Raw genomic sequence first — 56,181 nt, 5'->3', positions numbered from 1 at the left:
TGGTCCGGGCCTCGTGCACCCAGTCGATCAGATGGCCTTCGTGATTGGACTGCCGCGCGACGATCTCACGTCCGGCCTTCGCGGCGGCCGTGCGGCACAACTCCACGACGTCGTCGAGTGTCTCCCGCCCGTACACCTCGGGCTGCCGTTGACCCAGCAGGTTCAGGTTGGGGCCGTTGAGAACAAAGATCGGTCCGGGAGCGGTCATCGCGCGCATTACCTCCATTTGTACGAACTAGTGAGTTAGTTCGCACCCAGGATACAGCGCGCTCCCGCCTAGGCGGACTTGTCTCGGCGTTCTCCCCGCTCCGGCTTGCGCGGAACGATGGTGGGAAGCACGTTGTCGTTGACCGTCTCGGCGCTGACCACGACCTTCTCGACGTCGTCACGGCTCGGAATGTCGTACATGACCGGGAGGAGGACTTCCTCCATGATGGCGCGCAGTCCACGAGCACCGGTACCGCGGAGGATCGCCTGGTCGGCGATGGCCTCGAGCGCGTCCGTGGTGAACTCCAACTCCACGCCGTCCATGTCGAACAACCGGTTGTACTGCTTGACCAGCGCGTTCTTCGGCTCGGACAGGATCTGGACGAGCGATTCCTTGTCGAGGTTCGTCACCGACGCCACGACGGGAAGACGGCCGATGAACTCGGGGATGAGCCCGAACTTGATCAGGTCTTCCGGCATGACCTCGGCGAAATGGTCCTGCGTGTCGATCTCCGCCTTGGACCGCACCTCGGCACCGAAACCGATGCCGCGCTTGCCCACGCGATCGGACACGATCCGCTCGAGGCCGGCGAACGCGCCTGCCACGATGAACAGGACGTTCGTCGTGTCGATCTGGATGAACTCCTGATGCGGGTGCTTGCGACCACCCTGCGGCGGCACGCTGGCCTGCGTGCCCTCGAGGATCTTCAGCAAAGCCTGCTGCACACCCTCGCCGGACACGTCCCGCGTGATCGACGGGTTCTCGCTCTTGCGGGCGATCTTGTCGACCTCGTCGATGTAGATGATGCCGGTCTCGGCGCGCTTGACGTCGTAATCGGCGGCCTGGATCAGCTTGAGGAGGATGTTCTCGACATCCTCACCGACGTAGCCGGCTTCGGTGAGCGCCGTCGCATCGGCGATCGCGAAGGGAACGTTGAGCATCTTCGCCAGCGTCTGAGCCAGATACGTCTTGCCGCAGCCCGTGGGGCCGAGCATGAGAATGTTCGACTTCGCCAGCTCGACCGTCTCGCCGCGCGCGTCACGACCCTTGTCGCCGGCCTGGATGCGCTTGTAGTGGTTGTAGACCGCAACGGCGAGAGTCCGCTTGGCGGCATCCTGGCCGATCACGTAGTTCTCGAGGAAATCCCGGATCTCGGCCGGCTTCGGCAGCTCGTCGAGCTTCACCTCGCTGGACTCGGCCAGCTCCTCTTCGATGATCTCGTTGCACAGGTCGATGCACTCGTCGCAGATGTACACCCCAGGCCCAGCAATGAGCTTCTTGACCTGCTTCTGGCTCTTACCGCAGAAAGAGCACTTGAGCAGATCCCCGCCGTCACCGATGCGTGCCATCTCGTCAGGTCCCTACTTCCTTCGTCTACGTGCAACCATCGAACCGATCCCACGCCGTGCGCGCACCGACCGAAAACGAAAGCCCGTTATGTGACCGTACCCGCAGATCGCGAGCGAGGTCGACTGGTTGTCGGTGATTCGCGCACCGATCTTCCGGGAAAGCCAGCCTTGCCGATCCCGCACCCGGCTCGCGGCAACCACGCCGTCACGGCGTGTCGCCCGAGCCGGGGCGGCAGGAAATCACTTCTGGGCGCTGAGTTTGCGGTACTCGAGCACGTCGTCGATGATTCCGTATTCCTTGGCCTCGGCGGCCGTGAGGATCTTGTCGCGATCGGTGTCCTTGCGGATCACGTCGGCGTCCTTGCCGGTGTGCTTCGCGAGGGTGGTCTCCATCAGGCGACGCATCCGCTCGATCTCGGCGGCCTGGATCTCGAGGTCGGAGACCTGACCCTGGATGCCGCCGGTCGCGGGCTGGTGGATGAGGACACGAGCGTTCGGCAGGGCGAGACGCTTGCCCGGGCTACCGGCCGCCAGCAGCACCGCCGCAGCCGAGGCCGCCTGGCCGAGGCACACCGTCGTGATGTCGGCGCGCACGTACTGCATGGTGTCGTAGATCGCCATCAGCGAGGTGAACGAGCCACCGGGCGAGTTGATGTACATGGTGATGTCGCGATCGGGGTCCAGCGACTCGAGAACGAGCAGCTGGGCCATCACGTCGTTGGCCGACGCGTCGTCCACCTGCACGCCGAGGAAGATGATGCGCTCCTCGAACAGCTTGTTGTACGGGTTGGACTCCTTCACGCCGTAGCTCGAGTGCTCGATGAACGACGGCAGGATGTAACGCGACTGGGGGCCTGCGGGCGCCTGGCCTCCCAGGCTGCGGGGATCGAACAGGTTGGTCATCAGTTCTCCAAGGGATTTGTGGGAGCGGTCAGTGAGGAAGCCGGGCTGCTACTGCCCGGTCCCGCCCGCCTGCGCCGCGCGGGAGACGACGTGGTCGACGAAACCGTATTCGAGAGCCTGCTGTGCGGTGAACCAGCGGTCGCGATCCGAATCGGCGGTGATCTGCTCGACCGTCTGACCGGTGTGCTCGGCGATCAGCTCCGCCATTTCGCGCTTCGTGTGCGCGAACTGCTCGGCCATGATCGCGATGTCACTGGCGGTACCACCGATTCCGGCGGACGGCTGGTGCATCATGATCCGCGCGTGCGGGAGCGCGTAACGCTTGCCCTTGGCCCCGGCGGAGAGCAGGAACTGGCCCATCGATGCGGCCAGACCCATTCCGAACGTCGCGACGTCGCACTCGGCGAACTGCATCGTGTCGAAGATTGCCATGCCGGCGCTGACCGAGCCGCCGGGCGAGTTGATGTAGAGGGAGATGTCCCGGCCGGGATCCTCTGCCGACAGCAGCAGGATCTGAGCGCACAGCTTGTTCGCGATGTCGTCGTCGACCTGGGTACCGAGGAAGATGATGCGCTCGCGCAGCAGGCGTTCGTACACCGAGTCGCTGAGGTTCAACCCAGCGGTGGCTGAAGTCATGGCGGGACTCTGCAAAGTCTCCAGGTGATTGGAAGTCACGGTACCTGCCTTCTCCGTAAATCGTTGATTGCTGACACAGACACTAACGAAGGAGGGCGGCACCGGAGTCCCGGTGCCGCCCTACTTCGCTCAAAGCGGAAAACAACTCACAGCCGAACGCGAGAAAAACATCCCGCGACCAGCATTACTTCTGGTCTTCGCCCTCGGCGGAATCCGACGCAGCCTCGTCCGTTGACGCAGCCTCCTCGGTCTCGGCCTCACCGTTGCCGAACAGTTCGGCGGTGTCGACCGCGGCACCCGAGGTGTCGGTGACGGTGGCCTGCTCGACGACACCGGCGAGAGCCTTGCCGCGCCGCACGTCCGCGAAGACGGCGCCGAGCTGACCGGCCTGCTGGATCTGCTGGATGAACTGCTCGGGCGCCATGCCGTAGCGCTGCGCCTGGAACAGGATGCGCTCGGTGAGCTCGTCCTGGCCGACGGTGACGTCGGAAGCGTCGGCGATGGCGTCCAGCAGCAGCTGCGTCTTCACCGAGCGCTCGGCGCTCTCCTTGGCGTCCTTGTCGAACTCTTCGCGGCTGGTGCCCTGCTCCTCGAGGAGCTTGTTCAGCGCTTCCTCGTCGTGGTCGAGACCGTGCACGGCGTCGTGCAGTGCAGCGTCGACCTCGGCCTTGACGACGGCCTCGGGCAGCGGGACCTCGACGGTCTCGAGGAGGGTCTCGAGGACCTTGTCGCGGATCTGACCGGCCTGCTCGACCTTGCGAACGCGTCCGACGCGCTCACGCAGGTCGGCCTTCAGCTCGTCGAGGGTGTCGAACTCGCTTGCCAGCTGAGCGAACTCGTCGTCCTCGGCAGGCAGCTCGCGCTCCTTGACGGTGCCGACGGTGACGGTGACGACGGCTTCCTTGCCCGCGTGGTCACCGGCGACGAGCGTCGAGGTGAACTCCTTGGACTCGCCGGCCTTGACGCCGACGACGGCCTCGTCGAGGCCCTCGATGAGCTGACCCGAACCGACCTCGTGCGACAGACCGCTCGCGGTGGCCTCGGGAACGGCCTCACCGTCGACGGTGGCCGACAGGTCGATGGAGATGAAGTCTCCGTCCTCGACCGCACGCTCGACACCGGTGAGGGTGCCGAAGCGCTGACGCAGCGACAGCAGCTGCTCCTCGACGGCGTCGTCGGTGATCTCGATCGGATCGACGGTGACGCTCAGTTCGCTGTAGTCGGGCAGCGTGATCTCGGGGCGGACGTCGACCTCGGCGGTGAACTCGAGGAGCTCGCCGTCCTCGATCTTCGTGATCTCGATCTCGGGCTGACCGATCGCCTTCACCGAGGCGCTGGTGACAGCCTCGGAGTAGCGGGACGGGAGTGCGTCGTTGACGACCTGCTCCAGGACTGCGCCACGACCGACACGGGCTTCGAGCAACTTGGCCGGTGCCTTGCCCGGACGGAAGCCGGGGAGACGGATCTGTTGCGCGAGGGCCTTGTAGGCCTTGTCGAAATCAGGCTTGAGCTCCTCGAAGGGCACCTCAACGTTGATACGGACTCGCGTCGGGCTGAGCTGCTCGACGGTGCTCTTCACGGACTGGCTCCTTCGTGTGGTCGTGCTTTTTCTGTGCGGCAGTTGCCTGCCCTGTGGTTCTGGTCGGGGTGACAGGATTTGAACCTGCGACCCTCCGCTCCCAAAGCGGATGCGCTACCAAGCTGCGCTACACCCCGGTCGACGTCGGCTCTCGCCAACCTCGCGAGGACCCGAGGAAGAATCCTACGGCCCCCCGATTATGAAATCCAAAGCGAGGTTGGGTACAGTCACTCATCGCAGACGACATGCATGGCGATCCCAGGTTGTCGTATGCACGGGGATGTAGCTCAATGGTAGAGCCTCAGTCTTCCAAACTGATTACGCGGGTTCGATTCCCGTCATCCCCTCCACACAGGAGCGTTCCCACCCCAGGGAACGCTCCTTTTTTCATGTCCGGGGGCGCCCACGGAGACCACCTCCGCTATGACATGCGTCACATGAATGACGGACGCGGCCCCACTCGCCGTCCATCGGACCACTCCCCCGTTCGCCGAGCGCGTAACCACGATTTCGGTCAGTACTCTGGGAGATGTCCGATTTGTCCCCTACTCGTGGATGCTGGGCCCCCGCAGCCGGCGGTCCGCGAGAACTCCGGAGGCCCACCGTGGAACTGCTACTCATTCTCGTGATCGTGGCGGCGGTCGCCTTCCTGGTGGTGAGGAGCCGCAACAACCGCGCCGGGCAGACCGCGAACCAGCTCGAGGACGCCAAGGCGGACGCTCGACAGGCCATCGAACGGCTCGGCGGACAGGTGTACAGCCTCACCGGATCCGACACCGCCTCGCAGCAGGCACTCGCCGACGCGTCCGAGCGGTACACCGCTGCCGGCTCCCAGATCGATCAGGCCACGACGCCCGTCCAGGCACGCCTCGCCAAGCAGACGGCACTGGAGGGCCTCTACTACATCCGCGCCGCCCGGACGGCCATGGGCATGGACCCCGGCCCGGAGATTCCGTCGATCGACGGCCAGAAGTCCGCGGGAGCGGTCACCGAGGACCGCGAGGTCGAGTTCGAGGGGCGGCAGGTCGCGGCGTCGCCGAACCCGTCGTCGAAGACACCGAACTACTACCCCGGCGGCCGTGTCGCGGGACGCCCGGTTCCCGCCGGCTGGTACTCGGAGCCGTGGTGGAAGCCCGCCCTCGTGGCAGGCGCGTGGGGCCTCGGTTCGATGTTCCTGTTCTCGGCGATGTTCTCCGGGATGTCCGGAGTGGGGTACGACGCGCAGGGCTTCGAGAGCGGAGCGGGCGACGCGTCCCAGGACACCGGTGACGCGGGCGCGGACGGCGGTGGCGACGGCGGTGACGCAGGCGGCGACGGCGGCGGCGACATGGGCGGGGACGCCGGTGGCGACGGCGGCGGATTCGACTTCGGTGGCGGCGGCGACGGCGGCGGGTTCGACTTCGGTGGCGGGTTCGACTTCTAGCCGGCCGTCAGGAGGGCTGGCAGCTCGGGCACCAGAAGAGGTTGCGGCCCTTCATGACCGAGTGGGCCACCGGGGTGCCGCAGATCCGGCACGGTGACCCCGCCCGCCGGTAGACGTACGTCCGCGGGCGGTCCTTCGCATACGCCGGATCACCGTGATCGTCCTCGGGACGGACGACGTGCATCTTGCCGCGGCGGACCCCGACCTTCATCAGGGCGACGAGGTCGGCCCACAGCGAGTCCCATTCGTCACGGGACAGCGAACGGCCCGGCCGGTCGGGGTTGATGGCGTGCCGGAACAGGACCTCCGCCCGGTACACGTTGCCGATGCCGGCGATCACGGCCTGATCCATCAGCAGCGCCCCGATCGGCGTCTTGGACGCCGAGATGCGATTCCACGCCTTGTCGGGGTCGGCGTCCTTGCGGAGCGGGTCCGGACCCAGCCGCGCCTCGATGGCGGCGACCTGCGGTGGATGGAGAACCTCACAGGCCGTCGGACCGCGGAGGTCGGTGCCGAATTCGGAGCCGACCATCCGCATCCTGACCTGCCCGACCGGCGGTTCCATGGGAACGGCCGATTCCGTGAACGCTCCGTACAGCCCCAGGTGGACGTGCACGACCAGTCCGGACTCGTAGTGATGCCACAGGTGTTTGCCCCAGGCCTCGGACTTGACGAGAACGCGGCCGTCGACGAGCGCCGCGTCCTCGGCGAATCTGCCCTGCGGGCTCAGCACCCGCACCGGCGAACCAGCGAACCGGCGTTGGTGTAGCCGGGCCAGCCGGTGCAGAGTGTGACCTTCGGGCAAGGACGATCAGGCCTCGGGCAGGGCCGGGGCCACGCCGGACTTCTCGAACTCGGACAGGATGTCGATGCGGCGCTGGTGGCGCTCCTCGTTCGACCACTCGGCGGCGAGGAACGCGTCCACGATCGCGAGGGACTCCTCGAGGGAGTGCATGCGCCCGCCGAGGCCGATCAGCTGAGCGTTGTTGTGCTGGCGGGCAAGCTGCGCGGTCTCTACGCTCCACGCCAGGGCACATCGCGCACCCTTCACCTTGTTCGCGGCGATCTGCTCGCCGTTGCCGCTGCCGCCCAGCACGATGCCGAGGCTGCCCTCGTCGGCGACGACGCGACGGGCCGTCTCGATGCAGAAGGCGGGGTAGTCGTCGAGGGCGTCGTAGACGTGAGCGCCGCAGTCGACGGTCTCGTGGCCCGCGGCCTTCAGGTGTTCGATGATCTCGTTCTTACGTTCGAATCCGGCATGGTCGGCACCCAGGTATACGCGCATGACTGGTGATTCTGTCAGGCGTCCTCGCGAATCGTGTCAGGGGCCCGGGACGCTTATCGTGATCAGCATGTATCCCGACAACGGACAGAACTGGGGACAGCCGTATCCGGGACATCGGCCGGCCCCCGCGCAGCACCGGTGGGGCGGCGAGACGGGATGGAATCCGCCGGTCCCCGTGCCGGGCCTCATGCCGAACGACAGGCCCGCCCGGCACTCGTGGGAGATCCCACTGCTCGTGGTGGCCGTCGTTCTCACCGTCGTCGCCTACGTGGCGGCGATCGCGGCGCTCTTCCTGGGCGTGGTGTCCACGTGGGTGCTCATCGTGCTGGTCGCGCCGATCCTCATCGCCGTCGGCCGCGGCCAGCTCTACGGCTCGCAGCAGGTGAACGGGATCAAGATGACGCCCACCCAGTTCCCCGACGGGTACCGGATGGTGGCCGAAGCGGCCGCACGGTTCGGGATGACCGAACCGCCCGACGCCTACGTCGTGCTCGGGAACGGCCGGATCAACGCGTTCGCGTCCGGACACGGCTTCCGCCGCTTCGTCGTCGTGTACAGCGATCTGTTCGAGATCGGCGGCGAGGCCCGCGAGCCCGACGCCCTCGCCTTCATCATCGGCCACGAGGTCGGTCACATCGCGGCCGGTCACGCCTCCTACTGGCGGCAACTGGGACAGTTCGCCGCCAACTACATTCCTGTCGTCGGGTCGGCTCTGTTCCGATCGATGGAATACACCGCAGACAACCACGGCTACTGCGTCCGGCCGCAGGGCGCCCGCGGCGCGATGGGCGTTCTCGGTGCCGGCAAGTATCTCGTGAGCATCGTCGGATTCGACGAACTCGCCGACCGGGCCACCACCGAACGCGGATTCTTCCCGTGGTTCGTGAATCTGCTGTCGGGACATCCGGTGCTCACCTGGCGCGCCGCCGCCCTGCGGAACAGGACCCGGCACGGTCACCTGTTCGTGAAACCCGGCCAGATCTACCGCGAGCCGCAGCAACTGCAGTACGCGGCCGACCCGGCCGGGCCCGTCACTCGGTGACGGCACCCGGGACCGGGCTCAGTCGAACTGAGGATCCTCGGTCCGGGTGCGCTTGAGCTCGAAGAAGTGCGGGTAGCCGGCCAGCGCGACCGCACCGTCCCACACCTTGCCCGCGTCCTCGCCTCGGGGGATGCGCGACAGGACCGGGCCGAAGAAGGCGACACCGTTGACGTGGATGGTCGGGGTTCCGACATCGGGTCCCACGGCGTCCATGCCTGCGGCGTGACTCTCACGCAGTGCAGCGTCGTACTCCTCCGATTCGGCGGCCTCGGCCAGTTCGGCCGGCAGCCCGACCTCGGCGAGCGACTTGACGATCACGTCGCCGAAGTCCTTGTTGCCCTCGTTGTGGATGAGCGTCCCCATCGCGGTGTACAGCGGCAGCAGGATCTCGTCGCCGTGCTTCTGCGCGGCCGCGATCAGCACCCGCACCGGACCCCACGCCTTGGTCATGAGCTCGCGGTATTCCTCCGGCAGATCCCGGCCCTCGTTGAGGACGGCCAGGCTCATCACGTGGAAGTTCGCATCCAGGTCCCGCACCTGCGCGGCCTCGAGGATCCATCGCGAGGTGATCCAGCACCACGGGCACAGTGGGTCGAACCAGAAATCAGCGACGTCCTTTGCGGTCCCGGCGTTCGTCCCAGCACTCACGTGTTGCTCCTTCTCGGTGATGTACACATTCCCGTCCAGTCAACACCTCCCTGCCGGGAATCCTTCCCGGAGACCCTGCTCGCGGCAGTAGGGTCGAAAGTGGTCGACCGGAAGGGAGCATCCTCACATGTCCTCCACTCGCACGTTCGTCGTCGTCGGCGGCGGCCTCGCCGGAGCGAAGACGGCAGAAGCATTGCGTGACAAGGATTTCGACGGATCGATCGTCCTGCTGTCGGAAGAGGAACATCTACCCTACGAGCGGCCTCCGCTGTCGAAGGAACACTTCGCCGGGAAGAAGGCGCTCGGCGACTTCACCGTCCACCACGGTGACTGGTACCGCGACCATCACGTGGACCTGCGACTCGGCACCACCGCCACCGCCCTCGATCTCACCGCCCACACCGTGACGCTGCCGGACGGGTCCACGCTGGGATACGACAAGCTCGCACTCGCCACCGGTTCACGCTCACGCCGCCCACCGATCTCCGGTTCCGACGCCGAGGGCGTCCACTACCTCCGCACCATCGACGAATCGGACAAGCTCATCGACGCGGTCGCCGGTGGCCGACGACTGGTGGTGATCGGCGCCGGCTGGATCGGCCTCGAGGTGGGAGCCTCCGCACGGGAGAAGGGCGCCGACGTGACGGTGGTGGAAGCCGCCGAAGTTCCCCTCCTCGGCTCCCTCGGCCCCGAGATCGGCTCGGTCTTCGCCGAACTCCACCGCGAGCACGGCGTGCAACTGCATCTCGGCGCCACGGTCGAGGAGATCGTCGTCGAGGACGGCAAGGCCACCGGGGTTCGGCTGGGCGACGGCACCGTCCTGCCCGCCGACGCCGTCCTCGTCGCCGTCGGTGCGGCACCCAACATCGAGATCGCGGAACGGGCCGGGCTCGACGTCGACGGCGGGATCCTCGTCGACGCCGGGTTGCAGACCAGCGACCCCGACGTCGTCGCGGTGGGCGACATCGCGGCGCAGTGGCATCCGCAACTCGGCACCCGAATCCGGGTCGAGCACTGGGCGAACGCGCTCAACCAGCCGGCCGTGGCCGCCGCCACCATGCTCGGGCACGCGGCCGAATACGGGAATCTGCCCTACTTCTTCACCGACCAGTTCGATCTGGGCATGGAGTACGTGGGGTACGCCCCGCACGATTCGTACGACCGGGTGGTCGTACGTGGCGATTTCGCCGCACGCGAGTTCGTGGCCTTCTGGCTCGACGCCGACAACCACGTCCTCGCGGGCATGAACGTCAACATCTGGGATGTCACCGATCAGATCAAGCAACTGGTGTCCTCGTCCGCCCCGATCGATCCCGACCGCCTGGCCGACCCCGCGGTGCCGTTGACCGACCTGTCCGGTTAACACCCCGGTCCCACTCGTGATGGGATGGCAGCATCGAGTACGAGCACCGCCGCCGATCACGAGGAGACCTCTGTGGCCCCACCGAACCTGACCCGCGAACAGGCAGCCGAACGAGCCGGACTGCTGACCGTCGACAATTATCTGATCGAACTCGACCTCACCGACGGGACAGGTCAGCCCGGAGTCGAGACATTCTCCTCCCGCACCACCGTCACGTTCGGGGCCACCCCTGGCGCATCCACGTTCGTCGACATCGTTGCGGCCCGTGTGCATTCGGCCACGCTGAACGGCTCCCCCGTCGACGTGTCGGATTACGACGAGTCCACCGGCATCACACTCACCGGACTCGCGGACCGCAACGAACTGGTGGTCGAGGCCGACTGCGCGTACTCGCACACCGGTGAAGGGCTACACCGGTTCGTGGACCCGACCGACGGTGCGGTGTATCTGTACTCGCAGTTCGAGACCGCCGACGCCAAGCGCATGTTCGCCTGCTTCGATCAGCCCGACCTGAAGGCGACGTTCGACGTGCACGTCACGTCCCCCGCCGACTGGAAGGTGATCTCCAACTCGGCGACCGTCGAGACGGTGGCGGCGGAACCCGGCCGCCACATCTTCCGCACCACACCGAAGATGAGCACCTACCTCGTCGCGCTCATCGCGGGCCCGTACGCGGAGTGGACCGACAACTACTCCGACGAGCACGGCGACATCCCGCTCGCGATCTACTGCCGCGCCTCCCTCGGGAAGCACATGGACTCCGAGCGCCTGTTCACGGAAACCAAGCAGGGCTTCGAGTTCTACCACCGCAATTTCGGCACCCCCTACGCGTTCGGGAAGTACGACCAGCTGTTCGTCCCCGAATTCAACGCGGGCGCAATGGAGAACGCCGGCGCCGTGACGTTCCTCGAGGACTACGTCTTCCGGTCCAAGGTCACGCGGGCGTCGTACGAGCGGCGCGCGGAGACCGTGCTGCACGAGATGGCGCACATGTGGTTCGGCGACCTCGTCACCATGCGCTGGTGGGACGACCTGTGGCTCAACGAGTCCTTCGCGACGTTCGCCTCAGTGCTCTGCCAGAGCGAGGCCACCGAATACACCAACGCCTGGACCACGTTCGCCAACGTCGAGAAGTCGTGGGCGTACCGGCAGGATCAGCTGCCGTCCACCCACCCCATCGCCGCCGACATCCCGGACCTCGCCGCGGTCGAGGTGAACTTCGACGGCATCACGTACGCGAAGGGCGCCTCCGTCCTCAAGCAGCTCGTCGCGTACGTCGGGCTCGACCCCTTCCTGTCCGGCCTGCGGGACTACTTCCGCGACCACGCCTTCGACAACGCCACGTTCGACGACCTCCTCGGCGCACTCGAGAAGTCCTCGGGCCGCGATCTGTCCGACTGGGGAGCCCAGTGGCTCAAGACCACCGGGCTCAACATCCTGCGCCCCGACTTCGATGTCGACGCGGACGGCAAGTTCACCCGGTTCGCCGTCCTGCAGGCCGGCGCCGCCCCGGGTGCCGGGGAGCGACGGGTACACCGCATCGCCGTCGGCGTGTACGACGACCGGGACGGCAAACTCGTGCGCACGAAGCGGGTGGAACTCGACCTCGACGCCACCGAACGCACCGACGTCACCGAACTCGTCGGCGTCGAGCGCGGACAGCTGATCCTCGTCAACGACGACGACCTCACGTACTGCTCGCTGCGACTCGATCCCGATTCGCTCGCCACCGCCATCGACCGCATCGGCGACATCGACGAGCCGCTCCCCCGCACCCTGGTGTGGTCGGCGGCGTGGGAGATGACGCGTCAGGCCGAACTCAAGGCGCGGGACTTCGTCGCCCTCGTGCAGCGCGGCGTCGGCGCCGAAACGGAGGTCGGCGTCGTCCAGCGGCTGCTGATGCAGGCCCAGACCGCGCTGCACAGCTACGCCGAACCCGCGTGGGCCAAGGAACACGGCTGGCCGGACTTCGCGAACCGGCTCCTCGAACTGGCGCGGGAAGCCGAGCCGGGTTCGGATCATCAGCTGGCGTTCGTCAACGCGCTGGCGGGGGCGCAACTGTCGGCGTGGCACACCGAGGTGCTGCAGGAACTGCTCGACGCCGCACCCGAGACGGTCGGGCTTCCGGGGCTCGTCGTCGACACGGACCTGCGCTGGCGTCTCGTCACCGCACTCGCAGGGGCCGGTGAGATCGACGCCGAGGGCATCGAGACGCCGTTCATCGACGCCGAAGCCGAACGCGACCCCACCGCGGCAGGTGCCCGCAACGCCGCCGCCGCGGCCACCGTCCGCCCGCAGGCCGCGGTGAAGGAACAGGCCTGGAACCGGGTGGTCGGCGACGATTCCGTGCCGAACATCACCGCCCGCTCGATCATCGGCGCCTTCGCCGGTCACGGCCAGTCCGACATCCTCGCACCGTACGTAGCCCGCTACTTCGCGGACATTCCCGCGGTGTGGGAGCGACGTTCGAGCGAGGTCGCGCAGACCGTCGTGGTGGGTCTATACCCGTCGTGGTCGATCAGCGAGGAATCCGTGGCGGCAGCCGACGCATTCCTGGCCGGCGACCACCCGCCGGCCCTGCGCCGCCTGGTGGTCGAGGGCCGCGCCGGGATCGTCCGGTCGCTGGCCGCCCGGAAGTTCGACGCGAGCTGATCGGTGCCGATCCTGCCGGCCTAGTCCGGCAGGATCGGCACGGTCACACCCTGATCGCGGCCCAGCAGCACCGCGCGGGTGACCGCCGAGGAACCGAAGCGGTCGCGGAGGCTGTCGAGCGTGCTGTCGAGGGTGCTGCTCGTGTACGGGTCGAACGGCAGCGCTAGCTGTTGCGGGCAGTCGTCCTCGAGGTTGGCCACCGCGATTCCCACCAGGGTGATGCCCTTGCGTTCGATCATCGGCATCGCGTTGCTCAGCAGGCCGCGGGCCGTGGTCAGGATCGTCTGCGTCTGCGCCGACGGCTGCGCGAGAGTGTGTGACCGCGTGACCCGGGTGAAGTCGTCGAACCGGAGCCGGAGCACCACCGTGCGCCCGACCCGCTTGCCGCGGCGCAGCCGGCCCGCCACCCGGTCGACCAACGTCACCAGGGCGGCGTCCACGTCCTCCCTCGATGTGGGTCTGCGCCCCAGGGCGTGCTGCGCGCCGACGGATCTCCGCCTGCGCCCCACCTGCACGGGACGCGGGTCGCGTGCCCAGGCGAGCGCGTGGAGGTGGTGGCCCGCCGCGGGTCCGACGATGGTCACGAGCAGCTCTTCGGGATAGTGGGCGAGCTGGCCGACGGTCGCGATTCCGGCGTCACGGAGCTTGCCCGACGTCACCGCCCCGACTCCCCACAGCCTTTCGACCGGCAGCGGATGGAGGAACTCGATCTCGCGGTCCGGCGGCACGTGCAACAGTCCGTCGGGCTTGCCCACCGCGCTGGCGACCTTGGCGAGGAACTTCGTTCTCGCGACGCCGACCGTGATCGGCAACCCCACCTGCTCGCGGACGTCGGAGCGCAGGCGCGCCGCGATGTCGACCGGCGCGCCCGCGATCTTGCGGAGACCGGCGACGTCGAGGAAGGCCTCGTCGATCGACAGTCCCTCGACCAGCGGCGTCGTCCGGCCGAAGACCTCGAATACCGCCTTGCTCGCGGCCGCATACGCCGACATTCGGGGGCGCACCACGACGGCGTGCGGGCACAGGCGCAGCGCCTGCGCACCGCTACTGGCCGTGCGCACCCCGTAGGCCTTCGCCTCGTAGCTCGCTGCCAGCACGACGCCGCCGCCGACGATCACCGGACGACCTCGCAGTGAGGGGTCGTCCCGCTGCTCCACCGAGGCGTAGAACGCGTCGAGGTCGGCGTGCAGGATGGTCGCCTCGGCGCCACTCGAGATGCGGGGGCGCGGCGAATCGGACACGAACATATGTTCGCATCGACCACCGACAGAAGTCGAGGGTCGTCAGACCGACAACAGCGTTCGCAGTGCGGTGGGTGTCTCGCCGAGGTGAGCCCGGATGGTCCTGGTCATGTGCGCCTGATCCGAGAATCCCAGGTCGGCGGCGAGACCGGCGAGGTCCCGGTCGCCGGTCTCGATCCGTTCGAGCGCCCGCCCGACCCGAACCCTGTTGCGGTACCTGGTGAGCGAGACGCCCATGACGGCACTGAACGCGCGACTGAGCGCGAACGGTGATACGCCGAACCGTTCGGCGAGCGGTATCAGTCCGTCCGCACCGGGCTCGTCGTCGAGGACCGCCGCGCGGGCGGCGGCGGCCACCGCGTCGTCCGGAAGGCCGCCGCGCCGGTGTGCACACGACCGTCCCCGCGATGCGGCGAGCGCAACGAGCCGGACCACCTGCTCGGCGAGGGCGAAGTGGACGTCGCCGGTCCGGCCGGCACGGAGCAGGCGTCGATGAAGAAGATCGACGCGAGCATCGACGTACACGTCCGAACGGCCGAGCGTCCAGCGCTCACCGGCGACCGCACGCCAGAGCTCGGGCCGGACACTGATCGACGTGCACCGGTCGCCCCCGGCAGGGTGCGCGAATTGTTCCACCTCGCCCGGTGTTCCGACGTACGCGACGGTCGGGTCGGCCATCGACTCGTGTCTGCCGGTCCGGCGCAGGAATCGGCCGCCGCGGACGAGCACGATCCGGTGATCGTCCCGCACCTCCACGCCCGACCAGCCCGGGTGCACGGCGCAGCAGTCCACCGCCCAGACGTTCACGCCCGGCAGACGTGCGACCTCGCTCACCGCCACAACCGGGACGCTACCCGCGGGGCCCGACATCTCCCCGCACATGCGGTGGCCTGCAAGAATCTTCAATCCTCACGGCATTCCCCGCGGCAAGCTGCAGTCATGTCATACATCTACGAGTCCACCCACATCGATGTCACACCCGTTGCCGCGTGGGACGCTCTGCGCGACTGGGGTGCGCTGCACACGCGGCTCGCCGCAGGTTTCGTCACCGCTTCGGTGATCGACCGGGATGACCGGGTCATCACGTTCTTCGACGGTTCCGTCGTCCGAGAGCGCCTCGTCTCGTGCGACGAGGATGCGCGCCGCCTGGCCTGGTCGATCGTCGACGGCCCCTACCTGCATCACCAGGCGTCCGCCCAGGTGAGCGACGACGGCACGGGCGCGACCGTGTTCGTCTGGATCGCGGACATCCTGCCCGCGACTCTCGCGGGCCGGACCGCGCAGATGATGGAACTCGGCATCGACGCCGTCCGGCGGACCCTCGAAAGCGCCGACCGCGTCGTCGACACCCGGTGAGACACCGACGGCCCGATCCGGTTCAGGAGGACTGAGCCGGATCGGGCCGCGCGGACGCTGATCTTCTGCGGAGGTTCTACGGCGAGGCGATTGCCGCGCTCATCACGCGGATGGCACTCACGAGACCGTCGATGAGGTCTCCGTCGCCGAACGACGACACCGCGGCGGTGGCGCCGAGCTGGGCGACCCGGTCGGTGACCCGGTTCGCCACGGCCCGGCCGCTGCGGATCTCGACCGTCCGCTGGTTGGGCGAGACCGCGATGAGCACGGACCGTTCCGCCTCGGGCGTCGTCGGGAACAGCGCGTCGGCGCCGGCCGCGGTGTCGTCGCCGAGGTCGCCGATGTACGCGTTGAAGCGCACCTTCGTCTTGCGGGTACCTTCCGTGAGGGCATCGTCGAGGCGGACGAGTTCGTCCGTCGTGAACGGCAGGTCGTCGGTGAACGGCTCACCGACGCGGTGCACGCCCGAGATGCGACCGCTGGAGGTCACGACGCTGCCGACAGGCAGATTGTCCGCGGATACCGCGGACGCGGGAATCAGGTCACCACTTGCCACTTGCCGAGCCTCCAATCAGGTCTGCCGAACCGGCGTGCGCGCCGTGATGACCGCCGTGATGACCGTGCGTGGTCACCTCGTCGACGGCGCTCCACAGCACCGGCGCGTGCGTCCATTCCTCACCGAGGTGGAACGCGGGCGGCACGGGGCCCGGCGTCTTCTTGCCGACGAACGACATCCCCGCGAAGAAGGCGGTGATCAACGCCGGAATTCCTACGAATATCAGCACTGTCTCGAGAATGCTCACAACGCAAACGGTAGCCCAGAACCGCGCGAGGGGAAGCGTCAGGGCCGAACTTCGCGAAGGGGACGCGCGGAACGCTCAGGCGGCGCCTTCACCGAGGTAGGGCATCCACGACGGGTGCAGGTCCTTGGTGGAAGCCAGCAGTCGCCAATGCGGACCCGACGGAGGCACCAGGGAGGCCCTGAGCGTCCAGCCGAGTTCGCTCAGCAACTTGTCTGCCTTGCGGTGGTTGCAGGGCGCGCAGCAGGCCACGCAGTTCTCCCAGGAATGCCCGCCGCCGCGACTGCGGGGAACCACGTGATCGACGGTCTCGGCCTTGGCGCCGCAGTAGGCGCACCGGAACCGGTCTCGGTGCATGAGGGCCGCGCGGGTCATCGGAACGCGAGCGCGGTACGGCACGCGGACGTAGTTCCGGAGGCGGATCACGGACGGAACCTGCACGGACCACTGCTCGGAGTGGACGACCGGGGCCTGGGGATCCTCGTGGACGGTATCGGCCTTACCGCAGGTCATCAACACCACGGCACGGCGGGCAGGAAGGGCGGTGAGCGGCTCGTAGGTGACATTCAGGAGAAGCACCCGGCGCTTGATCCAGAGCGGAACCGCATTCTCGCCCGGGAAAGAAGGCTCTGCGCTGTGCGCGGAGCCTTCGGTGATCACTTGTAAAGCAAACGCCCCTGAAACCCCGGCACTCCGGGCATCAGTGGGCACGAGTTGTCGGTGCGCGCGGGCGCTGTGTCGATTCTTCATGCGACCTCCGGGAGATTGCCACCAAGTGCACCATGAATTGCCTGCTCGTGCACGTCCATTTCCGACAAAAATGCAGGACATTCGGTGAACAGACGGTGACGAAGACCGTTCGCGCCCGCACGTGCACAATGGAAGGCGCCATGACTGACGTGCAGCAGACCTTCTACGAGGCGGTGGGCGGAGCGGAGACGTTCCGCAAACTCACCGCGCGCTTCTACGAGGAAGTCGCCAAGGACGACATCGTGCGGCCCCTCTACCCCGAGGAAGACCTGGGCCCGGCCGAGCGCCGGATGCGGATGTTCCTCGAGCAGTACTGGGGCGGACCGCACACCTATTCGGACGAGCGCGGCCACCCACGACTGCGGATGCGTCACCAGCCGTTCAAGATCGGCCCGATCGAGCGGGACGCCTGGCTGCGGTGCATGCACACGGCCATCGCGTCGATCGACACCGGCACCCTCGACGACGCCCACCGCAAGGCCCTCTCCGAGTACATGGACATGGCCGCGGCGTCGATGGTGAACTCCGCCTTCTGAAACCGCCCCGCCCCGATTACGCCGGTCGAGTCGTGGTGCGGGCGATCGTTTGGCACGATGGGCGTTTGTGAGCACTCCCGCCGAAACGTCCGCCGACGACACACAGCCGGCACCCTGGTGGTCCGACGCCGTCTTCTACCAGATCTATCCCCGCTCGTTCGCCGACGCGAACGGTGACGGTGTCGGCGACCTCCACGGAGTGCGGGACAAGCTGGGATACCTCGAACTGCTCGGTGTCGACGCCCTCTGGCTGAGTCCGGTCATGCGCTCCCCGATGGCCGATCACGGTTACGACGTGTCCGATCCCCGCGACATCGACCCACTGTTCGGTGACCTCGCGACGATGGACGCACTGATCGAGGCCGCGCACGGGCGCCAGATCAAGGTGACGATGGACCTGGTGCCCAATCACACCAGCGTCGAGCACGAATGGTTCCGCGAAGCCTTGGCGTCGCCGCCGGGCAGTCCCGAACGGAACCGGTACATCTTCCGCGACGGTCGCGGTGAGGACGGCGCGGAGCCGCCCAACAACTGGCCGAGCATCTTCGGCGGTCCTGCGTGGACGCGGATCACCGAGACCGACGGCAAGCCCGGCCAGTGGTACCTGCACATCTTCGCGACGGAGCAGCCCGACCTGAACTGGGACAACCCGGAGGTCGTCGAGGATCTCACGAAGACGCTCCGGTTCTGGCTGGACCGCGGCGTCGACGGATTCCGCATCGATGTCGCGCACGGCATGGCGAAGCCGGAAGGTCTGCCGGACCACGACTGGTCCGCCAACGAACTGCTGCAGAACTCGGACGACGATCCGCGGTTCGACAACCCCGCGGTCCACGACATCCACCGCGGCATCCGCAAGGTCCTCGACGAGTACCCGGGCACGATGGCCGTCGGGGAGATCTGGGTTCGCGACAACGAACGCTTCGGGGAGTACATCCGGCCCGACGAACTGCACCTCGGGTTCAACTTCCGGCTGGCGGAGGCCGAGTTCTCGGCGGAGACGGTGCGGGAGGCGATCGAGAACTCCCTGACCGCAGTCGACCAGGTGGGCGGGACACCCACCTGGACCCTGTCGAACCACGACGTCGAACGGGAAGTCACCCGGTACGGCGGCGGCGAGATCGGCACGGCTCGCGCCCGGGCCATGATCCTCGTCGAATTGGCGCTGCCGGGTGCGGCGTTCCTGTACAACGGCGCCGAACTCGGCCTGCCCAACGTCGACCTCCCCGATTCTGTGTTGCAGGACCCGGTGTGGGAACGGTCCGGTCACACCGAACGCGGCCGCGACGGCTGCCGTGTGCCCGTGCCGTGGGAGGGCACCGAACCACCGTTCGCGTTCAGCACCGGCGAGCCCTGGCTGCCGATGCCCCCCGCGTGGGCGGACCTCACCGTCGAGGCGCAACTCGAGGACGTCACGTCGACGCTCTCGCTGTACCGGGCCGCACTCGAACTGCGCTCGTTCCGCCCGGAGTTCTCCGGTCCGGGAGTCGACTGGTATGGAAGCCCCGCGGGCTGCTTCGCGTTCCGCAGGCGCGGCGGGCTGATCTGCGCTCTCAACGCCACCGACGCGCCGATCTCACTGCCACCCGGTGAGGTGCTGCTCAGCAGCGCGCCGCTCGTCGAGGGGCAGCTCCCACCGAACGCGGCTGCGTGGCTCATCTGACCCGCACTCCCGCAGTCGCGGCGGTCGTCGCAGCATCGATCCTGTTCGCCACGACGGGAACCGCGCAGGCTCTTGCATCCCGCGCCCTCGGATACGACCTCGACCCGCTGGCTGTCGGCTCGGCCCGGGTCGTGGCCGCGGGTGCGCTCCTCGCGGCGTTCGCGGCGCTGCGTGGCGGGCTCGGCTTCGGTGGCGGTGCCGGGATTCGCCGGTACGTGCCCGCCGTGTGGGGCGGGATCGGGGTCGCGGCCTACCAACTCGGATTCTTCAGCGGTGTGCAGAGCGCCGGGGTGGCGGCAGGAACCATGATCGCGCTGGGTTCGGGCCCCGCATTCACCGGCGCACTGCAGTGGGCGGTGCACCGGCACCGTCCCGGTCCGGTGTGGGCCGTGTCCACCGTCATCGCCGTCGCCGGAATGGCGTTGATCGTGGCGGGCACGACCGGCGGCTCCGACTCGTCCGGGATCCTGGCGGGCGCACTGCCTGCACTGATCGCCGGTCTCGGGTACGCCTCCTACACGGTTGCCGGGTCGTCGCTGCTCGCGGCGGGTGCGAGCCCCGAGGCGGCGATGGGACAGATGTTCGGTCTCGGTGGACTGTTCCTGATCCCCGTGCTCGTCGCGACCTGGCCCGGCGGCCTCGATACCGGGGCGGGCGCTGCGGCCGCGGTGTATCTGGCGATCGTCCCGACCGTGCTGGCGTATCTGCTGTTCGCCGCCGGACTGCGGCGGCTCCCACCGGCAACGGTTGCGACGCTCACACTCACCGAACCGGTGGTCGCGGCACTGCTCGGGACCGCGGTGCTCGGCGAGCAGTTGACCCTGGTCGCGGGGCTGGGCATGGCGGCCGTCGTCGCGTCGCTCGCCGTTCTGGCAACCAGCACGCTGCGGTCCGGCTGACGGCGCGCTACCGCGCCACCGACAACGGAATCCCTCCCCCGCGGTGCCGGTAGATCGACCCGAACCGGGCGTCCACCCGCAGCCACGACGCGGTGGCGCGCACCCGGACCAGCTCGGAAGCATCGATCCGCTCGAGGTCGATGTCGGCGGTCAGCCGATCCGAGCCCGCGTGCGGAACGAACCCCATCGCGGTGAGGGCGAACACCACCCGCATCGGGATGCCGACCGCCTGCTCCGCGCCCTCCACCTGCAGCACTTCCTGGTCGAGGAGCGATGCGGGCGGCCCCTGGCTGCTGCCGTGCTCCTGCGCCAGGGCCGCACCGCGCTGCGCGAGGTCGACCAGGACACGCGCCGGGACGTCGTCGACGTGAACGAAGCCCTCCGTCGGAGGCAGAGCGCCCCGCCACGCCGAATCCATCGAGAATCCCGGATCGATGTCGGCTGCGGTCGTCGCTTCGAGCGCGGCGAGCAGTTGGTCGCCGGCGGCCGACGTGTCGTCCGGGGTGATGGTCCCCGCGACCGTGCGCACCGCCAGCGCGTCGAAACCGGTTGCCGCCCAGATCGTCAGGCGGCCGGGTCCGCGTTGACGGAGGCGGACCACCGTCGACTCGTCCAACCGGACCACCCGCGTGAGGAACGTGGCGAGATCACCGCGCTCCGTGGCGTCCGGGATCGACAGGACACGCTCATACACGCTGCCAGCTCTCCAGGTACGCACGCTCGACGTCGGTGATTCTGCGCAGGCGCTGGGTGTCGATGTCGAACGCCGCGATCTGCGTCGAGGCGATGATGGACGGCGCGACCGAGACGTCGACGCCCTTCGGGCGGACCTCGTAGTTGATCGTGAAATCGACCGCACGGACCTTCTCCACCCACATCAGGACGTCGAGCGGTGAATCGCTGTGCCGGAGTTGCCCCCGGTAGCGCACATGGAGGTCGGCGATGACCGCGCCGTCACGCAACGTGACAGTGGGGCGATCGTCCTCGAACAGCCAGGGAATCCGCGCCTCCTCCAGCAACGTCACCATCCGTGCGTGGTTGATGTGCTGGAAGACGTCCATGTCCGACCATCGAACTTCGACCTCCGCGTGAAAGCCCTCGCTCAACGTCATACCTCCGATCGGGTGCCCATACCTCGCACCATGCTGCGTACCTGACGCGCCGCCACCGAGAGCGTCGCGAGGTCAAGGGTCCCAGACTCGAAAATTTCGGTGAGAGCGGACCTCGCCCTGGCCAGCCGGGACGCGTTCGTCGACTCCCAGTCGTCGATCTTCTCCTGCGGCGTCTCGTGAGGTTCACCACCCAGGAGCACTTCCATCGTGAGCTGACGCAGCGAACTGTAGAGGTCGTCACGCAACGCGAGGCGGGCCAGCGAATGCCAGCGGTCGCCCCGCGCGAGGGTGGACACGGCGCTCAGCAGCCAGTCGATGCCGAGGTGCGCGTCGAGTTCGTAGTACAGCTCGGCGACCTCGTCGATGTCGCGTTCGGCGATGTCCGCGATGTCGCTGATGTCGAGCAGACAGAACTTGTCCAGAAGCCGGAACACCTCGAACGCGAGGTCCTCGGGCGCCCCGCGGACGACCAGCGGCCGCGCCCGCGTCTCCACGTCGGCGAGCTGATGTCCCCGCACGAGCTGCGGCACCCTCGGCGAGAGTGCGCGGAAGTCGGACGAGTACCGGGCGATCTCGGCGCCCACGGCGAGGGGCTGAGGCCGGTTGGTCAGGAACCAGCGGGACGCGCGGTCGAGAACCCGGCCGGACTCGAGGATCAGGTCGTCCTCGATGTCGGCCGCGATGTTCGCCGACCGGATCCTCGACCACAGGTCGGGCAGGGCGAAGATCTCGGTGACCGCCGCGTAGGCGCGGATGGCGTCGGTGCTGCTCGCACCCGCCTCGTCCGCCAATCTGTACGCAAAGGTGATGCCGCCGTTGTCGATGGTCTCGTTCGCGAGCATCGTCGCCACGATCTGCCTGCGCAGAGGATGCGCCTTGATCGCGGTGCGGAACCGCTTGCGCAACACTGTCGGGAAGTACCGCGGCAGCCGCGGCGCGAACGTCTCGCTGTCGGGCAGGTCCGTCGCGAGGAGGTCGTCCTTGAGCGAGAGTTTCACATGCGCGGTGAGGGTCGCGAGCTCCGGAGACGTCAGGCCCTGACCGGCCTGCCTGCGTCGGGCGATCTCCTCGTCGGTGGGCAGGGCCTCGAGCTTCCGGTCGAGTCCGCGACGCGACGCCAGGTGCTCGATCTGGCGGCGATGCACGCTCAGCATCGGAACCGCGCTGGTCCGGGAGACACCGAGGAGATCGTTCTGCGCGATGTTGTTCGCGAGTACGAGCTGGGCCACCTCGTCGGTCATCGACGCCAGCAGAGGATTGCGTTCCTCCCGCGGCAGCCCGCCGCTGCTCACCAGCGAGTCCAGCAGGATCTTGATGTTGACCTCGTGATCGGAGCAGTCGACGCCCGCGGAGTTGTCGATCGCGTCAGTGTTGATCCGGCCACCGTTCTGGCTGTACTCGATCCGGCCGAGCGCCGTCACCCCGAGGTTGCCGCCCTCGCCCACCACCTTCGCCCGCACCTCGTTGCCGTCGACGCGCACCGAGTCGTTGCTCTTGTCGCCCACCTGCGCGTTGGTCTCGGTGGACGCCTTCACGTACGTGCCGATGCCACCGTTCCACAGCAGATCAACCGGGGCACGCAGGATTGCCCGGACCAGTTCCGGCGGGGAGAGTTCGGTGACGGCGTCGTCGAGTCCGAGCGCAGCGCGCGCGGCGGCACTGATCGGAACCGATTTGCGGGTCCGGTCCCACACTCCCCCGCCCTCGCTGATGAGGCTGGTGTCGTAGTCGGCCCACGACGACCGGGGCAACGCGAACATCCGGGACCGCTCCGCGAAGGACCTGGCGGCGTCGGGATCGGGGTCGAGGAAGATGTGCCGGTGGTCGAACGCCGCCATCAGCCTGATGTGCCGGCTCAGGAGCATGCCGTTTCCGAACACGTCGCCGCTCATGTCACCGACACCGACCGCCGAGAAGTCCTGGGTCTGGGTGTCGACGCCCATCTCCCGGAAGTGCCGTTTCACGCTCTCCCAGGCACCGCGCGCGGTGATGCCCATCCCCTTGTGGTCGTACCCGGCCGACCCACCGGACGCGAACGCGTCGCCGAGCCAGAATTTGTACTGCTCCGCAACAGAATTGGCGAGGTCGGAGAATTTCGCGGTGCCCTTGTCCGCGGCCACGACGAGATACCGGTCGTCGCCGTCGCGCCGCACCACCCGGGGCGGCGGAACGATCTCCCCCGACGCCTGGTCGACGTTGTCGGTGAGGTCCAGGAGCCCGCAGATGAACGTGCGGTAGCAGTCCTGGCCCGCCTCGAGAGCGGCCGCGCGGTCGGCCGCCGCGTCGCCCGACGGCGTCGGCGGATTCTTGACGACGAAGCCGCCCTTCGCGCCGACCGGGACGATCACCGCGTTCTTCACGGCCTGCGCCTTCGCCAACCCCAGGATCTCGGTTCGGAAATCCTCACGCCGGTCCGACCAGCGCAGCCCGCCGCGGGCGACGGACCCGAACCGCAGGTGCACACCCTCGACGTCCGGTGAGTACACGAAGATCTCGTACTTCGGGCGGGGCTTCGGAAGTTCCTGGATCGACGTCGGATCGAGCTTGATCGACAGGTATGCAGGCGACTCTCCGGTCTCGCCGACGACGAAGTAGTTGGTGCGCAGCGTCGACTTGATCAGCCCGAACAGACCGCGCAGGATGCGGTCCGCGTCGAGGCTGACCACGGCGTCGATGTACTCCCTCAGGCGGGTGTCGAGTTCGGCCACCAGGTCGGGTGAGGGCGTCTCCGGGTCGAACATCGCCTCGAACAACTCGACGAGGGTGTACGCGGAACGCGGATTCGCCAGCGCCACCCCCTCGATGTGGAACTGACTGTAGGGAAACCCCGCCTGGCGCAGGTACTTTGCGTACGCCCGCAGAATCACGGCCTGCCGCCACGACACTCCCGCCCGCAGGATCAGTTCGTTGAACCGGTCGGCCTCCGCCCGCCCGAACCACACCGCGGTGAAGGCATCCGTGAACCGTTCCTGAAGCTTCGGTGCGGCAACGGATGCCTCCTCGGCGGCGAGTTCGGCGTCCAGGTCGTCCTCCACCGAGGAGCGGAGCAGCTCCGCGGGCACCGACAGCCCGAAATCGTAGATCCAGCACGTCAACCCGTCCGGCCGCGGGATCAGGTACGGCCGTTCGTCGAGCACCTCCACACCCAGGCTCTGCAGGACCGGAAGCACCTGGCTCAGCGAGATGCCGTCCCCGCCCACGTACAGGGTGAATCGCCAGTGCCCGACCTCGGCCCCGGGATCGCGGTACAGCAGCAGGTCGATGGAACCGTCTTCGAGCGCTTCCAGCCTCGCGAGATCCGACAACGCGCGTGTGGCGTCGAAATCCTCCTTGTACCCCTCGGGCAGGACGGCGGCATAACGCTGCGCCAGAACGGGATCCACGCCGGTGGTCACCGGGAGAAGGTCACCGAGATGGTCGTCCCAGCTGCGGCTCGCGTCGGCCAGCATGGCCTGGACCCGTTCCCGGTCGGCGTCCGAGAGGTCGAGCCGCGACCCCATCTGTTCGGCGCTCTTGCGGATCGTCACGTGCAGCAACGCCAGGTCGGACTCCGTGACGCGCGCGGTGTATTCCAATGTGCCGCCGCCGAATTCCCGCAGCAGGATGTCCTGCATCGCGAGCCGGACCCGGGTGGTGTACCGATCGCGGGGAAGGTAGATCAGGCAGGAGACGAAGCGACCGAGAAAATCCTCGCGCACGAACAGACGCACCTGACGCCGGAGGCCGATGCTGTGCACGGCGGTCACCGTGTCGAACAGGGTGTCCGCGTCGCTCGAGAACAGTTCGGTGCGCGGGAACGACTGGATGACCTCCAGCATCGCCTGCCCCGAATACGAGTTCAACTGGAACCCGGCCCGGTCGATCACCTTGCGCACCCGGCGGGCGATGACGGGAATGTCGAGGACGTTCTCGTGCAGCGCCGTGACGGTGAAGACGCCGAGGAAACGGTGCTCACCGGTGATGTTGCCGGCCTCGTCGAGGATGCTCACGCCGACGAAGAACGGGTAGACCGAGCGGTGCACGGTCGCGGGGAACGAGCCCTGCGTGAGCACGAGCAGGGGGCGGTCGGGGATCTCGGCGGCCGGGGGCAGGCTCAGCGGGCCTTCTGTGACCGTGTCGGAGCGCAGCAGTCCGAGACCGCTGCCCGGCACCACCTGGAGGCTCCGGGCTCCGGAACCGTCCGGCTCCCCCAGTTCGAAGCGGCGGTACCCCAGCGCCGCGTAATTGCCCTGCGACATCCACCGCAGCAGGTCGGCGCAGTCCTCCAGGTCGTCCTTCGACACACCGGGACAGGGTCTGGACGTCTCGAGTTCGTCGGCGAGCGACCGCTCGAGCTTGCGCATGATGTCGGTGTCCCGGACTACCTGGCGCACGTCGGCGAGGACGGTGCCGACTTCCTTCTCGAGTGTGTCGAGAACCGCGGAGTCGGCACGCGGATCGAGTTGGACGTGGATCCACGACTCGGGGACGCCGTCCGCGTCGGCGTCCTCGGCCTTGTCTCCCATGAGGATTCCGCACAGTGCGCCGATCGGATCGCGCCGGACCGAGACGATGGGGTGCACGAATTCGCTGATCCCGATACCGAGGCGGTTCAGCAGCGCGGTGATCGATTCGACGAGCAGCGGCATGTCGTCCGTCACGATCTGCAGTGCCGCACCGAGTTCGCGCCCGTCGCCCGGGCGGTAGACCCGGGTGACCGCGCGTTCCGGCGGACGATGCAGGGCAAGTGTCAGATGCGCGCCGAGCACGGCGTCGGAGGCGCCGTTGACCGCGCTCTCGCTGTCACCGCGATCGACGTGACGGAAATACACGGCTGCGAGAGTCGGCACCTGAGACCGGAGACCCTCGGGCAGATTCCGCGCCCACTCCGCATCTTTCAGTGCTGCCGATTCCGTCATCGGGGCTCACTTCCTCTTCGTTCCGATCGCCGCGGGCAACTCTCTCGACACTAGCCCGCGGCGACGGGAACAGAGGGTGAACTTCGGGCACCCCGCGTGCCGGATCCGTCAGCCGGTGGTCACCGGCGCGAGGTACCTCTCGAGCCCGTCCCGTTCCGCCTCGGACAGCGGACGCGAGCGTTCGGTCTTCACGTCGAATGCGACCAGCAGGGCGTCACCCGTCGCGCAGTGGACCCCGTCGCGGTTCGTGACCACGTGCCGGATCGTGTACGACGAGTTGCCGACATGGAGCACCGACACGTCGATCGTCAGCGGACCGGAGGCATCGGTGACGGGACGGAGGAATTCCACCTCCATCTTGCGCACCACCATGGCCCCCGGCCGGGCTCCCACCGACTCCAGCTCCGAAGACAGGAAATGCACACGTGCTTCCTGCATGTACTCGACGAACCGGGTGTTGTTGACGTGACCCAGCCGGTCGGAGTCGCCCCACCGGACCTGGATCTCGTACGTGAAGACCTTCGACCCCACCAGGTCAGTCCCTCGTGAGCTTGCGGTGCGTCACCCGGTGCGGCCGTGCCGCGTCGGGTCCGAGCCGCTCGACCTTGTTGGCCTCGTAGCCCTCGAAGTTGCCCTCGTACCAGTACCAGGCGGCTTCGTTGTCGCCGAAGCCACCCTCCCACGCGAGGATGTGCGTGCAGGTGCGGTCGAGGAACCAGCGGTCGTGGGAGATCACAACGGCGCAGCCGGGGAACTGCTCGAGGGCGTTCTCCAGCGAACCGAGGGTTTCGACGTCGAGGTCGTTGGTCGGTTCGTCGAGCAGGATCAGGTTTCCGCCCTGCTTGAGCGTCATCGCGAGGTTCAGGCGGTTGCGCTCACCACCGGAGAGGACTCCCGCCGGCTTCTGCTGATCGTGGCCCTTGAACCCGAACGAGCTGATGTAGGCGCGCGACGGCATCTCCGTCTGGCCGACCACGATGTGATCGAGACCGTCGGACACGACCTCCCACACCGTCTTGTCCGGGTCGATGCCCGTGCGGTTCTGGTCGACGTAGCTGAGCTTGACGGTCTGACCGATCTTCACCTCACCGGCGTCCGGCTCCTCCAGCCCGACGATGGTCTTGAACAGCGTCGTCTTACCGACACCGTTGGGTCCGATCACACCGACGATGCCGTTACGGGGCAGGGTGAACGACAGGTCCTTGATCAGAACCCGTCCGTCGAAGCCCTTGTCGAGGCTCGAGACCTCGACCACGACGTCGCCGAGGCGCGGCGGTGCCGGGATCTGGATCTCGTCGAAGTCCAGCTTGCGGGTCTTCTCGGCTTCGTTGGCCATTTCCTCGTAGCGGTCGAGGCGGGCCTTGTTCTTGGCCTGACGGGCCTTCGCGCCCGAGCGGACCCAGGCCAGCTCCTCCTTGAGGCGCTTCTGCAGCTTCTGGTCCTTCTTGCCCTGGACCTCGAGCCGGGCTGCCTTCTGCTCCAGGTAGGTGGAGTAGTTGCCTTCGTAGGGGTACAGGCGGCCGCGGTCGACCTCACAGATCCACTGGGCGACGTGGTCGAGGAAGTACCGGTCGTGGGTGACGGCCAGGATCGCGCCCGGGTAGGCGGCCAGGTGCTGCTCCAGCCACAGGACGCTCTCTGCGTCGAGGTGGTTGGTCGGCTCGTCGAGCAGCAGCAGGTCGGGCTTGCTGAGCAGGAGCTTGCAGAGGGCCACGCGGCGCTTCTCACCACCGGAGAGGTGCGTGACCATCTCCTCCGGCGGCGGACAGCGCAGAGCGTCCATCGCCTGCTCGAGCTGGGAGTCGATCTCCCACGCGTCCGCATGGTCGAGCTTCTCCTGGAGCTCGCCCATCTCCTCCATCAGCTCGTCGGAGTAGTCGGTGGCCATCAGCTCGGCGATCTCGTTGTACCGCTTGAGCTGGACCATGGTTTCACCCATGCCCTCTTCGACGTTCTCGCGGACGGTCTTGGTCTCGTCCAAGTGCGGTTCCTGCATGAGGATCCCGACGGTGGCACCGGGAGCGATGAACGCTTCACCGTTGCCCGGCTGATCCAGCCCCGCCATGATCTTGAGGATGCTGGACTTACCCGCGCCGTTCGGGCCGACCACACCGATCTTGGCGCCGGGGTAGAAGCTCATCGTGACGTCATCGAGGATGACCTTGTCACCGTGCGCCTTGCGCACCTTCTTCATCGTGTAAATGAACTCAGCCATGGGGCCAGCCTAATGGTGAAGTGCGATGAACCCACATCGCGGAGGGTCGAGGACGTGATCGGGGCTTCGCGGGGAGAAGCCGCGGGCCTCGGCGCCGGGAGCACGGGGTCGGCGCCGATACCCGCTGGTGCGCTATGCGACGAGGGACCGGGTGGCGACCTGTTCCGTCGCCGGGGTCGCCGCGTCCGCGTCCCCGGTTCTGGCCGCGCGCTCGAGCACGACCGTGCACCGGGCGAGATCCGGTCCGATCGCGGTCGCGCTCAGCTCCAGGTCGGAGCGGGCGATACCGTCCCGCGTCGTGTACTCCGTGGTGCGCAACTCACCGGTCACGATGACCGGATCCCCCTTCGCCATCGACTGGACGACGCCGGCCATCAGCCTCCGCCTGCAGGTCACCGTGAGGTAGAGCGTGCTCGCGTCGCGCCACTCGCTCGTCGCGTGATCGCGGCGCCGGACAGTGCTCGCCATCCGGAAACTGAGGAACTCGTCACCGGCCGCATTCGACCGGGTGACCGGGCTGGTGATGACCGTTCCGACGACGGTGCCGTGTGTTTCGTACATTTCGCTCTACCCCCTGTGAGTGCGGCAAGGTGCCGTGACTCACAGCGTGCCGTCTCGCAGCGCGATGGCGGGCCGGCATCCGAAATCTGTGGAGAAACGGAGGGGGTGTGGACAGAGCGGCCGGCACGGGCGCCGAAGCTCCGAACGTGTCGGAACCGCGTGCTAGCGGTCAGTGTCCGGTTTCTCGGTCCCGTCGCGCCAGTTCCGCGAACATCGCATTGTGCGCTGCCAGGTCGGCGTCGTCGTCCCGGTCGGCTGCCCGGTCGACCCGCCGCGCCGTGCGGCCGTCGCTGCGGGACCACTGGATCAGCAGGGCCATCATGACCAGCACCAGCGGGATCTCACCGGTAGCCCAGGCGATGCTGCCGCCCAGTTGCTGGTCTCCCACCAGGTCGGCGTTCCAGCCCAGTCCGAGCGATCGGTAGTACCACTCGCCCATCACAGCGCCCATGCTCATCAACGCCACACCGAAGAACGCGTGGAACGGCAGGGAACCGAACACCATCGCGAGCTTCGTCACCGGCTGCAGTTTGCGGGGCGACGGGTCGATGCCGATCGCGACCCAGTAGAAGAGGTAACCACTCAGCAGGAAGTGCAGGTTCATCAGGACGTGCGCGGAGTGCGAGTCGACGGCGGCCTCGAAGATCCCGCCGAGGTACAGGGCATAGAACCCGCCCACAAACAGCACCGCCGCGACGACGGGGTGCGTGATGAACCGGGAGAACGGGCTGTGCAGCGCAGTCAGGATCCACTCACGCAGACCCGGCACACCGTTCTTGCCCGCCGGATCGAGGCTGCGCAGGGCCAGCGTGATCGGTGCGCCGAGCACCAGCAGGACCGGGGCCAGCATCGACAGCGCCATGTGCGCACCCATGTGCACGCTGAACACGGCCGGTGAGTAGCGCCCGACACCCGAGGACGTCGCGAGGAGGAGAACGACGCATCCGCACATCCACGCGACGGTCCGGCCGACCGGCCAGCTGTCGCCGCGACGACGGAGTTTGCGCAATCCGAGCGCGTAGACCACGGCCAGCACGATCGCGGCGGTGCCGTAGAGGAGGTCGAATCGCCAGTCCAGCATCAGCCGGGCGAACGTCGGCGGCCCCGCCAGGTTGTAGCCGAGTTCCACCTCCGTGAGGGTGGGCGCCGCGGTCGGAGGCGGCGGGGGTGTGCGACCGAGCCCGACGGCGAGACCGATCGTGGCGGCGAAGACCATGGCCTCCGCGCCGGCGAAACGGATCAAATTGCCTCGGCTGGCCGGATCCTTCTGCAGCGCGGGCAGGGCCCGTCGACGCTGTGCCCAGCCGAAGACGCCCAGGATGACGAGCGCCACGATCTTCGCGACCACCAGGCGTCCGTACGTCGTGTCGACGAGGTCACCGATCTGGACGCGAACGAGCGCGTTCACCACACCACTGACCGCCATGACGACGAAGCAGACCGTCGCGACCGCGGAGAACCGGCGCGCCGCCACATCGGTGTAGGCGCCGCGCCTGCGGGCATGGGCGAGGAGTGCGAACAGACCGCCCGCCCACAGCGAGGCCGCGACGAGGTGGAGGATCAGACTGTTCGTCGCCATGTCGTGCGAACCACCCGACGACGAGTGACCCGTCAACGCGAGGGGCATCAGTCCGAGGATGCCTACGACCAGCAGGATCGGCGTCCACCACCAGCGCAGCACGAGCCGGGACGCGATCGCGAGGACGATCGCGATGATCGCGGTCCAGCGCCAGGCGCCGGCGAGTTCGACCTGATCGATCGAGTTGAAGATGTTGGCCGGTTTGACCGCCTCGGCGAAGGGTTGCCCGGACGTGTCCGACAGCGTCAACGGGACCAGGACGAGGGCGGTCGCGGCCCACACGATCGCGGCGTACGACGCCGTCCGCACCGCGCGGTAGCCGTCCACGTCCAGGACACCGGACTTCTGCGGCGGCACGAAGAACGCCGCGAGCAGCAGCGATCCGATGGTGATGACGGCAGCGATCTCCGACACGGCGCGCATCGCAGGCAGTCCGTAGGTGGTGATCGGTCCGGGATCCGGAATTCCCAGCAGCACGAGCGCCTGAGCAGCGGAAAGTCCGACGACGATTGCCGCAACCAGGCCGGCGATGAGTCCGCCGACGACGAACAGGGCGGTCGAATCGGCGCGATGCGGGGGTTTCGATGCCGGGTCGGACGCCGCGAGCTGGGGTGTAGCCATACATCAAGGGTAGGACCTACGACAGGCCGTCGGAGACGCGAGGGTCCGTCGCCGTTCCGGCTACCGTCGACAGGAACCTGTCCCGAGGGAACGAGAGGCTGAGATGTCTGAGGTTCTGATTATCGCGGTGGCGCTGTTCTTCGCGGGCATGGGCGTCTACGGTCTCGCCGCGCCGGCCCGACTGGTCGCCCCGTTCGGCCTGTCAGCGGATTCGGCGACCTCTCGCGCCGAGGTGCGCGCGGTCTACGGCGGCTTCGGTGTCGCGGTGGCGGGCCTGCTGTTCTTCGCGGCTTTCGACATCCACGGCATCCGATCCGTCGCCGCGGTGACGGTGGCCGTCGCCCTGCTGGGGATGGCATTCGGCCGGATCGTGTCGGCCGTCGCCGACCGGCCGACCCGCTTCTACCCCGTGTGGTTCTACTTCGTGGTGGAGCTCGTCCTGGCGGGACTTCTGCTCTCGGCGGCCGTCCTGGGCTCGTGACGCGCACACCACAGCCCCGGTCGGAGCGCTCGAGGCGGCAGGTAATATTTGCTGCGCGCCTCCGTAGCTCAGGGGATAGAGCAAGAGCCTTCTAATCTCTTGGTCGCAGGTTCGAATCCTGCCGGGGGCACTCATTCGACGGAGCGCCGGCCGGAGAAAACCCCCGATCACCTGGACGAACAGGAATCGGGGGCCGGCGTCAGTCCTTCAGGAACGCCAGCAGGTCGGCGTTGATCGTCTCCGCCTGTGTGGTGGGCATGCCGTGCGGGAAGTCCGTGTACGTCTTCAGCGTCCCGTTCGCGAGGAGCTTCGCGGACAGTGGGCCGGCGTCGGCGTAGGGAACGATCTGGTCGTCTTCGCTGTGCATCACCAGCACCGGCACCGTGATCTTCTTCAGATCCTCGGTGAAATCGGTCTGCGAGAAGGCGACGATGCCGTCGTAGTGGGCCTTGGCCCCGCCCATCATCCCTTGGCGCCACCAGTTCTCGATGATCGCCTCCGACGATTCCACGCCCGGTCGGTTGAATCCGTAGAACGGCCCCGACGGCAGATCGCGATAGAACTTCGAGCGATTGGCGGCGAGTTGTGCCTGCAGATCGTCGAAGACGTCCTTGGGAAGGCCGCCCGGGTTCGCCTCCGTCTTCACCATCAGCGGCGGTACTGCGCTGATCAGTGCGGCCTTCGACACCCGGTTCTCCCCGTGCCGCGCGAGATAGTGCACCACCTCGCCGCCGCCCGTCGAATGGCCGACGTGGATGGCGTTCTGGAGGTCGAGATGCGCCGTCAACTCTGCGAGGTCGTCGGCATAGTGGTCCATGTCGTGGCCGTCGCCGGTCTGGGTGGACCGCCCGTGACCGCGGCGATCGTGGGCGATGACCCGATAGCCGTGCTGGAGGAAGAAGAGCATCTGGGTGTCCCAGTCGTCGGCCGACAGCGGCCAGCCGTGGCTGAACACGATGGGTTGACCGGTTCCCCAGTCCTTGTAGAAGATCTCCGTGCCATCCTGGGTGGTGATCGTGCCCATGGGTTGCCTTCCTTGACCGCTGTGGGGATGACGCTGATGAGGACGAAATTCAGTACATCAAATTTCGGTGGGTCGGTGGGCGGGTTCGATCGGCGGCATCCTGCACGACCGTCCGATAGGTATTGCGCCCCTGATCCGTACCCGGAGCCCCGTACTCGCGCGTAACAAACCGACCAATTAGTCTTGTTCGCGCATCGCCCCAACCCGACGGGGCAACGATGCACCGGGACCCGCCACCATCCTCCGCGAGTGGCGGGTTCCCGCGTTCAGCTGCCCCTACTCGCACATCCGGTGTCAGCTCCCCGGCGGAACCTCGAACACCAGCAGGGTGCTGCTCGCGGTGGCGACGAGACGGCCCTGCGAGTCGGTGACCTCCCCTTCCGCGAACGCGATCCGGCGACCCGCCTTCTTCACGACGCCGCTGGCCGTGAGGACCCCGGAGTCCCTGGTCGCCCCGCGGATGTAGTTGACCTTGATCTCGACCGAGGTGTAGCCCCACCCGGCGGGCAACGTGGTGTGCACGGCGCATCCGGCGACCGAATCGAGCAGGGTGCACACGGCGCCGCCGTGGATGGCGCCGATCGGGTTGTACTGCGACTCGTCGGGGTCCAGCGCGAAGACGACCCTTCCGGGTTCGGCCTCGAGGAACCGCAGGTTCATCAGGCTCGCGATCGGGGGTGCGGGAATGTCGCCGCCGAGGATCGCCCGCAGGTAGCCGAGGCCGTCGAGTTCTCGCGCTTTCCGCGCCGGACCTGCCGGGTCGCGCCATTCGACCGTCCTCGATCGCACCTCTCCCCACTCCGCGTCCGCCACGCTCTCGACGGTCGACACCGCGCCGTTTCCGAACTCGCTCACTATGCCGCCCCCTGCCGAACCGACTGCGGATAGAGAATGTCGAGGTCGCCCGACAGTGCCGCCTTGACGGTGCGGGTGGTGTCGTCGGCGAGGACTTCGCGGGCGCCGGACTCGATGCCGTCGAAGGCCAGTCGCGCGACCTCGGCCGCGGAGATTTTCGGCACGTCCAGACCGCTCGTCATGTCGGTGTCCATGTACCCGAGGTGCAGCCCGACCACCTGGATGTTCTGCGCCGCGAGTTCGGCGCGCATCGCGTTGGTGGCGCTCCACAGGGCGGCCTTCGAGACGCTGTACGAGCCGCCGATGGCCAGCCAGGACAGGACGGAGTGCACGTTGAGGATCGCGCCGCCCCCGTTGGCGGCGATGATCGGTGCGAGCGCGCGTGTGACGTTGAGCGGGCCGTAGAGGTTGGTTTCGAGTTCGCGGCGCATCCCGTCGAGATCACCCGTGAGCGGCGACTCGCCGATGAGGATGCCGGCGTTGTTGATCAGGACGCCGAGGTCCCCGACGTGCTCCGCTGCGGCGTAGACCGATTCGGGGTTCGTGACGTCCAGTTCGACGGGCACGACCCGCGGATGCTCCTCGATCGTCGACGTATCACGCGCCGACGCGTAGACCGTTCGCGCTCCTCGCGCGAGCGCCTCGGCGACGAAGGCACGTCCGAGCCCGCGGCCGGCTCCGGTGACCAGCACCGTTCGATCTTGAATCGTGGTCATGACGACCCCTTCGGGTGAGTAAGTCTGCTTTTCCAACTAACTACGTTCACGACAGTAATCCCTATGAGTTGGAAAACACAACCCTCTATGATGGAGTGCATGGACAACGGCGACACCGAGCGAGCGACACCCGAGATCGTCATGGACCGCATGCCACTGACGCCGAGACCCTGCGCGATCGCCGCCACCATGGAACTGATCGGCGACCGCTGGTCCATGCTGGTGATCCGCGAACTGAGCTACGGGGTGCACCGCTTCGACCGGATTGCCGGGTACATCGGCGTCTCGCGCGACATCCTCACCGCGCGACTGCGCAAGCTCGAGGAGGTCGGCGTCATCGAACGCAGGCAGTACTCCGAGCACCCTCCCCGTTTCGAATACCACCTCACCCCGGCGGGCGAGGACCTGCGACCGCTACTGCTCTCGTTGTTCCAATGGGGCAGCAAGTGGGCCGTGCACGAGGCCCCGTCGGTGCTCGTGCACGAATGCGGGCACTCACTGGAGCTGGAACACCGCTGCGCGCACTGCGGCGAGGCGGTCGAGAACACCTCTGTCGCAATGCATTCCCGCACACCACCGCGGAATTCGTGACCTCCCCGCCCGGCCCGATACAGGACGCCTGACACCAGGTCTATAGTTTCCAAAGTAAACGTCAGGTAACGAATTCCTCACACGTCAGGCAGGTGGGTCTGTGTCAACGCGCGACCAGGTAGCAGAGATCTACGAGCAGGTCCGCCTGCGGAACGCCGGCGAACCCGAGTTCCACCAGGCAGCCGCCGAGGTCTTCGAATCGCTCCAGGTCGTGCTCGACCACCATCCCCACTATGCCGACTCCGGATTGATCGAGCGCCTGTGCGAGCCCGAGCGTCAGATCATCTTCCGGGTGCCGTGGGTCGACGACTCCGGCAACGTGCACGTCAACCGCGGTTTCCGCGTGCAGTACAACAGCGTGCTCGGCCCCTACAAGGGCGGCCTGCGGTTTCATCCCAGCGTGAATCTGGGGATCGTGAAGTTCCTCGGCTTCGAGCAGATCTTCAAGAACGCCCTCACCGGACTTCCGATCGGCGGCGGTAAGGGTGGCTCCGACTTCGACCCCAAGGGTCGCTCGGAGGCCGAGATCATGCGGTTCTGCCAGTCGTTCATGACCGAGCTGCATCGCCACATCGGCGAGTACACCGACGTCCCGGCAGGTGACATCGGCGTCGGCGGCCGCGAGATCGGCTACCTGTTCGGCCAGTACAAGCGCCTCACCAACTCCTACGAGTCGGGGGTCCTCACCGGTAAGGGACTCACCTGGGGCGGCTCCCAGGTGCGTCGCGAGGCCACGGGGTACGGCGTCGCCTACTTCGTCGCCGAGATGTTGAAGGCCGCGAACAGCTCGCTCGACGGCAAGACCGTCGTCGTCTCCGGCTCCGGAAACGTCGCGATCTATGCGATCGAGAAGGTGCACCAGCTCGGTGGAATCGCGATCGCGAGCTCCGATTCCTCCGGATACCTCGTCGACGAGAAGGGCATCGACCTCGAGCTCCTGAAGGAGATCAAGGAGGTGCGGCGCGGACGGATCAGCGAATACGCGGACACGGTGCCGCACGCCCGGTTCGTGCCGAACGGCTCCATCTGGGACGTGCCGTGCGACGTCGCGCTCCCCTGCGCCACCCAGAACGAACTCGACGAAGCGGCCGCCAAGACGCTGGTCACGAACGGAGTCCAGGCGGTGGCCGAGGGCGCGAACATGCCCACGACCCCGCAGGGCGTCCAGGTGTTCCGCGATGCCGCGGTGGCGTTCGCCCCGGGCAAGGCGGCCAACGCGGGCGGTGTCGCCACGTCGGCACTGGAGATGCAGCAGAACGCATCCCGCGACTCGTGGGGGTTCGAATACACCGACGAACGGCTGGCCGGGATCATGCGCGGCATCCACGAGCGCACCGTGGCCACCGCCGCCGAGTACGGCATGCCGGGCGACTACGTGCACGGCGCGAACATCGCCGGCTTCGTGAAGGTGGCCGACGCCATGATCTCGCTCGGCGTCATCTAGCCGAACGACGGGTGGGGCACGACCGTCGCCGGACGTACCCCACCGTTCGACGGCGCGAACGCGTCAGCTCACCTGACACTGCGTCTGACCCCACTCGACCCAGCACATCTGCTTGACGTCGGGCCGGGGAGTCTTGGTGGGCAGGGGGGCGGTCTTCGTGCTGCACTCAGCATCGGCCGGAGCCCTGCCCCCAGAAAGGCCGCCGAGGGTGCAATGAACACACCCTCGGCGGCCTGATCTCTACCCTGGGGCGAAATGCCCGGTCGGCTTACTCAGTCGACCGGCTCGGCGTCACCCTCGTCGTCGCGGGCCTTCTTCGCGGCCTCGCGCATCTCGATACCGTCGGACACCCAGTCACCGATCTCCCGGGTGACGTCCCGGACGGCGCCCGCGATGATCGTCGCGATCTGGCCGACGTGCGTGGCCGCGGACTCCGTCAGTTCCTGCACGGTGTCCTTGCGCCGCTCGAACTTCCCCACCATGTGTTTCGCCTCTCAGGCTGCAGTCTTCTGCCGCTCGACGATAACACCGGGAGGGGTGTCGGACGAGACGAGACCGGGCGGCAGTGCGAACGTGAAGATCTTCCCCCACACCGAACCGATCTGCTTGAAGAAGCCACCGGTGTTGTAGGGCAGGCCGTGCTTCTCGCACAGTGCTTTCACGACGGGCGCCATCTCCGGGTACCGGTGGGCGGGCAGGTCCGGGAACAGATGGTGCTCGATCTGGTGCGACAGGTTGCCGGACATGATGTGGAACAGCGGGCTCCCCTCGATGTTCGCGCTGCCGAGCATCTGCCGGACGTACCACTCGCCGCGGGTTTCCTCCGCGGTCTCGTCCTCGGTGAAACTCTGCACGCCGGTGGGGAAATGGCCGCAGAAGATGATGGAGTACGCCCACACGTTGCGGATCAGGTTGGCGGTCACGTTGCCGAGCAGTGTGGGGACGAACAGCGGCCCGGTGAGCGCGGGGAAGATCACGTAGTCCTTGAGCACCTGCCGACCGGCCTTGCGCCACCAGCCCTTCAGCAACGGCTTGACGTCGTGCCACTTGCGCTTGCCCTGGATCACGTTCTCCGCTTCCAGGTCGTGCATCATGACGCCCCACTCGAACAGCATCATCAGGAAGAAGGCGTAGACCGGGTTCCCCAGGTAGTAGGGGTTCCACTTCTGCGCCTCGTCGATCCGCAGGATGCCGTAGCCGATGTCCCGGTCCCGGCCGAGGATGTTGGTGTACGTGTGGTGCATGTAGTTGTGGGAATGCTTCCACTGATCGGCCGGGCAGACGGTGTCCCATTCGAACACGCGGGAGTTCAGGCCCGGTTCACGCATCCAGTCGTACTGGCCGTGCATGACGTTGTGGCCGATCTCCATGTTGTCGAGAATCTTCGACACCCCGAGTGCCCCGACCCCGGCAATCCAGGCCGGTGGGAAGAATCCGAGGTACATCAGCCCGCGGCCGGCGACCTCGAATCCCCTCTGTGCCTTGATGATCTTGTAGATGTATTCGCGGTCCTCGGCGCCGAGGTCCGCAACCGTCCGGTCGCGGAGGGCGTCCAGTTCCCGGCCGATCTCTTCGACCTGGTCGTGACTGAGCACCACCGGGGCGTCGTTGCGGGAACCGTCGGAGCCGTCGACGAACGGGAGGAACGAGAGCGAGAGTCCAAACATGTCGGTCTCCAAACGTTGAATGTCGAGTGAAAGTCAGATGTCGAGGGCGACGTCGCCCACCGGAACCGAGACGCACAGCTGGATCGCCTTGTCCGGATCGGTGTCGGTGTCGCCGGTGCGGACGTTCTTGGTGCACCCCGACTTCTTCACCGTGGTGCAGGAGAAACAGATGCCCATCCGGCAGCCGTACTCGGGATGGAGCCCGGCGGCCTCCGCCTGTTCGAGCAGCGTCTTTCCGGAATTGTCCGCGGTGACGCCGCTGGCGGTGAAGGACACCGCACCACCGGCCTCACCCTCCGCCGGGGCCGCGGCGGGAGCGAATTCCTCGGTGTGGAGACGGTCCTCGATGCCGAGTTCGCGGTACACCTCGCGGACGCCACGCATCAGTCCGGGCGGGCCGCACAGGAAGGTTTCGGCGTCCGCGTACCAGGGCGCCACGGCGTCGAGGTGCTCCTGGCCGAAGAACCCGTGGAGATGGCCGCCGGTCTCCTGATCGGTGTACGCCAACATGAGGGAGACGTTGGCGTTCGCGGCCGCGAGCGCACGCAGCTCGTCGAGGTATCCGACGTCGTTTTCGGTGTACGCGTAGTGCAGAAAAGTGATGCTCCCGAAGTGCTGCTCGTCGACGAGGGTGCGCAGCATCGACAGAACCGGGGTGATTCCGCTGCCTCCGCTCACCAGCAGGACCCGGCGAGGGCGAGGAGACGGAAGGGTGAATTCTCCCGCCGCCTGGGACAGGTCGAGCACGAGACCGGGGCTCGCGTGCGCGTGCAGGTACTGCGAGACCAGACCCTCGGGATGCGCCTTGACCGTCAGCTCGACGAGCCCGTCGGTGGACGCCTGTGCATTGGCCGGTGAGTAGCACCGGGTGTGCCGAACCCCATCGATCACGACGCCCACCTGCACGAACTGCCCCGCACGGAATCCGCGCCACTGCCGGGTGGGGCGCAGCGTGAGGGTGACGGTGTCGGCGGTGGACCGCCGGACCTCGACCACTTCGGCGCGCAGGTCGCGCACGGTGACCATGGGAGTGACGAGTTCGAGGTAGCGGTCGAGCTGGTGCGGAGTGGCCATCGCCTCGAACAACGACAGCAGTGAGAACCTGCGTTCCTCCGCCGGACGACTGGTGTGGGCAACTGACACGTCGGCCTCCTCCATTTGAGTGCACGGTTGTACACTGACAATAGTGTGACAGAGAGGGACAGGAAGTTGTCAATCGGAATGTGACCGCACGCACACTCGAGGCAGGGATCGGATTTGCATGCCGGACGACGAGTACGAGCACCCGGAGATGACGGGTGTCGGCACCGCCACGAATACACTCACAGCCGTGAGTCAGTCGACCGGCGCCGAACCGGAGAGCAGGGCAGCCCGCAAGGAACGCACGAGGAAGGCCCTTCTCGACGGCACGCTCGAACTCATGGCGGATCGCAGTTTCGCCGGCGTGAGCCTGCGCGAGATCGCCCGCACCGCGGGAATCGTGCCCACCGCGTTCTACCGCCACTTCGCGTCCATCGAGGAACTCGGTGTGGTGCTCGTCGAGGAGGGCATGCGAATCCTGCGCCAGATGCTCCGCGACGCCCGGCGCACGCCGAGCACCAAGAGCGCCGGCGCATCACTCGACATCCTCGTGCGACAGGTCCGCACCCACGAGGCGCAGTTCCGGTTCCTCAGCCGCGAACGCTACGGCGGCGTCCCCGAAATTCGCCGTGCGATCGCGACCGAGATGACACTGTTCGTCAGCGAACTCACGGTGGATCTGTCCCGCATCGACGGTCTGCAGTCCTGGGACCACGACGACCTGGAGATGGCGGCCGACCTGATCGTGTCCACCATGTTCGCCGTCGTCGTCGATCTGCTCGAGGCCGATCGTCCCGGAAGCCGAAGCGAGGCCGAGGTGGTCGCGCGCGCCGAACGGCAACTACGCCTGATCATGCTCGGCATGAGCGGGTGGAATCCCGGAAAGTAGTCGCACTCTCGCCGTACGGTGGGGGCATGCTGTCAACCTCGGAACACGCGCACATCACCCTCGGCGACCTGACGTTCGACGTCACGATCAGCGGTCCGGCTGACGGCGCCCCCGTCGTTCTGCTGCACGGGTTTCCGGAGAGCGCCGCGTCGTGGGAACCCGTCAGCGCCCTGCTGAACGAGTCCGGTCTGCGGACGTACGCGCCGAACCAGCGCGGATACTCGCCCGGTGCGCGCCCCGACGGAGTCGACTCCTACCGGATCGACCACCTCGTCGCGGACGTCGTCGGACTCCTCGACGCGCTCGGCCTCGACTCGGCTCATCTCGTCGGCCACGACTGGGGAGCCGCCGTGGCCTGGGTCGTCGCGGCCAGGCACCCCGACCGGATCACCTCGCTCACCGCCGTCTCGGTGCCACATCCCGGCGCGTTCGGCTGGGCGTTGCGCGAGGACGCCGATCAGAAGGAACGCTCCTCCTACATCCGCCTGCTGAGGATGGAAGGCAAGGCCGAGCGGGTCCTCCTCGACGACAACGCGCGCTCGCTGCGTGCGATGTTCGGTGACGTCGTCGCGCCTGCCCTCGTTGATCGGCACGTCGCGCTGCTCAGCGAACCGGGCGCGCTGACCGCCGCGCTGAACTGGTACCGCGCCATGACGAGCGACTTCGCGGAAACACCCGCCGTCACCGTTCCCACGACCTACGTCTGGAGCACCGGCGACCAGGCGCTGGGGCGTGCGGGAGCGGAGCGGTGCGGCGAGTTCGTCGATGCGCCGTACGAATTCGTCGTGCTCGACGATGCCACGCACTGGATCCCGGAGCAGCGTCCCGACGCACTCGCGGACGCGATCCTCACGCGCGCCGGAACCACACCGAACTGAAATCCGCTGTTCCCCTCGACTGGGCGTCCGTTCTGGTTTGATGGCACTACTCGTCTCGTGCACCCTGGGAGGGCACCATGAGTGGCATCGCAATCCTTCTGGTCGGCGCCGTTCTGTGCTTCGCCGGTGTCGGTTCACTCCACGTCGCCGTTCTCGCCTCGGGATTCGGCCTCGGCTGGCTCCTGGCCGACCTGCTGTCGCTGTCGCTCGGGACGACGTTCCTGGTCGCGGCGATCGGCGCGGTCGTGGTGTGGGTGGCCACCACTTTGATCTTCAAATTCGCCGCATTCTTCATCGGAGGCATCGCGGGCGCGGTGGTCGGCGCCAAACTCAGTCGTGTTCTGCAACCTGACGACGCCAGCTGGCTCCTCAGCGGAATCGTGATCGTCGCACTCGCCGTCGCCTGTGGTTTCATCGCCGACCGGTATCGGGCCCGAGCATTGTTGTGGCTCACCGCGCTCGGCGGCGCCAGCTTGGTGCTGACCGGGCTCGGCCTGGCCATCGGGGCACTGAGTTTCCTCGAAGACCCGAACGAGGGCAGCCAGCAGTTCTTCGCCACGCTGATCTGGATCGTCGTGGCGGCGGCGGGCTGGCTGACGCAGCGGCGGCTGTTCCCGGAGAAGCTCCGGATCGACGACAATCGCGCGAGGCGCTAGTCGCGCTCGGGCGCCTTCACCATCGTCAGTGCGGCGAGCCCGATCCCGAGCACGATGACCAGGCCGATGATCCCCGCCCGATCGGCCGCGAACCACCAGGCGAACAATCCGAAGAGGGTGGGCGAGAGGAACGACACCGCGCGACCGGTGGTCGCGTACAGACCGAACATCTGGCCCTCCCGGCCGGGCGGGGTGATCCGGGCCAGGAATGTGCGCGCCGACGACTGCGCGGGACCGACGAACAGGCACAGCAGCAGTCCGAAGATCCAGAACATGGCCGGTCCGGAGACGGCCGTCAGTACGACACCGACGACGATCATCGCGATCAGGGACGTCATGATCACCGTCTTGGGTCCGATCCGGTCGTCGAACCGGCCGGCGGTGAGCGCGCCGAGCGCGGAGACGACGTTGGCCGCGACGCCGAACAGCAGCACGTCACCCGCGCTGATGCCGTAGACGTTGACAGCGAGGACGGCGCCGAACGTGAAGACCCCGGCCAGTCCGTCGCGGAACAAGGCACTCGCCACCAGGAAGTACACGGTGCGCCGGTCGGCGACCCAGAGGTCGTGCAGATCGCGCCACAGCACCCGGTACGACTCGACGAAGCCGGCCTTGTCGGCACCCGGATCCACGTGCGGGCGGGGTAGCTCGGGGACCTTCAGCAGGACGGGGATCGCGAAGATCGCGAACCAGACGGCGGCGAGCAGCGCCACCATCCGGATGTTCAGGCCGCCGTCGGTGGTGAGCCCGAGGAATCCCCGGTTGTCGCCGTCACCGGCGATGAATCCGAAGTAACACAGCAGCAGCAGCGCGATCCCACCGAAATAGCCCATCGCCCAGCCGAACCCGGACACCCTCCCGATGTTCGCCGGCGTCGACACCTGCCTGAGCATCGCGTTGTACGGGACGCCGGCCAGTTCGAAGATCACCGAACCCGCGGCCAGCAGCACCAGCCCGAGCCACAGGTACTGATACGAGTCGCGGACGAAGAACATCGCCGCCATGCACCCGACCGTCGCGAACGTGAGGACGCCGAGCGCCCACTTGCGTCGTCCTGCAGCGTCGAATCGCTGACCGGTGACGGGGGCGAGCACGGCGATGAGGAACCCGGCGATGCCGAGCGACCACCCCAGCCACGTGCTCGCGGAGATCGACCCCGGCAGGTCCTCCCCCACGGCGTCCGTCAGGTAGACGGAGAAGACGAACGTGAGGATCACGGCGTTGAAGGCGGCCGAACCCCAGTCCCACAACCCCCACGCGACAACCTGTCTGCGCGTCGCGGCCTCGCCGATCCCGGCAGGCGGACGAACGTCGGTGCTCATGTCCGCGAGCCTATGCGAGCGAACGGGATGTTCGTGCGGTCTGACGCGACGAGCGTCCCGTTCGGACGGAAGAACTAAGTGTGCACTCAGTTGCATACGCACCTCGTTGCATACATACTTCGATTCGTGGCACTCGAACATGCGCTCCTCGTCTCCCTGACCGAGCACTCCGGCTCGGGGTACGAATTGGCGCGCCGGTTCGACAAATCCATCGGCTTCTTCCAGAGCGCCACCCACCAGCAGATCTACCGCGTCCTCAAACGCATGGACGAGTCCGGATGGGTCGACGCCGAGGTCGTGGCGCAGGACGGCCGGCCCGACAAGAAGGTGTACCGGGTCAGCGCGGCCGGGCGCGCGGAACTCGAGCGCTGGATCGCCGAACCTACCGAGCCCAACCACCTGCGCAACGAGCTGGCAGTGAAGATCCGCGCCGCTCAGCACGGTGACATCGCCGCACTCACCGCAGAGGTCGCTCGCCACCGCGACGGCCACGCCGCCCGGCTCGAGGTCTACCGCATGATCGAGAAACGCGACTTTCCCGCACCGGACAAGCTCTCCGGGGCAGCCCTGCACCAGTACCTCGTCCTGCGCGGCGGAATCCGCGTCGAAGAGGGGTTCGCCGACTGGTGCCAAGAAGTACTCGACGCGCTCGCACAGTAAGGACACGCCGCCAATGACTCAGTTCCCTCAGCTCCTCGCTCCCCTCGACCTCGGTTTCACGACGCTGAAGAACCGGGTGATCATGGGCTCCATCCACACCGGGCTCGAAGATCGCGCCAAGGACGTACCCCGTCTGGCCGAGTACTTCGCCGAGCGTGCCCGCGGAGGTGTCGCGCTGATCGTCACCGGCGGATACGCGCCCAACCGGACGGGCTGGCTGCTGCCGTTCGGCGCCAAGCTCACCAACCGTGTCGAGGCCCGCAGGCACCGCGCGATCACGAAGGCGGTGCACGACGAGGGCGGCAAGATCGCCCTGCAGATCCTGCACGCCGGCCGGTACAGCTACCAGCCGTTCAGCGTCTCCGCCTCGTCGATCAAGGCCCCGATCAACCCGTTCCGGCCCCGCAAACTCACCGGCCGCGGCGTCCGCTGGCAGATCCGCAACTTCGTCCGCTGCGCCCGGCTCGCGCAGCAGGCGAACTACGACGGCGTCGAGATCATGGGCGGCGAAGGCTACTTCATCAACCAGTTCCTGTGCGAGCGCACCAACAAGCGCACCGACACGTGGGGCGGCACTCCCGAGAACCGCAGGCGGATGGCCGTCGAGATCGTCCGCCGCACTCGCAAGGCGGTGGGCCCGAACTTCATCATCATCTTCCGCCTGTCGATGGCCGACCTCGTCGAGGGCGGTCAGACGTGGGACGAGATCGTCGCGCTGGCACAGGAAGTGGAGGCCGCGGGAGCGACCATCATCAACACCGACATCGGCTGGCACGAATCCCGTGTTCCCACGATCGTGACGTCGGTGCCGCGGGCCGCGTTCGCCGACATCACCGGCAAGCTCGAGAAGCACGTGGGCATCCCCGTGGCCGCGTCGAACCGGATCAACATGCCGGAGGTCGCCGAGGAAATCCTGACCCGCGGTGACGCGCAGCTCATCTCGATGGCGCGCCCGATGCTCGCCGATCCCGACTGGGTGCGCAAAGCCGAAGCGGGCACCCCCGACGAGATCAACACGTGCATCGCGTGCAACCAAGCCTGCCTCGACCACGCCTTCGTCCGCAAGCACGTGTCGTGCCTACTGAATCCCCGTGCGGGCCGGGAGACGGAACTGACACTCTCCCCCACCCGGGCCGCGAAGCGCGTCGCCGTCGTCGGCGCCGGACCCGCCGGACTGTCCGCGGCGCTCGGCCTCGCACAGCGCGGCCACTCGGTGACCCTGTTCGAGGCGGATTCGGAGATCGGCGGCCAGTTCGGCATCGCCCGCAAGATTCCCGGCAAGGAGGAGTTCGCGGAGACGATCCGGTACTACAACCGCCAGCTTCCGCTCGCCGGTGTCGACGTCCGGCTCGACCGCCGCGTCACCGCGACGGAACTGGTCGGCGAATACGACGAGGTGATCGTCGCGACCGGGGTGACGCCACGCGTGCCGTCCATTCCGGGCATCGACCATCCGAAGGTGCTCACGTATCCGGAGGTCGTGCGGGGCGGCAAGCCCGTCGGGCAGTCGGTCGCGGTGATCGGAGCCGGCGGGATCGGCGTCGACGTCAGCGAGTTCCTCACCCACGAGCACTCCCCGACGCTCGACCTGAAGGAGTGGAAGCAGGAGTGGGGTGTCACCGAACCCGAGGCGGCGGCGGGCGCCCTCACCACACCCATTCCCGAACCGTCGCCGCGTGAGGTGTACCTGCTGCAGCGCAAGAGCGGCCGGATCGGCGCCGGACTCGCGAAGACCACGGGCTGGGTTCACCGGGCAGCGCTGAAGAACAAGGGTGTGCAGGAACTGTCCGGGGTCAACTACGAGCGCATCGACGACGACGGCCTGCACATCACGTTCGGCGCCAAGCGCGAGAAGCCCCGCACCCTCGCCGTCGACAACGTCGTGATCTGCGCAGGTCAGGAATCGGTGCGTGACCTCGTCGACGAACTGACCGTCGCCGGCGTCACCACCCACGTCATCGGCGGCGCCGACGTCGCAGCCGAGCTCGACGCCAAGCGCGCCATCGAGCAGGGCACCCGGCTCGCGGCTCGCATCTGACGCACTACGCTGCTGACCGTGAGCTTGCCGAACCCCACTCCCAGTGCCCGCGCCGTCGTGACCGGCGCCTCGTCCGGAATCGGCGAGGCGCTGGCCACCGATCTGGCCTCCCGGGGACACTCCCTGATCCTCGTCGCGCGTCGCGGCGAGGTGATGGAGTCACTCGCCGGGACCCTGCGTGACAAGTTCGGCGTCGAGGTCGACGTACGCGCGTGCGACCTGTCGGATCGCGACGCGCGGGCCACCCTCGTCGCCGAACTGGCCGGACGCGAGATCAGCGTCCTGTGCAACAACGCGGGCATCGCCACGTTCGGCCCCGTCGCCGGACTCGATCCCGCGTACGAGCGAGCCCAGGTGGAACTCAACGCCGTTGCCGTGCACGACCTGACCCTCGCGGTGTTGCCCGGGATGCTCGAGCGCAAGTCCGGCGCCATCCTCATGGTCGGCTCCGCGGCAGGCAACATGCCCATCCCCTACAACGCCACCTATGCGGCCAGCAAGGCGTTCGTCAACACGTTCTCCGAGTCGCTGCGCGGCGAACTCAAGGGGACGGGAGTGAACGTCACGCTGCTCGCACCCGGCCCGGTCCGCACCGAGGAGCCCGATCCGGCGGACGCGTCGATCGTGGACAGGCTGGTACCCGACTTCCTGTGGATCTCCAGCGAATACACCGCCAAGGTGTCGCTCGACGGTCTGGCCGACAACAAGATGCGCGTCGTGCCCGGCATCATCAGTAAGGCGATGTCCGTTGCCGGGCAGTACAGCCCGCGTGCGGTGGTCGCCCCGATCGTCGGAACGTTCTACAAGAAGCTGGGCGGATGACCCCCGGGTGAATGTACCGTTCACCCCTGCCGAGGCGCTGAAAGGTACATTCGCCCAGCGTTTCTAGCGCCTGCGACGTTTGCCCGTCCCGAAGATGCTGCGGGAGATCTCGCGTCCGGCGGCCGACGCGGCCGAGCGGAGGAAACTCTTCACCGCGGAGTTCCCGAGAATCTGCTCGGCCATGTTCGGACCCTCCGGTCGTGCGGGCGGGGGTGGCGGCAGGTCGGGCAGCGGGGGCAGGTCGAGGCCCGGTTCCGAGGCCGGCGCTCCGGCGACCTTCGCCGTCAGCTTCTCGTACGCCGATTCCCGGTCGACGGTCTGCCGGTACTTGCCCGACAAGGGGCTCGACGACGACGACGACGTGATCGCGTCGTTGCCGATGGTGTCCATCAGCGAGCGGGGAGGCCGAATCCGCGTCCACGCCACCGGCGTCGGCGCGCCCCGTTCCGACAGGACCGTGACGATCGCCTCACCGATCCCCAGTGAGGTGAGAGCCTTCTCGAGGTCGTAGTTCTCGGTGGTCGGGTACGTCCGTACCGTTTTCGTCAGCGCCTTCTGGTCGTCGGGGGTGAAGGCGCGCAGCGCGTGCTGAATTCGCGCGCCGAGCTGCGACAGCACCGCATTCGGGACGTCCGTCGGCAACTGGGTGCAGAAGAAGACCCCCACGCCCTTGGAGCGGATGAGCTTCACGGTCTGTTCCACCTGCTGCAGGAACGGCTTCGACGCGTCCGCGAAGAGCAGGTGCGCCTCGTCGAAGATGAAGACGAGCTTGGGTTTGTCGAGATCGCCTTCCTCGGGCAACGTCTGGAACAGGTCGGCCAGCACCCACATCAGGAAGGTGGAGAACAACGCCGGACGCGCGGCCTGCGCGCCCAACTCGAACAACGTGATCACGCCCTTGCCGTCGATCACCCGGAGCAGGTCCTCGGTCTCGAGCTCCGGTTCCCCGAAGAACGTGTCGCCGCCGTCGGCTTCGAGATTGACGAGGGCCCTGAGGATCACACCTGCGGTGGCCGGGGACACGCCTCCGATGCCCTTCAGATCGGCCTTGCCCTCGTCGCTGGTGAGATGCGCGATGACCGATCGCAGATCCTTCAGGTCGAGCAGGGCGAGCCCCTGAACGTCCGCCCAGTGGAAGATCAGCCCCAGCGTGGATTCCTGAGTCTCGTTGAGCCCGAGAACCTTGGCGAGCAGGATCGGCCCGAACGCCGTGATGGTCGCGCGGACGGGAATGCCCAGGCCTTCGGTTCCCAGCGAGAGGAATTCGACCGGGGACCCTGCCGGCCGCCACTCGTCGTCACCCGTCTCGGTCGCTCGGGCCGTGATCTTGTCGCCCGCCTCACCCGGCTGTGACAGGCCCGACAGGTCGCCCTTCACGTCGGCCATCACCACGGGAACCCCTGCAGCCGACAACTGCTCGGCAATACCCTGCAGCGTCTTCGTCTTTCCCGTCCCGGTGGCGCCGGCGACGAGTCCGTGCCGGTTGACCGTCGCGAGGGGGATACGCACCCGGGCCGTCCGATCCACGGCGCCGTCGAGAACCACGGTGCCCAGCTCCAGAGCCGCACCCTCCGAGGAGTATCCGGCCGCGATGTCTGCGGCGGCACCAGAGGGGCCGGCGACGCCTGCGGGAGCACGGTTCTCCGCAGCCTCCGCGTCCCGGGCTTCCTGCTCCACCGCCTCTGCCGCTGCCGCGGCCTCCGCCGCGATCCTGGCCGCTTCAGCAGCTGCCGCCCTCGCGGCCGCCGCCCGTTCCGCCGGGGTCGAGGTCGCGCCGCCGTCCTGCGATTGCTGGGTCATCCAAGCCCTCCTCGGACCACGCACGTCGGGAGAAAGTGTCCACCGCAGACCTTATCCCGTGACCCACGTGACTACTGTGTTCCTGGTGCAGGACAAACTTGTGTGGATCGACTGTGAAATGACCGGGCTCCGGCTCGGTACCGACAAGCTGATCGAGATCGCAGCTCTGGTCACGGACAGCGAGCTGAACGTGCTCGGTGAGGGTGTCGACATCGTCATCCACGCCGACGACGACGCGCTCGCGGCCATGCCCGACGTGGTGACCACGATGCACGAGAACTCGGGGCTGACCGACGAGGTCCGGAAGTCCACGGTCACTCTCGCCGAGGCCGAGCAGCAGGTGCTCGCCTACATCCGCGAGCACGTGCCGGTCGCCGGGACGGCGCCGCTCGCAGGCAACTCGATCGCAACCGACCGCGGATTCATCGCCCGCGACATGCCGGACCTCGACACCTATCTGCACTACCGGATGATCGACGTGAGCTCCATCAAGGAGTTGTCCCGGCGCTGGTACCCGCGGATCTACTTCGGTCAGCCCGAAAAAGGTCTCGCCCACCGCGCCCTGGCCGACATCAAGGAGTCGATCCGGGAGCTGAAGTACTACCGGAAGACGGCGTTCGTGCCCGAGCCCGGACCGTCTACCAGCGACATCGCCGCAGTTGTCGAGGAACTCGGGCCCGCCTGAGATACCGATTGGCTTCTCGGGCACCGGACGCGCTAGTATCTTCCTCGCCGAAGTTACTGCCCCCGGGCGGTGCCTGAAGCACATGGTGAGTGTAGTTCAGTTGGTAGAGCACCAGGTTGTGATCCTGGCTGTCGCGGGTTCGAGTCCCGTCACTCACCCCAAACGGAAAGCCCCCGGCCTCGGCCGGGGGCTTTCCTCTTTGCGATTGGTCTGACGCCTGCCGTCAGGCGTTGGCGTTGCCTGCCTTCCAGACATCCCACGGGATGTTCCAGTCCCCGAGGCCGTCCGTGCCCGACAGCGTGCCGCCCAACGTGTTCTTGACGATCACGATGTCGCCGCGCTTCGTGTTGTCGTACACCCACTTCGCGTTGGACGGGCTGAGGTTCAGGCAGCCGTGGCTCGCGTTCGAGTAGCCCTGCTGCCCCACCGACCACGGCGCCGAGTGGAAGAAGATGCCGCTGTAGGACATTCGCGTGGCCCAGTCGACGGGCGTCTTGTATCCCTGTGGGGAGTTGACCGGCACGCCGTAGGTGGACGAGTCCATGACGAGGTTCGCGAACCGGTCGCCGATGATGTAGACGCCGTTGTCGGTGGGTGTGTCGTCCTTACCCATCGATGTGGGCATCGTCATGATCACTTCGCCGTTGCGCTCGAACGTCACCTGCTTGGTGTTGTCGTCCGCCGTCGCGATCACGGCGTCGCCGATGGTGAAGGCCGTGTGGACGTCCTCCTGGCCGAACAGTCCGTCACCGAGATCACGGCCGTACACGGCGACCTTGACGTCCACGGCGGTGCCGGGGGCCCAGTAACTCTGCGGACGCCACCGCACCTCACGGTTGTTCACCCAGTAGAACGCGCCCTCGACGGGCGGATTCGTCGTGACGGTGATGCCGGCCTCCGCGGCCTTGCGGTCCGGGATGTTCTCGTCGAACTGGACCGCGATCGGCTGACCGATGCCCACCACATCGCCCTCCGACGGCATCACGTACGGCTTGGTGACGTTGCCGGGCGCGCTGGTCGTGAACGCCGAAGTCGAGGTGGTGCCGCCACCGAGTCCGTTCGCCTTCACCTCGAGCCGGTACTCCTTGTCGTAACCCAGCGGCTCCGTGTTGACCCAGGACAACCCGTCGGGAGCGATGGCGCCGTCGACCGACTCGCCCTCCGGGTTGAGCATGGTGACCGCCGCGAGCGTGCCGTCGGCCACCGTCACCGTCACCGGCTGTCCGGGTGAGAATCCCACTGCACCATCGACGGCCGACGCCGTCAGCTTCGGCTTGATGAGTTCGGTGACCGGATTGGAATCGATCGGCGCCTCACCTTCCGACGTGACGCTGTCGGCACCGGAGACGGTGCACCCTGCGATCGACAATGCGAATACGAGTGATGCCGCCACAACCGTCGCCGTCTTCGAGACGGATCTCACCGATTGCGCACGCACGCGCCCGCCACGCCCCACACCCATGGATAACCCCACTTCACGTCCTCGCTCCGAATTCACGTTCAAGCCGGCACGTCTCTCGCCTTCGCAAGACGAATCAGCACGTCGAGACCGTGTGGTCTCCAATGATGCCAGCCACTGGAGACCGGTTCCAACCAAGCGCCGAGCCGCTCAATAACGTTCGAATATCAATCGTGACCAGCGGCGCTCTTGTTACGCGCCACCGTGTGGATCGGGTCGCCGCGGGCAGTCGCCACCAGGCGATTTGCATTCCCGAGAAGCGACCCGCTAATGTTCTGTCTCGCAAGAGCGAGCGCCTATAGCTCAGTTGGTAGAGCAAGTGACTCTTAATCACTGGGTCCGGGGTTCGAGTCCCTGTGGGCGCACTTGCACGAAGGCCCCCATCCTCTCACGAGGATGGGGGCCTTTCTCGTGTCACCATCTCAACGCATCGCGCAGGCGGTCAGATGACGAACGGGCCGCCGGAACGTGAAGTCACTACGAACTTCACATCCGACGGCCCGTCGCCAACGAGGGTCGTTCAGCGCAACGCTTTGCGGAGCACCAGGAGCCCTGCCACCGCACCGACGGCGATCAGTCCGTACTTGACCGCCGGCTCGTTCAGCTTCGCGATCAGCGTGCGCTTCGTGTTCTCCACGAGACGCTTCGGGTTGGTGCGGACCGTCAATTCGTCGAGAGTGCTCGCGAGCTGATTGCGCGCGTTCTCGATCTCACGCTCGATGCTCTCGGTGTCCCTGGGCACGTGTCCTCCAACTTGTTCGACTGGTTCGATCAGCGAGAGCGACGCTACCGCGACGATCCCACACTTGCGTCAACCGTAGACGAGAACTCCCGACCTGCGACTCCGTCTCCCCCGATCACGCTTCGGGCCACGTCCACCCCTTCCCGGTAGCCTGACTTCTCGTGACCGACAACAACAGACTCGCCCCCGGAGACACCGCACCCGCCTTCACGCTGCCCGACGCCGACGGCAACGACGTGTCGCTCGCCGACTACCGCGGCCGCAAGGTCGTCGTGTACTTCTACCCGGCGGCGAGCACGCCGGGCTGCACCAAACAGGCCTGCGACTTCCGAGACAACCTCGCCGACCTGAAAGGCGCAGGCCTGGACGTGATCGGCATCTCGCCCGACAAGCCGGCGAAGCTGGCCAAGTTCCGTGACAACGAGGAACTGACGTTCCCCCTCCTGTCCGATCCCGACAAGGCCACACTCGAGGCCTGGGGCGCGTTCGGTGAGAAGAAGATGTACGGCAAGACGGTGCAGGGCGTCATCCGCTCCACGTTCCTCGTCGACGAGGACGGCAAGATCGAAGTCGCCCAGTACAACGTCCGCGCCACCGGCCACGTCGCGAAACTGCGCCGCGACCTGTCCGTCTGATCGACGCCCGGGCGGCTGCGACTCGTCAGCCGCCCGTGAGCCGTTCGATGCCGTCGAGCATCCGGTCGAGGCCGAATCGGAAGTCGTGTTCGAGCCAGTGCGCGTCGTCGGCGTCGCCGGCATCGAACGCACCCCCCGCGATCGCCGCCCGCAGTGCGGGAAACCGCTTCTCGTCGAGCAGTAGCGGGAGCATCCGGGCGTAGTCGACCTGCTCCACCTTCGCCGACCGTTCCAGGTCCAGCGCGAACCGCGCCCGCCCGATCACGAACAGCGAAACATTCAGCACCACTTGCAGCTTCCGGTCCTCGCTCAGGCCGGTGTCGGCCAGCGACTGCAGACCGGCCTCCAGCCACGCGAGATTGTTGGGGCCCGTCGGAGGCGCGGAGATGGTCACCTCCGGCCACCACGCGTGCGCCCGGACCGCCCGGTACTCGCCCAGCGCCCACGATTCGAGTCGGTCCCGCCAGCCCCCCGTCACGACGAGTCCGCGGGGCTCACCGATTGCCCGATCGGCCATCAACTCCACCAGGTCGTCCTTGCTGTCCACGTAGCGGTACAGCGACATGGTGGTGAACCCGAGTTGCTTGGCGACCCGGCTCATGGACAGACCCGCGAGCCCTTCGGCGTCCGCCACCTCGATGGCGGCGTCGACCACCCGCTCGAGACTCAGCCCCTTCCGGGGGCCGCGGGTCCCCGGTTCCTCGATCCCCCAGGCCAGCCGGACGGCCTTGGGCAGGGTCACGGTGGGGTCGTCGGGGGTTTCGTTCGGTCGGGGCATGCACGTGTCCACTTCGTCGGGGTCTTGCGCTCATCCTAAAACTGCGTACTCTGCACACCATGAGTATACGAGATACGCAGTTTTGCGCGTCGGCCCTCTCGGTCACCGGTTTACGCAAGGCATACGGAGACGTCACCGTCCTCGACGGAGTCGACCTCGACGTGCCGCCAGGCAGCGTGTTCGCGCTCCTCGGCGCCAACGGTGCGGGGAAGACGACGATGGTCCGCATCCTGTCGACCCTGACACCGCCTGACGCGGGCACCGTGCACGTCGCCGGGCACGACCTTCGCCGCGACCCCCAGGGAGTGCGGCGGAAGATCAGCCTCACCGGGCAGTACGCGGCGGTCGACGACCTTCTCACCGGCGAGGAGAACCTCCGGCTCATGGCCCGGCTGAGCCACCTCGGCCGCGCGGAGGGCAAGCGGCGCGCCCGCGAGCTACTCGAGCAGTTCGACCTGGTGGACGCGAGAACCCGCCGCGCAGGGACGTACTCGGGTGGGATGACCCGGCGCCTCGATCTGGCGATGAGCCTCATCTCGCGGCCCGACGTCATCTTCCTCGACGAACCGACCACCGGTCTCGACCCGCGCGGCCGGCAGTCCATGTGGGAGATGATCCGAAGACTGGTCGACGGCGGCGTCACCCTCTTCCTGACCACCCAATACCTCGAGGAAGCCGACCGGCTGGCAGACCGGGTCGCCGTCCTCGACGGCGGCAGGGTCGTGGCCGAGGGCACTCCCGACGAGCTGAAACGACTCGTGCCCGGCGGTCACCTCGAGCTCACGTTCACCCGGCCGTCCGAACTGCACGACGTCGCCCAGGCCTTCGACGACGCCGTCCTCGACGCCGACCGCCTGGCCGTTCAGGTCCCGACCGACGGCAGCATCGGCCAGCTGAAGACGCTGCTCGGACGAATCGACGACCAGAGCGTCACCGTCGACAAGCTCTCGCTCCACTCCCCCGATCTCGACGACGTCTTCTTCGCTCTCACCCACAACTCGAACGCTTCCCCGATCCGGAACGAGGCCGCCGCCCGATGATCCCGAACACGCGGCCACGCCCCCTCGACGACTTCGCGGCGATGACCGGCCGCAGCCTGACGCGCCTGCTCCGCAGCCCGGACACGATGATCATGGGCGTCGCCCTTCCGGTGATGCTGCTGCTGTTGTTCGTGTACGTCTTCGGCGGAGCCATGAAGACCGCCACCGGCTACCTCGACTACGTGGTGCCCGGAATCATCCTGCTCTGCGCCGGTTTCGGATCCTCACAGACGGCGGTGAGCGTCACCGGCGACATGGTGCACGGCATCGTCGACCGATTCCGGTCCATGCCCATCGCACGTTCGGCGTTCCTGTTCGGCCATGTCGCGTCCAGTGTCATCCGCAATCTCCTCACGTCCCTCGTCGTGATCGGCGTCGCGATGATCATGGGATTCCGGCCCACCGCAGGCCCGATACAGTGGCTGGCCGCACTCGCGATCGTCGCCCTGTTCATCCTCGCCATCTCCTGGCTGGCGACGGCGCTCGGGCTCCTCGCCGGCACCGAGGAAGCCGCCAACGGGTTCACCTTCTTCCTGCTCTTCCTCCCCTACGTCAGCAGCGCGTTCGTTCCCACCGACACGATGCCGAGCTGGCTACACGCCTTCGCCGAGAACCAGCCCGTCACGCCGGTGATCGAAACGGTCCGTGGCCTGCTGCTCGGCACACCCGTCGACGACACAGCTCTGATCGCGGTGTTGTGGTGTGTCGGAATCGCCTGCGCCGGCTACTTGTGGGCGATCACATTGTTCACGCGGAGAACGGCTCGATGAGTCGTCTCCGCCAGGTGAAACCTGACGCGTCACCGGGAGGGATCTTCGGAATCCGGACGAAAGACGGATAGCCTGGGGCGGTGGAGTCTTCAGTCAGCAAGCAAGCGCCGCGCCGAGTGGACCCGGCGTTGGAGCTGCAGTCGGACCCGCAGGAGCTGCTGCCCCGCAGACGTCCGACCCAGGAACGCAGTCGCCGCAAGTTCGACGCACTGCTCACGGCATCGCGGGAGTTGCTGGTGGACGTGGGATTCGAATCGTTCACGTGCGAGGAGGTCGCCGCACGCGCGGACGTCCCGATCGGCACCCTCTACCAGTTCTTCGCGAACAAGTACGTGATCGTCTGCGAGCTCAACCGGCAGGACCTCGTCGGCGTGCAGCACGAGATCGCCCAGTTCAACGGTGAGGTCCCGTCCCTCGACTGGCTGCGGTTCCTCAATTCCTTCGTCGATCACATGGCGGGCCTGTGGACGTCCGACCCGTCGAGGCGGGAGGTGTGGCTGGCGATGCAGTCAACCCCCTCCACGCGCGCCACCGGGGCCATCCACGAAAAGGCGTTCGCGGAGCAGGTCTCACGGATGCTCGCCCCGCTCACCCCGCAGACGTCGCGGGAGCGGCGCACGATGATGGCCGAGGTGCTCGTCCACGTCGTGTATTCGATGCTCAATTTCTCGGTGCAGGACAACCAGAGCCACGCGGACGCCGTCGCCGAGCTCAAACGGCTGATGGTGGCGTACCTGCTGGTCGCCGAGAAGGAATCGCGCTCCACCTAGCCCGCTACACGCTTGTGCGCCCTTCCGGTTGCCTGAGCTACCAGAAAGGCGCACGAGCGCCGGAGGCGCCTACAGGGACTCGATGACGGCGAACGCGCCCGCCATGTCTCCGTCGTGTGTGAGGGAGATGTGAATCCTCACATCGGTCAGATGCTTGGCGACGTCTCCGCGTAAGCGGATACTCGGTCGCCCCCACGCATCCGTCACCACCTCGATCAGGTGGTGGATCATCTCGGGCAGCACCGGCGGGCTGGCGAAGAGAGACGTGGACCAAGCCTTGATCACTGCCTCCTTCGCAGCCCACCGGGCGGCGAAATGCCTAGCCGGATCGGAGCTCCGGGTCACGGCGTCCCGACGCTCGCCCGGTGTGAAGTTGTCGAGCATTGCCGTCCCTGGCCGGTCCAGCTGCTCGGCGAACTCCGACACCGTCACGAGATCGAAGCCGATCCCCAGAACTCCCATCCGTCGTTCCTACTTGCAGCCGGGCAGACCCGAGCTGTACACGTCGTCCGCTCCCAGGCGCGCGGCCTCGGTGAGCAGGACGTCCGCCTCGAGCTGACGGGACGCTGCGGCCGGGACGCTGTCGCCGCCGAAGCGACGATCCGCCGGACGCTCGTACAGGCTGCCGCCACCGACCATGGCCTTCGCCAGACGACGCTGACCCTCGACGGTGCGCTTGCGTGCCTGCTCGAGGTACGCCTCACGCTTGTCGGCCGGGATGGCCTCGACGAATGCCTGCGAGTGCACGACCGCGACCATGCCCGACACGTGCCCGAAGCCGAGGCTGGTCAGCAGACCGGCCTTCAGCGGGAACTGCTCGCCGAAGCGAAGCGGCTCCCGGGCCCACACGAGGTGTTCGAACTCGGCCATCTTCTCGTCGACGCAGTCGAGGCTGCGGTTCGGCGGCACGATGCCCTGGTCCAGCACCTGGCAGAGACCGATCAGCTGGAATGCTGCGGCACCACCCTTGGCGTGTCCGGTGAGGCTCTTCTGCGAGACCACGAACAGCGGTGCACCTTCGCTGCGGCCCAGGGCCCCGGCGAGACGCTCGTGCAGCTCC

General features: G+C 67.2%; 55 protein-coding genes and 5 tRNA genes (2 of these 60 cut by a window edge). 26 read left to right on the top strand and 34 right to left on the bottom strand.

Annotated features, from left to right (window positions below):
* The 6 genes from aroQ to WKC72_RS16125 all read right to left on the bottom strand — a co-directional run.
* Positions 1-208, bottom strand: the 5' portion of a protein-coding gene (gene aroQ, locus WKC72_RS16150; RefSeq protein WP_005248177.1) for a type II 3-dehydroquinate dehydratase. 233 nt of this gene lie to the left of the window's left edge; only the first 208 of its 441 coding nucleotides appear in the window; its start codon is at positions 206-208; its stop codon lies beyond the left edge, outside the window.
* Positions 209-276: 68 nt separating this feature from the next.
* Positions 277-1,557 (bottom strand): ATP-dependent Clp protease ATP-binding subunit ClpX, encoded by a 1,281-nt coding sequence (gene clpX, locus WKC72_RS16145; protein WP_005248181.1) that lies wholly within the window; start codon positions 1,555-1,557, stop codon positions 277-279.
* 240 nt (positions 1,558-1,797) lie between these two features.
* On the bottom strand, positions 1,798-2,460 hold the full coding sequence (locus WKC72_RS16140) for an ATP-dependent Clp protease proteolytic subunit (RefSeq protein WP_037236299.1): 663 nt from the start codon (positions 2,458-2,460) through the stop codon (positions 1,798-1,800).
* Between the two features lie 48 nt (positions 2,461-2,508).
* Positions 2,509-3,096, bottom strand: coding sequence for an ATP-dependent Clp protease proteolytic subunit (locus WKC72_RS16135; protein ID WP_037236301.1), 588 nt, complete (start codon positions 3,094-3,096; stop codon positions 2,509-2,511).
* Positions 3,097-3,280: 184 nt separating this feature from the next.
* Entirely contained in the window at positions 3,281-4,675 is a 1,395-nt protein-coding gene (gene tig, locus WKC72_RS16130) for a trigger factor (protein ID WP_037236304.1), read from the bottom strand.
* A 60-nt stretch (positions 4,676-4,735) separates the two neighbouring features.
* Positions 4,736-4,812, bottom strand: a tRNA-Pro gene (locus WKC72_RS16125).
* Positions 4,813-4,951: 139 nt separating this feature from the next.
* Here WKC72_RS16125 and WKC72_RS16120 point away from each other — a divergent pair.
* A tRNA-Gly gene (locus WKC72_RS16120) sits at positions 4,952-5,025 on the top strand.
* A gap of 254 nt (positions 5,026-5,279) precedes the next feature.
* Entirely contained in the window at positions 5,280-6,098 is an 819-nt protein-coding gene (locus tag WKC72_RS16115) for a DUF1542 domain-containing protein (RefSeq protein WP_268790050.1), read from the top strand.
* Positions 6,099-6,105: 7 nt separating this feature from the next.
* On the opposite strand, the gene WKC72_RS16110 is transcribed toward WKC72_RS16115, so the two are convergent.
* Positions 6,106-6,903, bottom strand: coding sequence for an Fpg/Nei family DNA glycosylase (locus tag WKC72_RS16110; protein ID WP_370183353.1), 798 nt, complete (start codon positions 6,901-6,903; stop codon positions 6,106-6,108).
* A 6-nt stretch (positions 6,904-6,909) separates the two neighbouring features.
* Complete coding sequence (locus WKC72_RS16105; protein WP_012688320.1) at positions 6,910-7,383, bottom strand: ribose-5-phosphate isomerase; 474 nt, start codon at positions 7,381-7,383, stop codon at positions 6,910-6,912.
* 67 nt (positions 7,384-7,450) lie between these two features.
* Between WKC72_RS16105 and WKC72_RS16100 the strand changes: the two genes are divergently transcribed.
* The gene (locus WKC72_RS16100) at positions 7,451-8,425 is read left to right on the top strand and encodes a M48 family metallopeptidase (RefSeq protein ID WP_370183352.1); all 975 of its coding nucleotides are present in this window, start codon (positions 7,451-7,453) and stop codon (positions 8,423-8,425) included.
* 18 nt (positions 8,426-8,443) lie between these two features.
* Here the strand turns inward: WKC72_RS16100 and WKC72_RS16095 are convergent, their stop codons facing one another.
* Positions 8,444-9,100, bottom strand: a complete 657-nt coding sequence (locus WKC72_RS16095; RefSeq protein WP_370183349.1) for a DsbA family protein — start codon at positions 9,098-9,100, stop codon at positions 8,444-8,446.
* A 100-nt stretch (positions 9,101-9,200) separates the two neighbouring features.
* Between WKC72_RS16095 and WKC72_RS16090 the strand changes: the two genes are divergently transcribed.
* On the top strand, positions 9,201-10,436 hold the full coding sequence (locus WKC72_RS16090) for an NAD(P)/FAD-dependent oxidoreductase (protein ID WP_037236316.1): 1,236 nt from the start codon (positions 9,201-9,203) through the stop codon (positions 10,434-10,436).
* A 72-nt stretch (positions 10,437-10,508) separates the two neighbouring features.
* A complete protein-coding gene (gene pepN / locus WKC72_RS16085; protein WP_370183346.1) occupies positions 10,509-13,088 on the top strand; it encodes an aminopeptidase N in 2,580 nt (859 codons plus the stop codon).
* Positions 13,089-13,108: 20 nt separating this feature from the next.
* On the opposite strand, the gene dinB is transcribed toward pepN, so the two are convergent.
* Positions 13,109-14,335: a DNA polymerase IV gene (gene dinB, locus WKC72_RS16080; protein ID WP_112300602.1), complete on the bottom strand. Its 1,227-nt coding sequence runs from the start codon at positions 14,333-14,335 to the stop codon at positions 13,109-13,111.
* A gap of 36 nt (positions 14,336-14,371) precedes the next feature.
* Positions 14,372-15,163 (bottom strand): helix-turn-helix domain-containing protein, encoded by a 792-nt coding sequence (locus WKC72_RS16075; RefSeq protein WP_370183342.1) that lies wholly within the window; start codon positions 15,161-15,163, stop codon positions 14,372-14,374.
* A gap of 105 nt (positions 15,164-15,268) precedes the next feature.
* On the opposite strand from WKC72_RS16075, the gene WKC72_RS16070 reads away from it, so the two are divergent.
* Entirely contained in the window at positions 15,269-15,685 is a 417-nt protein-coding gene (locus WKC72_RS16070) for an SRPBCC family protein (RefSeq protein WP_370183340.1), read from the top strand.
* 76 nt (positions 15,686-15,761) lie between these two features.
* Here the strand turns inward: WKC72_RS16070 and WKC72_RS16065 are convergent, their stop codons facing one another.
* The 3 genes from WKC72_RS16065 to WKC72_RS16055 all read right to left on the bottom strand — a co-directional run bounded on the left by WKC72_RS16065 (position 15,762) and on the right by WKC72_RS16055 (position 17,235).
* Positions 15,762-16,241, bottom strand: a complete 480-nt coding sequence (locus tag WKC72_RS16065; protein ID WP_005248214.1) for a DUF5130 domain-containing protein — start codon at positions 16,239-16,241, stop codon at positions 15,762-15,764.
* A complete protein-coding gene (locus tag WKC72_RS16060; RefSeq protein WP_005248217.1) occupies positions 16,228-16,488 on the bottom strand; it encodes a hypothetical protein in 261 nt (86 codons plus the stop codon). Before WKC72_RS16060 ends, WKC72_RS16065 begins: the two co-directional genes overlap by 14 nt.
* Before the next feature lie 75 nt (positions 16,489-16,563).
* A complete protein-coding gene (locus WKC72_RS16055; RefSeq protein ID WP_167344048.1) occupies positions 16,564-17,235 on the bottom strand; it encodes an HNH endonuclease in 672 nt (223 codons plus the stop codon).
* Between the two features lie 140 nt (positions 17,236-17,375).
* Here WKC72_RS16055 and WKC72_RS16050 point away from each other — a divergent pair, with 140 nt between their 5' ends.
* From WKC72_RS16050 to WKC72_RS16040, 3 genes are all read left to right on the top strand, one after another.
* Positions 17,376-17,771: a globin gene (locus WKC72_RS16050; protein ID WP_005264320.1), complete on the top strand. Its 396-nt coding sequence runs from the start codon at positions 17,376-17,378 to the stop codon at positions 17,769-17,771.
* Between the two features lie 67 nt (positions 17,772-17,838).
* Entirely contained in the window at positions 17,839-19,434 is a 1,596-nt protein-coding gene (locus WKC72_RS16045) for a glycoside hydrolase family 13 protein (RefSeq protein ID WP_370183337.1), read from the top strand.
* Positions 19,422-20,333: a DMT family transporter gene (locus WKC72_RS16040; protein ID WP_370183334.1), complete on the top strand. Its 912-nt coding sequence runs from the start codon at positions 19,422-19,424 to the stop codon at positions 20,331-20,333. The genes WKC72_RS16045 and WKC72_RS16040 overlap by 13 nt, the downstream gene beginning before the upstream one ends.
* Positions 20,334-20,340: 7 nt before the next feature.
* On the opposite strand, the gene WKC72_RS16035 is transcribed toward WKC72_RS16040, so the two are convergent.
* The 7 genes from WKC72_RS16035 to WKC72_RS16005 all read right to left on the bottom strand — a co-directional run bounded on the left by WKC72_RS16035 (position 20,341) and on the right by WKC72_RS16005 (position 31,319).
* Entirely contained in the window at positions 20,341-21,027 is a 687-nt protein-coding gene (locus WKC72_RS16035) for a hypothetical protein (protein WP_037236332.1), read from the bottom strand.
* Positions 21,020-21,445 (bottom strand): thioesterase family protein, encoded by a 426-nt coding sequence (locus tag WKC72_RS16030; protein ID WP_009474093.1) that lies wholly within the window; start codon positions 21,443-21,445, stop codon positions 21,020-21,022. Before WKC72_RS16030 ends, WKC72_RS16035 begins: the two co-directional genes overlap by 8 nt.
* On the bottom strand, positions 21,442-26,343 hold the full coding sequence (locus WKC72_RS16025) for an NAD-glutamate dehydrogenase (RefSeq protein ID WP_370183330.1): 4,902 nt from the start codon (positions 26,341-26,343) through the stop codon (positions 21,442-21,444). The genes WKC72_RS16030 and WKC72_RS16025 overlap by 4 nt, the downstream gene beginning before the upstream one ends.
* 108 nt (positions 26,344-26,451) lie before the next feature.
* Positions 26,452-26,877, bottom strand: a complete 426-nt coding sequence (locus WKC72_RS16020) for a thioesterase family protein (RefSeq protein WP_112300608.1) — start codon at positions 26,875-26,877, stop codon at positions 26,452-26,454.
* Between the two features lies 1 nt (position 26,878).
* Positions 26,879-28,558, bottom strand: a complete 1,680-nt coding sequence (gene ettA / locus WKC72_RS16015; RefSeq protein WP_005264313.1) for an energy-dependent translational throttle protein EttA — start codon at positions 28,556-28,558, stop codon at positions 26,879-26,881.
* A 132-nt stretch (positions 28,559-28,690) separates the two neighbouring features.
* The gene (locus WKC72_RS16010; protein ID WP_370183327.1) at positions 28,691-29,119 is read right to left on the bottom strand and encodes a single-stranded DNA-binding protein; all 429 of its coding nucleotides are present in this window, start codon (positions 29,117-29,119) and stop codon (positions 28,691-28,693) included.
* A gap of 169 nt (positions 29,120-29,288) precedes the next feature.
* Complete coding sequence (locus WKC72_RS16005; RefSeq protein ID WP_037236366.1) at positions 29,289-31,319, bottom strand: cytochrome c oxidase assembly protein; 2,031 nt, start codon at positions 31,317-31,319, stop codon at positions 29,289-29,291.
* A 103-nt stretch (positions 31,320-31,422) separates the two neighbouring features.
* Between WKC72_RS16005 and WKC72_RS16000 the strand changes: the two genes are divergently transcribed.
* Together WKC72_RS16000 and WKC72_RS15995 are read left to right on the top strand one after the other, a co-directional pair.
* Positions 31,423-31,800, top strand: coding sequence for a DUF4345 domain-containing protein (locus tag WKC72_RS16000; protein ID WP_037236368.1), 378 nt, complete (start codon positions 31,423-31,425; stop codon positions 31,798-31,800).
* Between the two features lie 57 nt (positions 31,801-31,857).
* Positions 31,858-31,930, top strand: a tRNA-Arg gene (locus tag WKC72_RS15995).
* 69 nt (positions 31,931-31,999) lie between these two features.
* Here the strand turns inward: WKC72_RS15995 and WKC72_RS15990 are convergent.
* The 3 genes from WKC72_RS15990 to WKC72_RS15980 form a co-directional block, all read right to left on the bottom strand.
* Positions 32,000-32,824 carry an alpha/beta fold hydrolase gene (locus tag WKC72_RS15990; protein ID WP_037236370.1) on the bottom strand — a complete coding sequence of 275 codons (825 nt, stop codon included), beginning with the start codon at positions 32,822-32,824 and terminating at the stop codon, positions 32,000-32,002.
* Positions 32,825-33,118: 294 nt separating this feature from the next.
* Positions 33,119-33,679, bottom strand: a complete 561-nt coding sequence (locus WKC72_RS15985) for a PaaI family thioesterase (protein WP_370183324.1) — start codon at positions 33,677-33,679, stop codon at positions 33,119-33,121.
* The gene (locus WKC72_RS15980) at positions 33,679-34,395 is read right to left on the bottom strand and encodes an SDR family oxidoreductase (protein WP_370183322.1); all 717 of its coding nucleotides are present in this window, start codon (positions 34,393-34,395) and stop codon (positions 33,679-33,681) included. Before WKC72_RS15980 ends, WKC72_RS15985 begins: the two co-directional genes overlap by 1 nt.
* Before the next feature lie 87 nt (positions 34,396-34,482).
* Here WKC72_RS15980 and WKC72_RS15975 point away from each other — a divergent pair, with 87 nt between their 5' ends.
* Together WKC72_RS15975 and gdhA are read left to right on the top strand one after the other, a co-directional pair.
* Positions 34,483-34,986, top strand: a complete 504-nt coding sequence (locus WKC72_RS15975; protein WP_128641857.1) for a helix-turn-helix domain-containing protein — start codon at positions 34,483-34,485, stop codon at positions 34,984-34,986.
* A 100-nt stretch (positions 34,987-35,086) separates the two neighbouring features.
* Positions 35,087-36,430 carry an NADP-specific glutamate dehydrogenase gene (gene gdhA, locus WKC72_RS15970; RefSeq protein ID WP_037236379.1) on the top strand — a complete coding sequence of 448 codons (1,344 nt, stop codon included), beginning with the start codon at positions 35,087-35,089 and terminating at the stop codon, positions 36,428-36,430.
* A 272-nt stretch (positions 36,431-36,702) separates the two neighbouring features.
* On the opposite strand, the gene WKC72_RS15965 is transcribed toward gdhA, so the two are convergent.
* The 3 genes from WKC72_RS15965 to WKC72_RS15955 are packed head-to-tail and all read right to left on the bottom strand — an operon-like array spanning position 36,703 to position 39,240.
* Positions 36,703-36,912 carry a hypothetical protein gene (locus WKC72_RS15965; RefSeq protein WP_037236382.1) on the bottom strand — a complete coding sequence of 70 codons (210 nt, stop codon included), beginning with the start codon at positions 36,910-36,912 and terminating at the stop codon, positions 36,703-36,705.
* Positions 36,913-36,924: 12 nt separating this feature from the next.
* Positions 36,925-38,097 carry an acyl-CoA desaturase gene (locus tag WKC72_RS15960; protein WP_037236384.1) on the bottom strand — a complete coding sequence of 391 codons (1,173 nt, stop codon included), beginning with the start codon at positions 38,095-38,097 and terminating at the stop codon, positions 36,925-36,927.
* 33 nt (positions 38,098-38,130) lie between these two features.
* Complete coding sequence (locus tag WKC72_RS15955; RefSeq protein ID WP_370183317.1) at positions 38,131-39,240, bottom strand: ferredoxin reductase; 1,110 nt, start codon at positions 39,238-39,240, stop codon at positions 38,131-38,133.
* A gap of 118 nt (positions 39,241-39,358) precedes the next feature.
* On the opposite strand from WKC72_RS15955, the gene WKC72_RS15950 reads away from it, so the two are divergent.
* The 3 genes from WKC72_RS15950 (at position 39,359) to WKC72_RS15940 (ending at position 41,600) form a co-directional block, all read left to right on the top strand.
* Positions 39,359-40,066: a TetR family transcriptional regulator gene (locus WKC72_RS15950; protein WP_012688349.1), complete on the top strand. Its 708-nt coding sequence runs from the start codon at positions 39,359-39,361 to the stop codon at positions 40,064-40,066.
* A 26-nt stretch (positions 40,067-40,092) separates the two neighbouring features.
* On the top strand, positions 40,093-40,944 hold the full coding sequence (locus WKC72_RS15945; RefSeq protein ID WP_370183314.1) for an alpha/beta fold hydrolase: 852 nt from the start codon (positions 40,093-40,095) through the stop codon (positions 40,942-40,944).
* Positions 40,945-41,021: 77 nt separating this feature from the next.
* On the top strand, positions 41,022-41,600 hold the full coding sequence (locus WKC72_RS15940) for a hypothetical protein (RefSeq protein ID WP_037236389.1): 579 nt from the start codon (positions 41,022-41,024) through the stop codon (positions 41,598-41,600).
* Here WKC72_RS15940 and WKC72_RS15935 read toward each other — a convergent pair.
* Positions 41,597-43,018 (bottom strand): MFS transporter, encoded by a 1,422-nt coding sequence (locus WKC72_RS15935; RefSeq protein WP_370183312.1) that lies wholly within the window; start codon positions 43,016-43,018, stop codon positions 41,597-41,599. The two genes, WKC72_RS15940 and WKC72_RS15935, sit on opposite strands and share 4 nt — an antisense overlap.
* A 30-nt stretch (positions 43,019-43,048) precedes the next feature.
* Between WKC72_RS15935 and WKC72_RS15930 the strand changes: the two genes are divergently transcribed.
* From WKC72_RS15930 to cmrA, 3 genes are read left to right on the top strand one after another with little or no spacing between them, the layout of a single operon-like run.
* Positions 43,049-43,582, top strand: a complete 534-nt coding sequence (locus WKC72_RS15930) for a PadR family transcriptional regulator (RefSeq protein WP_037206011.1) — start codon at positions 43,049-43,051, stop codon at positions 43,580-43,582.
* Positions 43,583-43,595: 13 nt separating this feature from the next.
* Complete coding sequence (locus WKC72_RS15925; RefSeq protein ID WP_370183310.1) at positions 43,596-45,620, top strand: FAD-dependent oxidoreductase; 2,025 nt, start codon at positions 43,596-43,598, stop codon at positions 45,618-45,620.
* 18 nt (positions 45,621-45,638) lie between these two features.
* Complete coding sequence (cmrA, locus tag WKC72_RS15920; RefSeq protein ID WP_370183307.1) at positions 45,639-46,442, top strand: mycolate reductase; 804 nt, start codon at positions 45,639-45,641, stop codon at positions 46,440-46,442.
* Positions 46,443-46,505: 63 nt separating this feature from the next.
* Here cmrA and WKC72_RS15915 read toward each other — a convergent pair whose 3' ends face one another.
* Positions 46,506-48,242 carry a helicase HerA-like domain-containing protein gene (locus WKC72_RS15915; RefSeq protein ID WP_370183305.1) on the bottom strand — a complete coding sequence of 579 codons (1,737 nt, stop codon included), beginning with the start codon at positions 48,240-48,242 and terminating at the stop codon, positions 46,506-46,508.
* 85 nt (positions 48,243-48,327) lie between these two features.
* Here WKC72_RS15915 and orn point away from each other — a divergent pair, with 85 nt between their 5' ends.
* A complete protein-coding gene (gene orn / locus WKC72_RS15910; protein ID WP_037236527.1) occupies positions 48,328-48,927 on the top strand; it encodes an oligoribonuclease in 600 nt (199 codons plus the stop codon).
* An 85-nt stretch (positions 48,928-49,012) separates the two neighbouring features.
* Positions 49,013-49,088 (top strand) — tRNA-His (locus tag WKC72_RS15905).
* 62 nt (positions 49,089-49,150) lie between these two features.
* Here WKC72_RS15905 and WKC72_RS15900 read toward each other — a convergent pair.
* Positions 49,151-50,389: an Ig-like domain-containing protein gene (locus tag WKC72_RS15900; protein ID WP_037236399.1), complete on the bottom strand. Its 1,239-nt coding sequence runs from the start codon at positions 50,387-50,389 to the stop codon at positions 49,151-49,153.
* 289 nt (positions 50,390-50,678) lie between these two features.
* Here WKC72_RS15900 and WKC72_RS15895 point away from each other — a divergent pair.
* Positions 50,679-50,751 (top strand) — tRNA-Lys (locus WKC72_RS15895).
* Positions 50,752-50,906: 155 nt separating this feature from the next.
* On the opposite strand, the gene WKC72_RS15890 is transcribed toward WKC72_RS15895, so the two are convergent.
* Entirely contained in the window at positions 50,907-51,128 is a 222-nt protein-coding gene (locus WKC72_RS15890) for a DUF3618 domain-containing protein (RefSeq protein WP_037236402.1), read from the bottom strand.
* A 161-nt stretch (positions 51,129-51,289) separates the two neighbouring features.
* On the opposite strand from WKC72_RS15890, the gene bcp reads away from it, so the two are divergent.
* On the top strand, positions 51,290-51,763 hold the full coding sequence (gene bcp, locus WKC72_RS15885) for a thioredoxin-dependent thiol peroxidase (protein ID WP_112300630.1): 474 nt from the start codon (positions 51,290-51,292) through the stop codon (positions 51,761-51,763).
* Between the two features lie 25 nt (positions 51,764-51,788).
* Here the strand turns inward: bcp and WKC72_RS15880 are convergent, their stop codons facing one another.
* Positions 51,789-52,541 (bottom strand): TetR/AcrR family transcriptional regulator, encoded by a 753-nt coding sequence (locus WKC72_RS15880; protein ID WP_052033397.1) that lies wholly within the window; start codon positions 52,539-52,541, stop codon positions 51,789-51,791.
* Between the two features lie 59 nt (positions 52,542-52,600).
* Between WKC72_RS15880 and WKC72_RS15875 the strand changes: the two genes are divergently transcribed.
* The 3 genes from WKC72_RS15875 (at position 52,601) to WKC72_RS15865 (ending at position 55,121) form a co-directional block, all read left to right on the top strand.
* Positions 52,601-53,581, top strand: a complete 981-nt coding sequence (locus tag WKC72_RS15875) for a daunorubicin resistance protein DrrA family ABC transporter ATP-binding protein (RefSeq protein ID WP_037236405.1) — start codon at positions 52,601-52,603, stop codon at positions 53,579-53,581.
* Positions 53,578-54,351: an ABC transporter permease gene (locus WKC72_RS15870; RefSeq protein ID WP_112300631.1), complete on the top strand. Its 774-nt coding sequence runs from the start codon at positions 53,578-53,580 to the stop codon at positions 54,349-54,351. Before WKC72_RS15875 ends, WKC72_RS15870 begins: the two co-directional genes overlap by 4 nt.
* Positions 54,352-54,431: 80 nt before the next feature.
* Positions 54,432-55,121, top strand: a complete 690-nt coding sequence (locus tag WKC72_RS15865) for a TetR family transcriptional regulator (RefSeq protein ID WP_005248286.1) — start codon at positions 54,432-54,434, stop codon at positions 55,119-55,121.
* Positions 55,122-55,190: 69 nt separating this feature from the next.
* Here WKC72_RS15865 and WKC72_RS15860 read toward each other — a convergent pair whose 3' ends face one another.
* Together WKC72_RS15860 and WKC72_RS15855 are read right to left on the bottom strand one after the other, a co-directional pair.
* A complete protein-coding gene (locus tag WKC72_RS15860; RefSeq protein ID WP_037236411.1) occupies positions 55,191-55,583 on the bottom strand; it encodes a holo-ACP synthase in 393 nt (130 codons plus the stop codon).
* Positions 55,584-55,592: 9 nt separating this feature from the next.
* Positions 55,593-56,181, bottom strand: the 3' portion of a protein-coding gene (locus WKC72_RS15855; protein WP_112300632.1) for a type I polyketide synthase. It continues 8,732 nt past the right edge of the window; only the last 589 of its 9,321 coding nucleotides appear in the window; its start codon lies beyond the right edge, outside the window; its stop codon occupies positions 55,593-55,595.

The organism is Rhodococcus wratislaviensis (genome assembly GCF_041228765.1).
Lineage (GTDB): Bacteria > Actinomycetota > Actinomycetes > Mycobacteriales > Mycobacteriaceae > Rhodococcus_F > Rhodococcus_F wratislaviensis.
The sequence above is the reverse complement of the archived record's forward strand: the minus strand, read 5'-3'. Positions and strand labels throughout refer to the sequence as shown.

What these genes read in the sequence shown, in the direction of transcription:
- WKC72_RS15940 (WP_037236389.1), top strand. Translation starts at nt 41,022, where the DNA reads ATGAGTGGCATCGCAATCCTTCTGGTCGGCGCCGTTCTGTGCTTCGCC.
- WKC72_RS15975 (WP_128641857.1), top strand. Translation starts at nt 34,483, where the DNA reads ATGATGGAGTGCATGGACAACGGCGACACCGAGCGAGCGACACCCGAG.
- WKC72_RS16025 (WP_370183330.1), bottom strand. Translation starts at nt 26,343, where the DNA reads ATGACGGAATCGGCAGCACTGAAAGATGCGGAGTGGGCGCGGAATCTG.
- WKC72_RS16030 (WP_009474093.1), bottom strand. Translation starts at nt 21,445, where the DNA reads ATGACGTTGAGCGAGGGCTTTCACGCGGAGGTCGAAGTTCGATGGTCG.
- WKC72_RS16005 (WP_037236366.1), bottom strand. Translation starts at nt 31,319, where the DNA reads ATGGCTACACCCCAGCTCGCGGCGTCCGACCCGGCATCGAAACCCCCG.
- ettA (WP_005264313.1), bottom strand. Translation starts at nt 28,558, where the DNA reads ATGGCTGAGTTCATTTACACGATGAAGAAGGTGCGCAAGGCGCACGGT.
- WKC72_RS16000 (WP_037236368.1), top strand. Translation starts at nt 31,423, where the DNA reads ATGTCTGAGGTTCTGATTATCGCGGTGGCGCTGTTCTTCGCGGGCATG.
- WKC72_RS15870 (WP_112300631.1), top strand. Translation starts at nt 53,578, where the DNA reads ATGATCCCGAACACGCGGCCACGCCCCCTCGACGACTTCGCGGCGATG.
- WKC72_RS16105 (WP_012688320.1), bottom strand. Translation starts at nt 7,383, where the DNA reads ATGCGCGTATACCTGGGTGCCGACCATGCCGGATTCGAACGTAAGAAC.
- WKC72_RS15860 (WP_037236411.1), bottom strand. Translation starts at nt 55,583, where the DNA reads ATGGGAGTTCTGGGGATCGGCTTCGATCTCGTGACGGTGTCGGAGTTC.
- WKC72_RS15945 (WP_370183314.1), top strand. Translation starts at nt 40,093, where the DNA reads ATGCTGTCAACCTCGGAACACGCGCACATCACCCTCGGCGACCTGACG.
- WKC72_RS16100 (WP_370183352.1), top strand. Translation starts at nt 7,451, where the DNA reads ATGTATCCCGACAACGGACAGAACTGGGGACAGCCGTATCCGGGACAT.
- WKC72_RS15990 (WP_037236370.1), bottom strand. Translation starts at nt 32,824, where the DNA reads ATGGGCACGATCACCACCCAGGATGGCACGGAGATCTTCTACAAGGAC.
- WKC72_RS16135 (WP_037236301.1), bottom strand. Translation starts at nt 3,096, where the DNA reads ATGACTTCAGCCACCGCTGGGTTGAACCTCAGCGACTCGGTGTACGAA.
- WKC72_RS16050 (WP_005264320.1), top strand. Translation starts at nt 17,376, where the DNA reads ATGACTGACGTGCAGCAGACCTTCTACGAGGCGGTGGGCGGAGCGGAG.
- clpX (WP_005248181.1), bottom strand. Translation starts at nt 1,557, where the DNA reads ATGGCACGCATCGGTGACGGCGGGGATCTGCTCAAGTGCTCTTTCTGC.
- WKC72_RS15960 (WP_037236384.1), bottom strand. Translation starts at nt 38,097, where the DNA reads ATGTTTGGACTCTCGCTCTCGTTCCTCCCGTTCGTCGACGGCTCCGAC.
- WKC72_RS15965 (WP_037236382.1), bottom strand. Translation starts at nt 36,912, where the DNA reads ATGGTGGGGAAGTTCGAGCGGCGCAAGGACACCGTGCAGGAACTGACG.
- WKC72_RS15935 (WP_370183312.1), bottom strand. Translation starts at nt 43,018, where the DNA reads ATGCAACTGAGTGCACACTTAGTTCTTCCGTCCGAACGGGACGCTCGT.
- WKC72_RS16090 (WP_037236316.1), top strand. Translation starts at nt 9,201, where the DNA reads ATGTCCTCCACTCGCACGTTCGTCGTCGTCGGCGGCGGCCTCGCCGGA.
- WKC72_RS15875 (WP_037236405.1), top strand. Translation starts at nt 52,601, where the DNA reads ATGAGTATACGAGATACGCAGTTTTGCGCGTCGGCCCTCTCGGTCACC.
- dinB (WP_112300602.1), bottom strand. Translation starts at nt 14,335, where the DNA reads ATGTTCGTGTCCGATTCGCCGCGCCCCCGCATCTCGAGTGGCGCCGAG.
- WKC72_RS15980 (WP_370183322.1), bottom strand. Translation starts at nt 34,395, where the DNA reads ATGACCACGATTCAAGATCGAACGGTGCTGGTCACCGGAGCCGGCCGC.
- WKC72_RS16140 (WP_037236299.1), bottom strand. Translation starts at nt 2,460, where the DNA reads ATGACCAACCTGTTCGATCCCCGCAGCCTGGGAGGCCAGGCGCCCGCA.
- WKC72_RS15915 (WP_370183305.1), bottom strand. Translation starts at nt 48,242, where the DNA reads ATGACCCAGCAATCGCAGGACGGCGGCGCGACCTCGACCCCGGCGGAA.
- WKC72_RS16070 (WP_370183340.1), top strand. Translation starts at nt 15,269, where the DNA reads ATGTCATACATCTACGAGTCCACCCACATCGATGTCACACCCGTTGCC.
- WKC72_RS15925 (WP_370183310.1), top strand. Translation starts at nt 43,596, where the DNA reads ATGACTCAGTTCCCTCAGCTCCTCGCTCCCCTCGACCTCGGTTTCACG.
- WKC72_RS15880 (WP_052033397.1), bottom strand. Translation starts at nt 52,541, where the DNA reads ATGCCCCGACCGAACGAAACCCCCGACGACCCCACCGTGACCCTGCCC.
- WKC72_RS15950 (WP_012688349.1), top strand. Translation starts at nt 39,359, where the DNA reads ATGCCGGACGACGAGTACGAGCACCCGGAGATGACGGGTGTCGGCACC.
- WKC72_RS16055 (WP_167344048.1), bottom strand. Translation starts at nt 17,235, where the DNA reads ATGAAGAATCGACACAGCGCCCGCGCGCACCGACAACTCGTGCCCACT.
- WKC72_RS16010 (WP_370183327.1), bottom strand. Translation starts at nt 29,119, where the DNA reads ATGTACGAAACACACGGCACCGTCGTCGGAACGGTCATCACCAGCCCG.
- WKC72_RS15900 (WP_037236399.1), bottom strand. Translation starts at nt 50,389, where the DNA reads ATGGGTGTGGGGCGTGGCGGGCGCGTGCGTGCGCAATCGGTGAGATCC.